The 54,101-nt window shown below is 63.5% G+C and carries 67 protein-coding genes and 1 tRNA gene (2 of these 68 running past the window's edge); 15 read left to right on the top strand and 53 right to left on the bottom strand.

Going from position 1 to position 54,101, the window contains the following annotated elements:
- Together NP552_RS18990 and dxs are read left to right on the top strand one after the other, a co-directional pair.
- A protein-coding gene (locus tag NP552_RS18990) for a polyprenyl synthetase family protein (RefSeq protein WP_210014646.1) crosses the window boundary here: on the top strand, positions 1-696 show its 3' portion. Its footprint begins 192 nt before the window's first position; only the last 696 of its 888 coding nucleotides appear in the window; the start codon falls outside the window, past its left edge; the stop codon is at positions 694-696.
- Positions 697-848: 152 nt separating this feature from the next.
- Positions 849-2,747 carry a 1-deoxy-D-xylulose-5-phosphate synthase gene (dxs, locus tag NP552_RS18995; protein WP_229590311.1) on the top strand — a complete coding sequence of 633 codons (1,899 nt, stop codon included), beginning with the start codon at positions 849-851 and terminating at the stop codon, positions 2,745-2,747.
- Positions 2,748-2,780: 33 nt separating this feature from the next.
- Here dxs and NP552_RS19000 read toward each other — a convergent pair whose 3' ends face one another.
- The 11 genes from NP552_RS19000 to nrdR all read right to left on the bottom strand — a co-directional run bounded on the left by NP552_RS19000 (position 2,781) and on the right by nrdR (position 10,653).
- Complete coding sequence (locus tag NP552_RS19000; protein ID WP_043861887.1) at positions 2,781-3,200, bottom strand: hypothetical protein; 420 nt, start codon at positions 3,198-3,200, stop codon at positions 2,781-2,783.
- Positions 3,197-3,814 (bottom strand): GTP cyclohydrolase II, encoded by a 618-nt coding sequence (gene ribA, locus NP552_RS19005; RefSeq protein WP_043861888.1) that lies wholly within the window; start codon positions 3,812-3,814, stop codon positions 3,197-3,199. Before ribA ends, NP552_RS19000 begins: the two co-directional genes overlap by 4 nt.
- Positions 3,815-3,882: 68 nt before the next feature.
- The gene (locus NP552_RS19010) at positions 3,883-4,677 is read right to left on the bottom strand and encodes a substrate-binding periplasmic protein (protein ID WP_078481663.1); all 795 of its coding nucleotides are present in this window, start codon (positions 4,675-4,677) and stop codon (positions 3,883-3,885) included.
- A 13-nt stretch (positions 4,678-4,690) separates the two neighbouring features.
- Positions 4,691-5,194 (bottom strand): phosphatidylglycerophosphatase A family protein, encoded by a 504-nt coding sequence (locus NP552_RS19015; protein WP_043861890.1) that lies wholly within the window; start codon positions 5,192-5,194, stop codon positions 4,691-4,693.
- Positions 5,195-5,203: 9 nt separating this feature from the next.
- Entirely contained in the window at positions 5,204-6,157 is a 954-nt protein-coding gene (thiL, locus tag NP552_RS19020) for a thiamine-phosphate kinase (protein WP_100634157.1), read from the bottom strand.
- An 18-nt stretch (positions 6,158-6,175) separates the two neighbouring features.
- Entirely contained in the window at positions 6,176-6,676 is a 501-nt protein-coding gene (nusB, locus tag NP552_RS19025; RefSeq protein WP_043861892.1) for a transcription antitermination factor NusB, read from the bottom strand.
- Positions 6,673-7,149, bottom strand: a complete 477-nt coding sequence (gene ribH, locus NP552_RS19030; protein WP_043861893.1) for a 6,7-dimethyl-8-ribityllumazine synthase — start codon at positions 7,147-7,149, stop codon at positions 6,673-6,675. Before ribH ends, nusB begins: the two co-directional genes overlap by 4 nt.
- Before the next feature lie 90 nt (positions 7,150-7,239).
- Positions 7,240-8,331: a bifunctional 3,4-dihydroxy-2-butanone-4-phosphate synthase/GTP cyclohydrolase II gene (ribBA, locus tag NP552_RS19035; RefSeq protein WP_043861894.1), complete on the bottom strand. Its 1,092-nt coding sequence runs from the start codon at positions 8,329-8,331 to the stop codon at positions 7,240-7,242.
- An 18-nt stretch (positions 8,332-8,349) separates the two neighbouring features.
- Positions 8,350-9,012, bottom strand: a complete 663-nt coding sequence (locus tag NP552_RS19040; protein ID WP_043861895.1) for a riboflavin synthase — start codon at positions 9,010-9,012, stop codon at positions 8,350-8,352.
- 43 nt (positions 9,013-9,055) lie between these two features.
- Positions 9,056-10,192, bottom strand: coding sequence for a bifunctional diaminohydroxyphosphoribosylaminopyrimidine deaminase/5-amino-6-(5-phosphoribosylamino)uracil reductase RibD (gene ribD, locus NP552_RS19045; protein WP_274097052.1), 1,137 nt, complete (start codon positions 10,190-10,192; stop codon positions 9,056-9,058).
- Positions 10,189-10,653: a transcriptional regulator NrdR gene (gene nrdR, locus NP552_RS19050; protein WP_043861897.1), complete on the bottom strand. Its 465-nt coding sequence runs from the start codon at positions 10,651-10,653 to the stop codon at positions 10,189-10,191. The genes ribD and nrdR overlap by 4 nt, the downstream gene beginning before the upstream one ends.
- A gap of 108 nt (positions 10,654-10,761) precedes the next feature.
- Here nrdR and NP552_RS19055 point away from each other — a divergent pair, with 108 nt between their 5' ends.
- From NP552_RS19055 to trxA, 3 genes are read left to right on the top strand one after another with little or no spacing between them, the layout of a single operon-like run.
- A complete protein-coding gene (locus NP552_RS19055) occupies positions 10,762-11,208 on the top strand; it encodes a YbaY family lipoprotein (protein ID WP_043861898.1) in 447 nt (148 codons plus the stop codon).
- A complete protein-coding gene (locus tag NP552_RS19060) occupies positions 11,205-11,867 on the top strand; it encodes a class I SAM-dependent methyltransferase (RefSeq protein ID WP_054916423.1) in 663 nt (220 codons plus the stop codon). Before NP552_RS19055 ends, NP552_RS19060 begins: the two co-directional genes overlap by 4 nt.
- Before the next feature lie 31 nt (positions 11,868-11,898).
- Positions 11,899-12,771, top strand: coding sequence for a thioredoxin (gene trxA / locus NP552_RS19065; RefSeq protein WP_054916424.1), 873 nt, complete (start codon positions 11,899-11,901; stop codon positions 12,769-12,771).
- A 79-nt stretch (positions 12,772-12,850) separates the two neighbouring features.
- Here trxA and NP552_RS19070 read toward each other — a convergent pair whose 3' ends face one another.
- Positions 12,851-13,195, bottom strand: coding sequence for a hypothetical protein (locus NP552_RS19070; RefSeq protein ID WP_078481672.1), 345 nt, complete (start codon positions 13,193-13,195; stop codon positions 12,851-12,853).
- A gap of 125 nt (positions 13,196-13,320) precedes the next feature.
- Here NP552_RS19070 and NP552_RS19075 point away from each other — a divergent pair, with 125 nt between their 5' ends.
- The 5 genes from NP552_RS19075 (at position 13,321) to NP552_RS19095 (ending at position 17,188) form a co-directional block, all read left to right on the top strand.
- Entirely contained in the window at positions 13,321-13,884 is a 564-nt protein-coding gene (locus tag NP552_RS19075) for a DUF2796 domain-containing protein (RefSeq protein WP_088514366.1), read from the top strand.
- 1 nt (position 13,885) lies between these two features.
- Positions 13,886-14,605: an ABC transporter ATP-binding protein gene (locus NP552_RS19080; RefSeq protein WP_043861902.1), complete on the top strand. Its 720-nt coding sequence runs from the start codon at positions 13,886-13,888 to the stop codon at positions 14,603-14,605.
- Positions 14,605-15,870 (top strand): ABC transporter permease, encoded by a 1,266-nt coding sequence (locus tag NP552_RS19085; protein WP_043861903.1) that lies wholly within the window; start codon positions 14,605-14,607, stop codon positions 15,868-15,870. Before NP552_RS19080 ends, NP552_RS19085 begins: the two co-directional genes overlap by 1 nt.
- A gap of 11 nt (positions 15,871-15,881) precedes the next feature.
- Entirely contained in the window at positions 15,882-16,394 is a 513-nt protein-coding gene (locus tag NP552_RS19090; RefSeq protein WP_043861948.1) for a DUF3299 domain-containing protein, read from the top strand.
- Positions 16,395-16,504: 110 nt separating this feature from the next.
- Positions 16,505-17,188: an OmpW/AlkL family protein gene (locus NP552_RS19095; RefSeq protein WP_043861904.1), complete on the top strand. Its 684-nt coding sequence runs from the start codon at positions 16,505-16,507 to the stop codon at positions 17,186-17,188.
- Between the two features lie 102 nt (positions 17,189-17,290).
- On the opposite strand, the gene NP552_RS19100 is transcribed toward NP552_RS19095, so the two are convergent.
- Both NP552_RS19100 and NP552_RS19105 read right to left on the bottom strand, forming a co-directional pair.
- Positions 17,291-18,220, bottom strand: coding sequence for an NAD-dependent epimerase/dehydratase family protein (locus tag NP552_RS19100; RefSeq protein ID WP_054916426.1), 930 nt, complete (start codon positions 18,218-18,220; stop codon positions 17,291-17,293).
- A complete protein-coding gene (locus tag NP552_RS19105; protein WP_043861906.1) occupies positions 18,213-19,097 on the bottom strand; it encodes a sugar nucleotide-binding protein in 885 nt (294 codons plus the stop codon). Before NP552_RS19105 ends, NP552_RS19100 begins: the two co-directional genes overlap by 8 nt.
- A gap of 254 nt (positions 19,098-19,351) precedes the next feature.
- Between NP552_RS19105 and NP552_RS19110 the strand changes: the two genes are divergently transcribed.
- Complete coding sequence (locus tag NP552_RS19110; RefSeq protein ID WP_054916428.1) at positions 19,352-20,194, top strand: alpha/beta hydrolase; 843 nt, start codon at positions 19,352-19,354, stop codon at positions 20,192-20,194.
- 12 nt (positions 20,195-20,206) lie between these two features.
- Here NP552_RS19110 and NP552_RS19115 read toward each other — a convergent pair whose 3' ends face one another.
- On the bottom strand, positions 20,207-21,025 hold the full coding sequence (locus tag NP552_RS19115; RefSeq protein ID WP_078481654.1) for a helix-turn-helix domain-containing protein: 819 nt from the start codon (positions 21,023-21,025) through the stop codon (positions 20,207-20,209).
- 168 nt (positions 21,026-21,193) lie between these two features.
- Between NP552_RS19115 and NP552_RS19120 the strand changes: the two genes are divergently transcribed.
- Positions 21,194-22,642, top strand: a complete 1,449-nt coding sequence (locus tag NP552_RS19120; protein ID WP_078481653.1) for an alanine/glycine:cation symporter family protein — start codon at positions 21,194-21,196, stop codon at positions 22,640-22,642.
- Positions 22,643-22,721: 79 nt separating this feature from the next.
- A complete protein-coding gene (locus tag NP552_RS19125; RefSeq protein WP_274097053.1) occupies positions 22,722-23,714 on the top strand; it encodes an asparaginase in 993 nt (330 codons plus the stop codon).
- Between the two features lie 14 nt (positions 23,715-23,728).
- On the opposite strand, the gene NP552_RS19130 is transcribed toward NP552_RS19125, so the two are convergent.
- The 7 genes from NP552_RS19130 to fdnG form a co-directional block, all read right to left on the bottom strand.
- Positions 23,729-23,824 (bottom strand) — tRNA-Sec (locus NP552_RS19130).
- Between the two features lie 6 nt (positions 23,825-23,830).
- Complete coding sequence (gene selB, locus NP552_RS19135; RefSeq protein ID WP_274097055.1) at positions 23,831-25,744, bottom strand: selenocysteine-specific translation elongation factor; 1,914 nt, start codon at positions 25,742-25,744, stop codon at positions 23,831-23,833.
- Positions 25,741-27,165: an L-seryl-tRNA(Sec) selenium transferase gene (gene selA, locus NP552_RS19140; protein WP_123753527.1), complete on the bottom strand. Its 1,425-nt coding sequence runs from the start codon at positions 27,163-27,165 to the stop codon at positions 25,741-25,743. The genes selB and selA overlap by 4 nt, the downstream gene beginning before the upstream one ends.
- Before the next feature lie 102 nt (positions 27,166-27,267).
- The gene (fdhE, locus tag NP552_RS19145; RefSeq protein ID WP_088514372.1) at positions 27,268-28,188 is read right to left on the bottom strand and encodes a formate dehydrogenase accessory protein FdhE; all 921 of its coding nucleotides are present in this window, start codon (positions 28,186-28,188) and stop codon (positions 27,268-27,270) included.
- Complete coding sequence (locus NP552_RS19150; RefSeq protein WP_274097054.1) at positions 28,185-28,838, bottom strand: formate dehydrogenase subunit gamma; 654 nt, start codon at positions 28,836-28,838, stop codon at positions 28,185-28,187. Before NP552_RS19150 ends, fdhE begins: the two co-directional genes overlap by 4 nt.
- A complete protein-coding gene (fdxH, locus tag NP552_RS19155) occupies positions 28,835-29,782 on the bottom strand; it encodes a formate dehydrogenase subunit beta (protein ID WP_043861915.1) in 948 nt (315 codons plus the stop codon). Before fdxH ends, NP552_RS19150 begins: the two co-directional genes overlap by 4 nt.
- Positions 29,782-32,847: a formate dehydrogenase-N subunit alpha gene (fdnG, locus tag NP552_RS19160; protein WP_146094976.1), complete on the bottom strand. Its 3,066-nt coding sequence runs from the start codon at positions 32,845-32,847 to the stop codon at positions 29,782-29,784. Before fdnG ends, fdxH begins: the two co-directional genes overlap by 1 nt.
- A 193-nt stretch (positions 32,848-33,040) precedes the next feature.
- Here fdnG and NP552_RS19165 point away from each other — a divergent pair, with 193 nt between their 5' ends.
- The gene (locus tag NP552_RS19165; RefSeq protein ID WP_100634175.1) at positions 33,041-33,613 is read left to right on the top strand and encodes a hypothetical protein; all 573 of its coding nucleotides are present in this window, start codon (positions 33,041-33,043) and stop codon (positions 33,611-33,613) included.
- Between the two features lie 174 nt (positions 33,614-33,787).
- Here NP552_RS19165 and NP552_RS19170 read toward each other — a convergent pair whose 3' ends face one another.
- Both NP552_RS19170 and NP552_RS19175 read right to left on the bottom strand, forming a co-directional pair.
- Complete coding sequence (locus NP552_RS19170) at positions 33,788-34,303, bottom strand: single-stranded DNA-binding protein (RefSeq protein ID WP_043861918.1); 516 nt, start codon at positions 34,301-34,303, stop codon at positions 33,788-33,790.
- Positions 34,304-34,312: 9 nt separating this feature from the next.
- On the bottom strand, positions 34,313-35,707 hold the full coding sequence (locus NP552_RS19175) for an MFS transporter (protein ID WP_043861919.1): 1,395 nt from the start codon (positions 35,705-35,707) through the stop codon (positions 34,313-34,315).
- A 129-nt stretch (positions 35,708-35,836) separates the two neighbouring features.
- Between NP552_RS19175 and uvrA the strand changes: the two genes are divergently transcribed.
- Positions 35,837-38,671 carry an excinuclease ABC subunit UvrA gene (gene uvrA, locus NP552_RS19180; RefSeq protein ID WP_104571870.1) on the top strand — a complete coding sequence of 945 codons (2,835 nt, stop codon included), beginning with the start codon at positions 35,837-35,839 and terminating at the stop codon, positions 38,669-38,671.
- 99 nt (positions 38,672-38,770) lie between these two features.
- Here uvrA and bfr read toward each other — a convergent pair whose 3' ends face one another.
- From bfr to rplC, 29 genes are all read right to left on the bottom strand, one after another.
- Complete coding sequence (bfr, locus tag NP552_RS19185) at positions 38,771-39,235, bottom strand: bacterioferritin (protein ID WP_043861921.1); 465 nt, start codon at positions 39,233-39,235, stop codon at positions 38,771-38,773.
- A gap of 155 nt (positions 39,236-39,390) precedes the next feature.
- Complete coding sequence (locus tag NP552_RS19190; RefSeq protein ID WP_043861922.1) at positions 39,391-40,839, bottom strand: catalase; 1,449 nt, start codon at positions 40,837-40,839, stop codon at positions 39,391-39,393.
- Between the two features lie 175 nt (positions 40,840-41,014).
- Positions 41,015-41,401 carry a 50S ribosomal protein L17 gene (gene rplQ / locus NP552_RS19195; RefSeq protein ID WP_002555463.1) on the bottom strand — a complete coding sequence of 129 codons (387 nt, stop codon included), beginning with the start codon at positions 41,399-41,401 and terminating at the stop codon, positions 41,015-41,017.
- Positions 41,402-41,444: 43 nt separating this feature from the next.
- Positions 41,445-42,446 carry a DNA-directed RNA polymerase subunit alpha gene (locus NP552_RS19200; RefSeq protein ID WP_003186012.1) on the bottom strand — a complete coding sequence of 334 codons (1,002 nt, stop codon included), beginning with the start codon at positions 42,444-42,446 and terminating at the stop codon, positions 41,445-41,447.
- Positions 42,447-42,468: 22 nt separating this feature from the next.
- Complete coding sequence (gene rpsD, locus NP552_RS19205; RefSeq protein ID WP_043861923.1) at positions 42,469-43,089, bottom strand: 30S ribosomal protein S4; 621 nt, start codon at positions 43,087-43,089, stop codon at positions 42,469-42,471.
- 15 nt (positions 43,090-43,104) lie between these two features.
- A complete protein-coding gene (gene rpsK, locus NP552_RS19210; protein WP_002555466.1) occupies positions 43,105-43,494 on the bottom strand; it encodes a 30S ribosomal protein S11 in 390 nt (129 codons plus the stop codon).
- A gap of 30 nt (positions 43,495-43,524) precedes the next feature.
- The gene (rpsM, locus tag NP552_RS19215) at positions 43,525-43,881 is read right to left on the bottom strand and encodes a 30S ribosomal protein S13 (protein ID WP_043861924.1); all 357 of its coding nucleotides are present in this window, start codon (positions 43,879-43,881) and stop codon (positions 43,525-43,527) included.
- 131 nt (positions 43,882-44,012) lie between these two features.
- Positions 44,013-44,129: a 50S ribosomal protein L36 gene (gene rpmJ, locus NP552_RS19220; protein WP_002555468.1), complete on the bottom strand. Its 117-nt coding sequence runs from the start codon at positions 44,127-44,129 to the stop codon at positions 44,013-44,015.
- Positions 44,130-44,157: 28 nt separating this feature from the next.
- On the bottom strand, positions 44,158-45,489 hold the full coding sequence (secY, locus tag NP552_RS19225; protein ID WP_043861925.1) for a preprotein translocase subunit SecY: 1,332 nt from the start codon (positions 45,487-45,489) through the stop codon (positions 44,158-44,160).
- Positions 45,490-45,924, bottom strand: a complete 435-nt coding sequence (gene rplO / locus NP552_RS19230; protein ID WP_010220318.1) for a 50S ribosomal protein L15 — start codon at positions 45,922-45,924, stop codon at positions 45,490-45,492. It abuts the gene before it with no gap.
- Between the two features lie 3 nt (positions 45,925-45,927).
- A complete protein-coding gene (gene rpmD / locus NP552_RS19235; protein ID WP_010220317.1) occupies positions 45,928-46,104 on the bottom strand; it encodes a 50S ribosomal protein L30 in 177 nt (58 codons plus the stop codon).
- Between the two features lie 2 nt (positions 46,105-46,106).
- Positions 46,107-46,607, bottom strand: a complete 501-nt coding sequence (rpsE, locus tag NP552_RS19240; protein WP_043861926.1) for a 30S ribosomal protein S5 — start codon at positions 46,605-46,607, stop codon at positions 46,107-46,109.
- 3 nt (positions 46,608-46,610) lie between these two features.
- A complete protein-coding gene (gene rplR / locus NP552_RS19245; protein ID WP_043861927.1) occupies positions 46,611-46,961 on the bottom strand; it encodes a 50S ribosomal protein L18 in 351 nt (116 codons plus the stop codon).
- A gap of 10 nt (positions 46,962-46,971) precedes the next feature.
- Entirely contained in the window at positions 46,972-47,505 is a 534-nt protein-coding gene (gene rplF, locus NP552_RS19250; RefSeq protein ID WP_043861928.1) for a 50S ribosomal protein L6, read from the bottom strand.
- A gap of 12 nt (positions 47,506-47,517) precedes the next feature.
- Positions 47,518-47,910 carry a 30S ribosomal protein S8 gene (rpsH, locus tag NP552_RS19255; RefSeq protein WP_010220313.1) on the bottom strand — a complete coding sequence of 131 codons (393 nt, stop codon included), beginning with the start codon at positions 47,908-47,910 and terminating at the stop codon, positions 47,518-47,520.
- A gap of 208 nt (positions 47,911-48,118) precedes the next feature.
- Positions 48,119-48,424: a 30S ribosomal protein S14 gene (gene rpsN, locus NP552_RS19260; protein ID WP_043861929.1), complete on the bottom strand. Its 306-nt coding sequence runs from the start codon at positions 48,422-48,424 to the stop codon at positions 48,119-48,121.
- A 13-nt stretch (positions 48,425-48,437) separates the two neighbouring features.
- Positions 48,438-48,977: a 50S ribosomal protein L5 gene (gene rplE, locus NP552_RS19265; protein WP_043861930.1), complete on the bottom strand. Its 540-nt coding sequence runs from the start codon at positions 48,975-48,977 to the stop codon at positions 48,438-48,440.
- A 20-nt stretch (positions 48,978-48,997) separates the two neighbouring features.
- Positions 48,998-49,312 carry a 50S ribosomal protein L24 gene (gene rplX / locus NP552_RS19270; RefSeq protein WP_008374158.1) on the bottom strand — a complete coding sequence of 105 codons (315 nt, stop codon included), beginning with the start codon at positions 49,310-49,312 and terminating at the stop codon, positions 48,998-49,000.
- A gap of 11 nt (positions 49,313-49,323) precedes the next feature.
- Positions 49,324-49,692, bottom strand: a complete 369-nt coding sequence (rplN, locus tag NP552_RS19275) for a 50S ribosomal protein L14 (RefSeq protein ID WP_002555479.1) — start codon at positions 49,690-49,692, stop codon at positions 49,324-49,326.
- A gap of 23 nt (positions 49,693-49,715) precedes the next feature.
- Entirely contained in the window at positions 49,716-49,982 is a 267-nt protein-coding gene (gene rpsQ, locus NP552_RS19280) for a 30S ribosomal protein S17 (protein WP_008374160.1), read from the bottom strand.
- A gap of 2 nt (positions 49,983-49,984) precedes the next feature.
- Positions 49,985-50,176, bottom strand: coding sequence for a 50S ribosomal protein L29 (gene rpmC, locus NP552_RS19285; protein WP_002555481.1), 192 nt, complete (start codon positions 50,174-50,176; stop codon positions 49,985-49,987).
- A complete protein-coding gene (rplP, locus tag NP552_RS19290) occupies positions 50,176-50,589 on the bottom strand; it encodes a 50S ribosomal protein L16 (protein ID WP_003255479.1) in 414 nt (137 codons plus the stop codon). Before rplP ends, rpmC begins: the two co-directional genes overlap by 1 nt.
- Before the next feature lie 12 nt (positions 50,590-50,601).
- The gene (gene rpsC / locus NP552_RS19295) at positions 50,602-51,288 is read right to left on the bottom strand and encodes a 30S ribosomal protein S3 (protein WP_010220308.1); all 687 of its coding nucleotides are present in this window, start codon (positions 51,286-51,288) and stop codon (positions 50,602-50,604) included.
- A gap of 13 nt (positions 51,289-51,301) precedes the next feature.
- The gene (gene rplV / locus NP552_RS19300) at positions 51,302-51,634 is read right to left on the bottom strand and encodes a 50S ribosomal protein L22 (protein ID WP_003103908.1); all 333 of its coding nucleotides are present in this window, start codon (positions 51,632-51,634) and stop codon (positions 51,302-51,304) included.
- An 11-nt stretch (positions 51,635-51,645) separates the two neighbouring features.
- Positions 51,646-51,921 carry a 30S ribosomal protein S19 gene (gene rpsS / locus NP552_RS19305; RefSeq protein ID WP_002555486.1) on the bottom strand — a complete coding sequence of 92 codons (276 nt, stop codon included), beginning with the start codon at positions 51,919-51,921 and terminating at the stop codon, positions 51,646-51,648.
- A gap of 16 nt (positions 51,922-51,937) precedes the next feature.
- Positions 51,938-52,762 carry a 50S ribosomal protein L2 gene (gene rplB, locus NP552_RS19310; protein ID WP_078481646.1) on the bottom strand — a complete coding sequence of 275 codons (825 nt, stop codon included), beginning with the start codon at positions 52,760-52,762 and terminating at the stop codon, positions 51,938-51,940.
- A 14-nt stretch (positions 52,763-52,776) separates the two neighbouring features.
- Complete coding sequence (gene rplW, locus NP552_RS19315; RefSeq protein WP_009397515.1) at positions 52,777-53,076, bottom strand: 50S ribosomal protein L23; 300 nt, start codon at positions 53,074-53,076, stop codon at positions 52,777-52,779.
- Positions 53,073-53,675, bottom strand: coding sequence for a 50S ribosomal protein L4 (rplD, locus tag NP552_RS19320; protein ID WP_010220305.1), 603 nt, complete (start codon positions 53,673-53,675; stop codon positions 53,073-53,075). Before rplD ends, rplW begins: the two co-directional genes overlap by 4 nt.
- A gap of 12 nt (positions 53,676-53,687) precedes the next feature.
- Positions 53,688-54,101, bottom strand: the 3' portion of a protein-coding gene (gene rplC, locus NP552_RS19325; protein WP_043861931.1) for a 50S ribosomal protein L3. It continues 222 nt past the right edge of the window; 414 of the gene's 636 nt are visible here — the last part of the coding sequence; the start codon falls outside the window, past its right edge — the gene reads right to left on this strand; its stop codon occupies positions 53,688-53,690.

Consider the following 54,101-nt stretch of genomic DNA (forward strand, 5'->3'; position numbering starts at 1 on the left):
GCCGACGGCGCCGCCTGCGCAGTCGAGCTGATCCACGCCTATTCGCTGGTGCATGACGACCTGCCGGCAATGGACGACGACGACCTGCGTCGCGGCCAGCCCACCACCCACAAGAAATTCGACGAGGCCTGCGCGATCCTGGCCGGCGACGGCTTGCAGAGCCTGGCCTTCAGCGCCCTGCTCGACCCGCGCCTGAGCCCGCAGGGCGATGCCATTCGCCTGGCCATGGTGCAGGCCGTGGCCCAGGGCGCCGGCCCCGCCGGCATGGTCGGTGGCCAAGCCATCGACCTGGGCTCGGTGGGGCTCAAGCTCGATCAGACCGCGCTGGAATACATGCACCGGCACAAGACCGGCGCGCTGATCGAAACCAGCGTCAAGGTCGGCGCCCTGGCCAGCGCGCGGGCCGATGCCCAGACGCTTGCGGCCTTGCAGCAGTATGCCCAGGCCATCGGCCTGGCGTTCCAGGTGCAGGACGACATCCTGGATGTCGAGAGCGATACCGCGACCCTGGGCAAGCGCCAGGGCGCAGATATCGCCCGCGACAAGCCGACCTACCCGGCATTGCTGGGGCTCGAAGCCGCCAAGGCCTACGCGCTGGAACTGCGCGACCAGGCGCTGGCAGCGCTGGCTGGGTTCGATGACAAGGCCGAGCCGCTGCGGGCGTTGGCGCGGTACATCGTCGAACGCCGCAGTTGACGGCAGCGGCCCTTCGCCGGCAATGCCGGCTCCTGCATCGAACCCTGTAGGAGCCGGCATTGCCGGCGAAACGCACACCACATACCTCAATGGGCAGCCTTCACCGCAATAAGGTAAACTGCCGCCTCATCACACCTATAACGATTCGCCTGATGCCCACGACGTTTCAAGAGATCCCCCGCGAACGCCCGGTCACGCCGCTGCTTGACCGTGCCGATACGCCAGCCGGCCTGCGTCGTCTGGCCGAAGCCGACCTGGAGAAACTGGCCGACGAACTGCGCCAGGAGCTGCTCTATAGCGTCGGCCAGACCGGCGGGCACTTCGGTGCCGGCCTGGGCGTCATCGAACTGACGATCGCCCTGCACTACGTCTTCGACACGCCGGACGACCGGCTGGTGTGGGATGTGGGCCACCAGGCGTATCCGCACAAGATCCTCACGGGTCGGCGCGAACGCATGCACAGCCTGCGTCAGAAGGACGGCCTGGCCGCCTTCCCGCGCCGCGTCGAGAGCGAGTACGACACCTTTGGCGTCGGGCACTCCAGCACCTCGATCAGCGCCGCGCTGGGCATGGCCATCGCCGCCCGCCTGCAGAACCAGGCACGCAAGTCGATTGCAGTGATCGGTGACGGCGCGCTCACCGCCGGCATGGCCTTCGAGGCGTTGAACCACGCCCAGGAAGTCAACGCCGACATGCTGGTGATCCTCAACGACAACGACATGTCGATTTCGCGCAATGTCGGCGGCCTGTCCAACTACCTGGCCAAGATCCTCTCCAGCCGCACCTATGCAAGCATGCGCGAGGGCAGCAAGAAGGTGCTGTCGCGCCTGCCCGGCGCCTGGGAGATCGCCCGCCGCACCGAAGAGTATGCCAAGGGCATGCTGGTGCCCGGCACCCTGTTCGAAGAGCTGGGCTGGAACTACATCGGCCCGATCGACGGCCACGACCTGCCTACCCTGATCGCCACCCTGCGCAACATGCGCGACCTCAAGGGGCCGCAGTTCCTGCACGTGGTGACCAAGAAGGGCAAGGGTTTCGCCCCGGCCGAGGTCGACCCGATCGGCTACCACGCGATCACCAAGCTCGAACCGCTGGACGCCCCGGCCACCGCGCCGAAAAAGGCCGCCGGGCCGAAGTACTCGGCGGTGTTCGGCCAGTGGCTGTGCGACATGGCCGCCGCCGACCAGCGCCTGGTGGGCATCACCCCCGCCATGAAGGAAGGCTCGGACCTGGTGGCGTTCAGCGAACGCTACCCCGAGCGCTACTTCGACGTGGCGATTGCCGAGCAGCACGCGGTGACGCTGGCGGCGGGCATGGCCTGCGAGGGCGCCAAGCCGGTGGTGGCGATCTATTCGACCTTCCTGCAGCGCGCCTACGACCAGCTGATCCATGACGTGGCGGTGCAGAACCTCGACGTGCTGTTCGCCATCGACCGCGCCGGCCTGGTGGGCGAAGACGGCCCGACCCACGCCGGCAGCTTCGACCTGTCGTTCCTGCGCTGCATCCCCGGCATGCTGGTGATGACCCCCAGCGACGAGAACGAACTGCGCAAGATGCTCAGCACCGGGCACCTGTACAACGGCCCTGCCGCCGTGCGCTACCCGCGTGGCAGCGGGCCGAACGCGACGATCGACGGCGACCTTGAGCCGCTGGAGATCGGCAAGGGCGTGATTCGCCGCCAGGGCAGCAAGGTCGCCCTGCTGGTGTTCGGTGTGCAACTGGCAGAAGCGCTGAAGGTGGCCGAAAACCTGGATGCAACCGTGGTCGACATGCGTTTCGTCAAGCCGCTGGATGAAGCGCTGGTGCGCGAGCTGGCTGGCAGCCATGAACTGCTGGTGACCATCGAAGAGAACGCCATCATGGGCGGCGCCGGCTCTGCGGTCAGCGAGTTCCTGAGCGCTGAAGGCGTGCTCAAGCCGATGCTGCACCTGGGCTTGCCGGATGTGTACGTCGAGCATGCCAAGCCGGCGCAGATGCTGGCCGAATGCGGGCTGGATGCTGCCGGGATCGAGACTTCGGTGCGTCAGCGGATGCAACTGCTGGGCCTTTAGACCCTTTCGCCAGCCAGGCTGGCGAAGGGCGCATCAGCCCAGCTGACGCGGTACCCGGTACAGGTAAAGGATCACCACGCTGGCGATGGCCAGCAGAATCTGCGGCACTCCCTCCAGGCCCACGAACACCGACAGTGCGGCCACCCACGCCGGCAGGCAGGCAAACAGCATCGACACACGGCGAACCCGCGCCAGCTCTATCCAGGCCGCCGGCTCTTCAGCGCTGTTCAGCGCCTTTTCAGTGGCAATCAACGCACGCTTGTAGGCGCTGAAACGCGGCAGGCTGAAGAACATCGAGGCCAGCCCGGCCAGAAACACCGGCATCACCAGCAGCGGGACACGCGCCACGCTGCCTCCGAACGCCCAGCCGAACACCAGCAGCGGCGCCAGGGCAATCGCGAAGAACTGCCACCAGGCGAACGCCAGCCGCCGCTTGACCTGGCCGCGGGTCACGCCCGACCGGCCTCGCCCTGGTGCTCGTTGCCCATCATGTGGCCGAGCTTGCCGGCCTTGGTGGCCAGGTAGTGCTTGTTATGCGGATTGTGCCCGGTGTGCAGCGGCACGCGCTCGGCTACCGCAATGCCCATGGCGGTGAGGGCTTTTACCTTGCGCGGGTTGTTGGTCATCAGGCGCAATGACGTGACGCCCAGGTGCTCGAGCATCGGCTGGCACATGGCGTAGTCACGCTGGTCGGCGGCAAAGCCCAGGCGCTCGTTGGCCTCGACGGTGTCGGCGCCGCCGTCCTGCAGTTCGTAGGCGCGAATCTTGTTCAGCAGGCCGATGCCACGGCCCTCCTGACGCAGATACAGCAGCACGCCACGGCCTTCGCGGGCAATGGCCTGCAGAGCGGCCTCCAGCTGCGAACCACAGTCGCAGCGCTGGCTGAACAGCGCATCGCCGGTCAGGCATTCGGAATGCAGGCGCCCCAGTACCGGCTCGCCATCGGCTACATCACCCAGGCTGAGCACAACGTGCTCGCGGCCGGTGGCTTCGTCGAGAAAACCATGCATGGTGAACGTGGCAAAGGGGGTGGGCAGCTTGGAAGCGGCAACAAAGACGACGGGCACCTTGTGCTCCTGATCAATAACGTGAAATTTGATGTGCGCCGATTGTAACAGCAGCGTAAGGCAGGTGCTTAGGCTGAATTCTTGGGCAAACAGATCGAGAAGTTAGATGCTGGCACGTGCGCCCTGCCCGGAATCGGAAACGGATACGGCTGCTGCCAGCGCTCGAAGATCTCGCGCAATTCACCGCTGGCGATCAGTTCGTCCATGCGCCGATCGAACAGCGCCCGGAGCGCACAGGCCTGCTCGGTCCTGGCAAAGGCCAGGTACAACGGCAACTCGGCGATGTGGGTGCGGCGGAACCGGGCCTTGTCACGGGCCTGGTTGTACACGTAGTCCACCTCGGTCTGGGCATCGATATAGAAGTCCACGCGCTTGAGTTCGAGCATCGGCAGGATGCCGTCGCGCCGCTGCACCTCGCGAAACTCCTTCACATCGGGCAGGTAGCGCTGGTACTCGTAGCCACGCACCCAGGAGAGCTTGTAGCGGCCGATGGTGGCGGCGCTCGGCACCGGCAGGCTGGCCAGCCCCAGAGCGTAGATATGGTCCTGGTCGAAGGCGTTGCGCGGGTAGAGGTAGTCGTTGCTTTCCTGCTCGTAGGAGCCGACCCAGGCATCGGCCTCGGCGCGCTTGACCAGGCCCACGGCGCGGCTGTAGGGCACGCTGATGGCGAGCACCTTGACCCCCGCCGGCTCGAACACCTTGCGCAGCACGTCCCAGGCCATGCCGCGCCCTTCGACGTCGGTGTAGTCCGGCCAGATCTCGCTGGCCAGGCGCACCTCCTGCGGCAACGCGGTCGGCTCGCCAGCCCAGGCGATGCCGCCACCCAGCGCCAACACCAGCAGCAACACTCGCCATGCGCGCATCAGGCCACTCCCTTCAGGTGAAACTCCACACCAGCGCCTGCATGCCCAACCAGGCGAACACGCCGGCCAGCACGTCATCGAACATGATGCCGAAACCGCCATGCACATGCCGGTCGATCCAGCGGATCGGCCACGGCTTGAGTATGTCGAAGAAGCGGAACATCAGAAAGCCTGCCAACAACCATAGCCAACCTTCCGGTACCAGCCAGAGGGTTATCCACATGCCGACCATCTCGTCCCAGACGATGCCCTCGTGGTCATGCACGCCCAGGTCGTCGGCGACCTTGCCGCACAACCATACGCCGAACAGCATGGTCAGCCCCAGCATCAGCCAGTAGCCCCAGTCGGGCAGCATCTGCCACAGCGGGATGAACGGCACGGCCACCAGCGAACCCCAGGTGCCCGGCGCCTTGGGCAGGGTGCCGGAGCCGAAGCCGAAGGCCAGAAAATGCCAGGGGTTGCGCCAGACTGAAGGCGGCACGTTTTCTGCCGGCACCTGATTGGGGTGATCGGTCACGGTGTCTCCCTAAAAATGTTGATAACCCCGCGTGCGCGGGGTGATGTCCGCCCCGGCGTGGTCACGCAGGCTGACGCCGCTGCCCGCCTCCACCCGACCGACCACGTGCACCGGCCAGCCGGCAGCCTGCAGGCCGGCCAGGTGCGCGGGGGGCAAGGTGAAGGCAATCACGTAGTCGTCGCCACCGGTGAGCGCGGCCTGTCGCGCACCTTCCAGGCCCAGCAGGCCCTGCAGCGCCGCACCCAGCGGCAGCTGTTCGAGCGACAGCACAATCGACACGCCCGAGGCCGTGGCAATGTGTCCGCAATCGGCCAGCAGGCCATCGGAGATATCCAGCGCCGCGCTGGCCTTGCCTCGCAGCGCCTGACCCAGCGCCAGTTGCGGTGGCGGCGACCAGTAGTGCGCCAGCAGCGGCTCGGCCAGCGCCACCGCCGCCTCGCGTTCGCCAAGCACCAGCGGCAAGGCCCCGGCAGCGTTGCCCAGCTCACCGCCGACACACACCAGGTCACCAGGCCGCGCACCGCTGCGCGTCAGGGCCTGGCCGGCAGGCACGCGGCCGAACACGGTCATGGTCAGGCTCAGCGGCCCATGGGTGGTGTCCCCGCCTACCAGGCTCAGGCCGCATTGTCGGGCCATCAGGTTCAGACCCTGGGCATAGGCCTTCAACCAATCGGCGTGAACCGTCGGCAGGGTCAGGGCAAGGGTAAAGGCCACGGGGGTGGCGCCCATGGCTGCCAGGTCACTGGCAGCCACCGCCAGCGAGCGCTGGCCGAGCAGGAACGGTTCGCACACAGCCGGGAAATGCACCCCGGCCACCAGCGTGTCGGTGGACACGGCCAGTTGCTCGCCGGCCGGCAGCGCCAGCAGGGCGCAATCGTCGCCGATCCCCAGGGCGACCCCGTCGCCGGCCTGCGCACAGGGCGCGGCGGCGAAGTAGTGGCGGATCAGCTCGAATTCACCCATGGGCAGGCAGCGCCGCAATCAGCGCTTGAACGCCTTCACTTCGGCTTCGCGCAGCCGCGGTGCGAGCTTGTCGAGCACACCGTTGACGAACTTGTGCCCGTCAGTGGCGCCGTACACCTTGGCCAGCTCGATACCTTCGTTGATGACCACGCGATAAGGCACGTCGACCCGCTTGATAAGCTCCCAGGTGGACAGGCGCAGCACCGACAGCTCGACCGGATCGAGCTCTTCGAGCACGGTGTCCAGGCAAGGCGCGAGGGCCTTGTCGATTTCTTCCTTGATCGCCGGCACGCCGTGCAGGATCTCGCGGAAGTAGGCACCGTCGACATCGGTGAAATCGTTATCGACCCGGAACTGCGCTTCGATCTCGTTCAGCGAGTGCTTGGCCATGTGCCACTGGTACAGCGCCTGGGTCGCGAGCTTGCGGGCTTCGCGACGCTTGGCGCTCTTGGAGGGCTTGCCAGCATCCGCAGGTTTTGGATCGCGCGGGTTGAAACGATCGCTTTCGTCGCTAATCACTTGGCCTCCAACTGCGCCAGCAGGCTGACCATTTCCAGGGCGGACAGGGCCGCTTCGGCGCCCTTGTTGCCGGCCTTGGTGCCGGAACGCTCGATGGCCTGTTCGATCGAATCGACGGTCAGGACACCGAAGGCAACCGGCACGCCGAACTCCATGGACACCTGGGCCAGGCCCTTGGTGCATTCGCCCGCCACGTATTCGAAGTGCGGGGTGCCACCACGGATCACGGCGCCCAGGGCGATGATCGCGGCGTATTCGCTCTGCTGGGCGACCTTCTGTGCCACCAGCGGAATCTCGAACGCACCCGGTGCACGGATGATGGTGATGTCGCTTTCGCTCACGCCGTGGCGAACCAGGGCATCAACGGCACCGCTTACCAGGCTTTCGACGACGAAGCTGTTGAAGCGGCCAACCACCAAAGCATAGCGACCTTTGGGGGCAATGAAGGTACCTTCGATGGTCTTCAGGGACATTGCGGGGTTCTCATCTTAAAGAGCCAGGCCGCAACGGTGCGGCCTGTGGGAGTTTTGTTCCGGATCAACAGCGGGAAACCAGCCCCTGCTTTATTCGGAGGGCACGTATTCTACAACTTCCAGATCGAATCCGGATATCGCATTGAACTTCATTGGCGAACTCATCAGGCGCATCTTGCGTACGCCCAGGTCGCGCAGAATCTGCGAACCGGCACCCACGGTGCTGTAGGTGGTGGGTGTCTTGACCTGGCTGCTGTCGGCGCTTTCGCGGATATGCGCCAGCAGCACGTCGCCGTCCAGCGGGTGTCCGAGCAGCAGCACCACGCCGCTGCCGGCCTCTGCCACGGCGCTCATGGCGGCGCGCAGGCTCCAGCGGCCGGGCTGCTTGACCAGCAGCAGGTCGCGCAGCGGGTCCATGTTGTGCACCCGCACCAGGGTCGGTTCCTCGGCGCAGATCTTGCCCAGGGTCAGGGCCATGTGCACGTCGCCTTCGACCGAATCGCGGTAGGTCACCAGGTTGAACTGACCCAGTTCGCTGTCCAGCGGCTGCTCGGAAATCCGCTGAATGGTACGTTCGTGGATCATGCGGTAGTGGATCAGGTCGGCGATGGTGCCGATCTTGATGTTGTGCTCGGCGGCGAACACTTCCAGCTCGGCGCGACGCGACATGGTGCCGTCGTCGTTCATCACCTCGCAGATCACCCCGCTCGGCTCGAAACCGGCCATGCGCGCCAGGTCGCAGGCCGCCTCGGTGTGGCCGGCACGGGCCAGGGTACCGCCGGGCTGGGCCATCAGCGGGAAGATGTGGCCCGGGCTGACGATGTCTTCGGCCTTGGCGTCCCGGGCGGCGGCGGCCTGCACGGTGCGCGCGCGGTCGGCGGCGGAGATGCCGGTGGTGACGCCTTCGGCAGCTTCGATCGAAACGGTGAACTTGGTGCCGAAGCCCGAGCCGTTGCGCGGGGCCATCAGCGGCAGCTTGAGCAGCTCGCAGCGCTCGCGCGACATCGGCATGCAGATCAGGCCACGGGCGTGCTTGGCCATGAAGTTGATGTGTTCGGCCTTGCAGCACTCGGCGGCCATGATCAGGTCGCCTTCGTTCTCGCGGTCTTCGTCATCCATCAGGATGACCATTTTGCCCTGGCGAATGTCTTCGACCAGTTCTTCGATGCTGTTGAGCGCCACGCGGCACCCCCTTCTAAATCAGGATTTCAGGTAGCCGTTGGCGGCCAGGAAACTTTCGGTGATGCCACCCTTGCCCGGCTCGGCGGCCTTGTCGCCCAGCAGCAGACGCTCCAGGTAACGGGCCAGCAGGTCGACCTCAAGGTTAACCCGACGCCCGGTGCGGTAGTCGGCCATGATGGTTTCAGCGAGGGTGTGCGGCACGATGGTCAGCTCGAACTCGGCGCCATCGACCTGGTTGACCGTGAGGCTGGTGCCATCGACGGTGATCGAGCCCTTGTGGGCGATGTACTTGGCCAGCTCGGCCGGCGCGCGCAGGCGGAACTGGATGGCGCGGGCGTTATCGCTGCGCGAGATGACCTCGCCGACACCGTCGACGTGGCCGCTGACCAGGTGGCCGCCCAGGCGGCTGCTGGGGGTCAGGGCCTTTTCCAGGTTGACCCGGCTGCCTACCTTGAAGTCGGCAAAGGCGGTGCAGTCGAGGGTTTCGCGGCTGACGTCAGCCCAGAAACCGTCGCCAGGCAGTTCGACGGCGGTCAGGCACACGCCGTTGACGGCGATGCTGTCGCCCAGTTTCACGTCGCCCAGGTCGAGCTTGCCGGTTTCGACATACACGCGTACGTCGCCGCCTTTGGGGGTGAGTGAACGGATGCTGCCGATGGATTCGATGATGCCGGTGAACATGAGTCCTCCTTCAGAACGGGTCGCGCAAGGCGCAGGCCGCGAATTATACGCCGGGCGCAGGCACAGGAATGGCAGTGACTCGCCAGTCATCGCCTACGGCGCGCATGTCGGTGATGTTGAGGGCCTGCGCTTCGCTCATTCTGGCCAGGGGCCAATCGAGCAATGGGCGGGCACTGGAGCCGAGAAACTTGGCAGCGATGAAGAGCTGGTATTCGTCCACCAGGCCCTGTTGCGCGAAGGCACCGGCCAGGCCCGGGCCGGCCTCCACCAGCACCTCGCTGGCACCACGCCGGGCCAGTTCGCGCAGCAGCGCGGGCAGGTCGACGTGCCCGTCGGTGCCGGGCAGGCTCAGCAGGTCATGGCCGGCCTGGGCGTACTGCGCAACTGGCGCGGCGGCCGTCACCACCAGCACCGGGCCGGCCTGGAAGAACGGCGCCGTCAGCGGCAGGCGCAGGCGCCCGTCGATGAGCACGCGCAACGGTGGGCGGGCCATCGCCAGGGCGGTGCTGTCGGCGTCCAGCCCAAGCTCGTCGGCGCGCACGGTCATGCGCGCGTTGTCGGCCAGCACGCTCTGGGCGCTGGTCAGCACCACGCTGGAGCGCGCGCGCAGACGCTGCACCGCCGAGCGTGCGGCCGGGCCGGTGATCCACTGGCTCTCGCCACTGGCCATGGCGGTGCGCCCGTCCAGGCTCATCGCCAGCTTGACCCGCACAAAGGGCAGGCCGTGTTCCATGCGTTTCAGAAAGCCCGGGTTGAGTGCGCGGGCCTCGGCCTCCAGCACACCGCTGGCAACCTCGATACCGACGTCGGCCAGGCGCTTGAGCCCCTGCCCCGCCACTTGCGGGTTGGGGTCCTGCATGGCCGCCACCACCCGCGCCACACCGGCCTTGACCAGCGCCTCGGCACACGGCGGCGTGCGCCCGTGGTGGCTGCACGGCTCCAGGGTCACATAGGCACAGGCGCCACGGGCCAGCTCGCCGGCCTGGCGCAGCGCGTGCACCTCGGCATGCGGTTCGCCGGCGCGTACGTGCCAGCCTTCGCCGACCACCTGCCCGTCACGCACGATCACGCAACCGACCCGCGGGTTGGGATGGGTGGAATAGAGACCCTTGCGCGCCAGTTCCAGCGCACGGGCCATGTAGTGGGCGTCGAGCACGTCGCGTTCGCTGAGCAGGCTCATTGCTTGGAAGGCTCGCGCGCCAGGCGGTCGATTTCTTCACGAAATTCGTCCAGGTCCTGGAAGCGGCGGTACACCGAGGCGAAGCGGATGTAGGCCACTTCGTCGAGCTTTTGCAGCTCGGCCATCACCAGTTCGCCGACGACCAGCGACTTGACCTCGCGCTCGCCGGTGGCGCGCAGCTTGTGCTTGATGTGGGCCAGCGCCGCTTCGAGGCGCTCGACGCTCACCGGGCGCTTTTCCAGCGCCCGCTGCATGCCGGCGCGCAGTTTTTCTTCGTCGAAGGGCTGGCGGCTGCCGTCGGTCTTGATCAGGCGCGGCAGCACCAGTTCGGCGGTTTCGAAGGTGGTGAAGCGCTCACCGCAGGCCACGCATTCGCGGCGACGGCGCACTTGTTCGCCCTCGGCAACCAGTCGCGAGTCGATGACCTTGGTGTCGTTGGCACCGCAGAAGGGACAGTGCATGGTGGCAGGCAACAAAAAAAGGGAGGGTCATGGTAGCGCATCCCACTGGCAAGACAAGCCAAAGCAGTTACCATCCAGTGAGGAAATATCCCCCCGAAGGAATTGATCATGCCCTTTAGAGCGCTCGTTGTGCTCAGTTTTGCCGCCCTGCTGGCCGCCTGCAGCAGCGATGAACCCAAGCCGGTGCTGGCCCCCAAGGCCCCGGTAGCGGCCAAGCAACCTGTGGCCCTGGGCCCGCTGCCGGCCTACCAGCGTGAAATCAGCGGCACCCTACTTGGCATCCCGTCGGGCGCCGAGGTCGAGCTGGCGCTGCTGGTGGTCGACCCGCGCGGCCGCCCGCAACGCCTGCTGGCCAGCAGCAACCTGGACGCCAACGGCCAGGACCTGCCGTTCCAGCTGCGTTTCAACCCCGAGGCGTTCCCTGCCGGTGCGCGGGTGGAGCTGCGCGGGCGTGCCAGCCAGTCCGGGCAGCTGATCCTGCACCTGCAACCTGTGGCGGTCAGCAGCCCGCAAACCCAGGCCACCGGCCCGCTGCGCCTCGAAAAAGCGCCGTGACCGCGCCGATCCACCTGCAACAGGCGTTGAGCGGGCTGCTGGGGGACGCACGGCTGGTGGTCAGCGAGCTGCCGGCCTGCGACCTCAAGCTGTGGCTGATCGATGCGCACAACATGGACCGCGCGTTCAGCCCCGAGGAAACCCGGCGCATCCTGCACGAGCCGCCCTACTGGGCCTTCTGCTGGGCCAGCGGTCTGGCCATGGCGCGCTACCTGGCCGCCCGCCCCGAGTGGGTGGCCGGCAAACGCGTGCTGGACTTCGGCGCAGGCTCGGGAATTGCCGGCATCGCCGCCGCCCGCGCCGGGGCGCTTGAAGTGGTGGCCTGCGACCTCGACCCGCTGGCGCTGCAGGCAAGCCGCGCGAATGCCGCGCTCAACCAGGTGCAGTTGGGCTACTCCAGCGATTTCTTCGCCGAGGCCGACCGCTTCGACCTGGTGCTGGTGGCCGATGTGCTCTACGACCGCGCCAACCTGCCGCTGCTCGATGCGTTTCTCAGCCGCGGGCACCAGGCGCTGGTGGCCGACTCGCGGGTGCGCGACTTCCGTCACCCCCTGTACCGCCAACTCGACACCCTGCACGCCCTGACCCTGCCAGACCTGGCCGAACCCCACGAATTCCGCCAGGTGAGCCTGTACCACGCCAGCCGCAGCGCTTTATAGTGTTGCCATTCAAGGATTTGCGAGAGTCGCGATGAGCCAGGAAACCCCGTACATCTTCAATGCCACCAGCGCCGACTTCGACCAGTCGGTGATCCAGAACTCCCACGTCAAACCCGTGCTCGTCGACTTCTGGGCCGACTGGTGCGCGCCGTGCAAGGTGCTGATGCCGCTGCTGGAGAAAATCACCGCCGAATACCGGGGTGAGCTGCTGCTGGCCAAGGTCAACTGCGATGTGGAACAGGACATTGTCGCGCGCTTCGGTATCCGCAGCCTGCCGACGGTGGTGCTGTTCAAGGATGGCCAGCCGGTCGACGGCTTTGCCGAGGCACGCCCGGAGTCGGAAATCCGCGCAATGCTCGAACCGCATGTGCAACTGCCGCCACCGGCGGCGGCCGACCCGCTGGTAGTGGCCCAGGGGCTGTTTGCCGAGGGACGCTTCAGCGAGGCCGAGGCGCTGCTCCAGGCCCTGCTGACCGAAGACAACAGCAATGCCGCGGCACTGATCCTGTATGCCCGTTGCCTGGCCGAGCGTGGCGAGCTGGGCGAAGCGCAGACCGTGCTCGATGCGGTCAAGAGCGATGAGCACAAGGCTGCACTGGCCGGTGCCAAGGCGCAGCTGACGTTCCTCAAGCAGGCCGCCAGCCTGCCGGACGTGGCCGACCTGAAGTCACGCCTGGCACAGAACGCCGAGGATGACGAGGCGGCGTATCAGCTGGCAGTGCAGCAGCTGTCGCGCCAGCAGTACGAGGCGGCGCTGGACGGGCTGCTGAAACTGTTCAAGCGCAACCGCGGGTATGAAGGCGGCCTGCCGCACAAGACCCTGCTGCAGGTGTTCGACCTGCTGGGCAACGAGCACCCGCTGGTGCTGGATTACCGCCGCAAGCTGTTTGCTGCGTTGTACTGAGGTCAACCGCCCGCTCCCACAAGGTTACCTACCCGCGCTGTGGGAGCGGGCTTGACCCGCGATGGGATCAACGCGGTGTTCAGCCGACCCAGTGATAGACCGGCGCATCCGCCCCGCTTTCCACCCTCACCTCGCTGCTATGGCGCAAACGCACCAGCAGGCGCTTGCCGGCCGCCGTATTGCCCGCCAACCCCTCCAGCGCCTCCAGCAACTGGGGCCCGTTCAACTGACCGGCCTTGCGCAACACCTCGCGCGCCGCCTGCCACACTGCATCGTCCGGTCGAACCGGCGCCGTCGGTACAGCAGCGGCAACCGCCGGCGCCCCGGCCGCCTGCAACTGCCCGCCCAGCTGCGCCCACTCATGGGGCTCCAGCTCCACGCTCAAATCCACCGGCCATTCGCCGATGTGTCCACGAATACGCACGTTCGCACCCTCCACTCGATCAGGCGCCCATGCTCCCACGAAGTTTCATCCAGCGACACTGGTACGCAGCCGACAAGTTGTTATAACATTTCGAAACTCTTTCAGCGCCTTCCGGAGTTCCGCCCATGCGTCGTCTGCTGCTTGCCTTGCCGTTTGCCCTGCTGCCCCTGAGTCTGGTTTACGCCCATGACGACCATGACCATGAGCATGGCAGCCTGGGCGCCCATGAACATGGCGTGGCGCACCTGAACGTCGCACTCGACGGCAATGCCCTGGAGCTGGAATTCGACAGCCCGGCGATGAACCTGGTGGGCTTCGAACATGCCGCCACTTCTGCCACCGACAAGGCCAAGGTCGCGGCCGTGCGCGCCCAGCTCGAAACACCCCTGGCGCTGTTCGGCCTGAACAAGGCAGCCGGTTGCAGCGAAACCGACCAAGACCTGCAAAGCCCGCTGTTCGGCGACAAGCCGGTGCATGACGAGGATGGCGACGCCCACGATCACGAACACAGCGACATCAACGCCCATTACAAACTCGAATGCACCACCCCGGCCCAGCTCACCCGACTGGACCTGGCGCCACTGTTCAAGGCCTTCCCCGCCACCCAGAAGATCCAGCTGCAACTGGTGGGCCCCAATGGCCAGAAGGGCGTGGACCTGACCCCGACCCGCAGCGCGATCGACTTCTGACATGGGCCAGGCACTGATCGAACTGTCCCGGCTGGGTTTCGCCTGGCCCGGCCAGCCTGAGCTGCTGGACATCCCGGCGTTGCGCCTGCAGGCCGGCGAGTCGCTGTTCCTCAAGGGCCCCAGCGGCAGTGGCAAGACCACCCTGCTGGGCCTGCTGGGCGGGGTGCAGAAGGCCGACCGCGGCAGCATCCGCCTGCTCGGCCAGGAGCTGGGCGCGCTCAGCCAGGGCCAGCGCGACCGTTTTCGCGTCGATCATACCGGCTACATCTTCCAGCAGTTCAACCTGCTGCCGTTTCTGTCGGTGCGCGAAAACGTCGAGCTGCCGTGCCGTTTCTCGCGCAGCCGGGCGCAACGCGCCGGCCAGCGCTACGGCAGTGTGGACAAGGCCGCCGCCAGCCTGCTCGCCCATCTGGGCCTGAAGGACCCGGCACTGCTGGCACGGCGCGCCGACAGCCTGTCGATCGGTCAGCAGCAACGGGTGGCCGCCGCCCGCGCGCTGATCGGCCAACCCGAGCTGGTGATTGCCGACGAGCCGACTTCGGCGCTCGATGCCGACACCCGTGAAGCCTTCATCCGCCTGCTGTTCGCCGAATGCCGCGCAGCCGGCTCCAGCCTGTTGTTCGTCAGCCACGACCAGAGCCTGGCACCGCTGTTCGATCGCCAGCTGTCGCTTGCCGAACTCAACCGCGCCGCGCGCCCTGCCAGCGACCTGGAGGCCTGATGTACCTGCTCCGCCTTGCCCTGGCGAGTCTCGCCAACCGCCGCTTCACTGCCCTGCTCACCGCCTTCGCCATCGCCCTGTCGGTGTGCCTGCTGCTGGCGGTGGAGCGGGTACGCACCGAGGCCCGCGCCAGTTTTGCCAGCACCATCAGTGGCACCGACCTGATTGTCGGTGCGCGCTCGGGCTCGGTGAACCTGCTGCTGTACTCGGTGTTTCGCATCGGCAACGCCACCAACAACATCCGCTGGGACAGCTTCGAGCACTACGCCAGCAACCCGCGGGTGAAGTGGGCCATCCCGATCTCGCTGGGCGACTCGCACCGCGGTTACCGGGTGATGGGCACCACCGAAGCCTACTTCGAGCATTACCAGTACGGGCGCAAGCAGCACCTGCAGCTGGCCAGCGGGCGTGCCTTCGCCAGCGACCCGTTCGAGGTGGTGCTGGGCGCCGAGGTGGCCGACGCGCTGCATTACAAACTCGGCGACAAGCTGGTGCTGGCCCATGGCGTGGCCGCCATCAGCCTGGTCAAGCATGACGACAAGCCGTTCACCGTGGTGGGCGTGCTGCAACGCACCGGCACCCCGGTGGACCGCACCCTGCACATCAGCCTTGGCGGCATGGAGGCGATCCACGTCGACTGGCACAACGGCGTGCCCGCCCGCGGCGCCGGCCGCGTCAGCGCCGAACAGGCCCGTGGCATGGACCTCACACCCAAGGCCATCACCGCGTTCATGCTGGGCCTGAACAACAAGATCAGCACCTTCACCCTGCAACGCGAGATCAACGAGTTTCGCGGCGAGCCGCTGTTGGCGATTCTGCCCGGCGTGGCCCTGCAGGAGCTGTGGAGCCTGATGGGCACCGCCGAACAGGCGCTGTTCGTGGTGTCGCTGTTCGTGGTGCTGACCGGCCTGATCGGCATGCTCACGGCGATCCTCACCAGCCTCAACGAGCGCCGCCGCGAAATGGCCATCCTGCGCTCGGTGGGTGCACGCCCCTGGCATATTGCAGGGCTGCTGGTGATGGAGGCGTTCACCCTGGCGCTGGCGGGGATTGCCGCCGGGCTGGGCCTGCTCTACCTTGGCATCGCCCTGGCCCAGGGCACGGTGCAGGCCAACTACGGCCTGTACCTGCCGCTGGCGCTGCCCAGCGCCCACGAGTGGAGCCTGCTGGGGATCATCCTCGGCGCCGCCGTGCTGATGGGCAGCATTCCGGCCTGGCGGGCCTACCGCCAGTCGCTGGCCGACGGTTTGTCCATTCACCTGTGAGAACGCCCGTGATACGTCGTGCCCTGCTGTTGTTGCTGTTGATTGCCCCGCCCCTGTGGGCGGGTGAGCCGCGCACGCTGGAATGGCCGCAATTGATCCCCGAGGGTGCACCGGTGATCGTGCCGCAGATGACCCCACTGCACGACCTTTCGCAGTTGAGCAACGCGCTGGCCGGCGAAAGCGGCCCGGCGGCGCAGCAGCAGGCGCCCGACGCGCCGGTGGTGAAGGCACTGGATGGCCAGCAGGTGAAGCTGCCGGGCTACATCGTGCCACTGGAAGTCAGCGAGGAAGGCCGTACCACCGAGTTCCTGCTGGTGCCGTACTACGGCGCGTGCATTCACGTGCCGCCCCCACCGTCGAACCAGATCGTGCACGTGTTCAGCGAAATCGGCATCAAGGTCGAGGAGCTGTACCAGCCCTACTGGATCGAGGGGCCGATGCAGGTCAAGGCTTCCAGCAGCGAGCTGGCCGAGGCCGGCTACCAGATGGAAGCCGAGAAGATCTACGCCTATGAACTACAATAGAAGCCCCGCGCCAGGGCGTTTGCGGTTTCATTGAGCTGCGTCAAGAATCACCGCCTGTCAGCTCCTTACCATTGGACACATTAAATTCTAAACGTCCTTTGGGAGCTTCCATGAACAAGTCCTTGCTCAGCGCCTCGCTCATTGCCCTCGCGCTTGCAGCCCCTGTTGCCCACGCCCACCAGGCGGGCGATTTCATTCTGCGTGCCGGTGCGATCACCACCGCACCGAACGAAGACAGCGGCGATATCAAGCTCGACGGCACCAAGGTTGGCGGCACCAAGGCCACCCTGGACAGCGACACCCAGCTGGGCCTGGCCTTTGCCTACATGCTGACCGACCATATCGGCCTGGAACTGCTGGCAGCCACCCCGTTCCAGCACGAAGTGGGCGTCAAGGGCCTGGGCGCGGGCCTGGACGGCAAGCTGGCGAACATCAAGCAACTGCCACCGACCTTGTCGCTGCAGTACTACCCGATGGAGCCGACCTCCAAGTTCCAGCCTTACGCCGGTATCGGTCTTAACTACACCCTGTTCTTCGATGAAGACCTGAGCAGCAGCCGCAAGGCCCAGGGCTTCAGCAACATGAAGCTCAAGGACTCGGTCGGCCTGGCCGGCCAACTGGGCATGGACTACATGCTGACCGACAACCTGCTGGTCAACGCCGCGGTCTGGTACGTGGACATCGACACCAAGGCCACCATCGACGGCCCAAGCGCGCTGGGCGTGGGCAAGACCAAGGTGAGCGTGGATGTGGACCCATGGGTCTACATGGTGGGTGTGGGTTACAAGTTCTGACCATGAAAAAGCCCCGATCATTCGGGGCTTTTTTTTGGCTGCGATTCCCGTCAGGGAGATACCGCCTGCAGGAGCCGGCGTTGCCGGCGAAGCTTTTTACGTTCAGCGCCCCAGCAGGTGCGCCAGCCCATCGGCCAGTGGCGTCGGCTCGGGCAGGTCGAAGCGCGCCAGCAGCCGCGCATTGTCGGCCCGCGAATGACGGATATCACCCGCGCGCGCCGGCCCGTGATTGACCTCGGGCAACGGCCCTACCACCTTGCGCAGTGCGTCGAGCAACTGGTTCAGCGTGGTGGCGCGGTTCAGCCCCACGTTCACCGCGCCCTCCTGCACCTGCGCCTGTTCCAGCGCCTGCACCAGCACCGCCACCAGGTCGGCCACATACAGGAAGTCACGGGTCTGCTCGCCATCGCCAAACAGGTTGATCGGCGTGCCGTTGAGGGCGCGCTCGCAGAAGATGCTGATCACTCCCGAATACGGCGACGACGGGTCCTGGCGTGGCCCGAAGATATTGAAGAAGCGAAACACCACCGGCTCCAGCCCATGCTGGCGACGATAGAAGTCCAGGTACTGCTCGCTGGCCAGCTTGTCCACCGCATAGGGGGTCAGCGGCGCCTTGGGCGTGTCCTCGTCGATGGCCTGGCCTTCACCGTTGTTGCCGTACACCGCAGCGCTGGAGGCAAACAGCACGCGCTTGATGCCGGCCACACGCATCGCCTCGCACACGTTCAGCGTGCCGATGAAGTTGCTCTGGTGGGTCCTGACCGGGTCTTCCACAGAGGCCTGCACCGAGGCCACCGCCGCCAGGTGCACCACGGCCTGGCAGCCCTCGGCGGCCCGGGCCACCAGGGCGGCATCGGCCACGTCGCCCTCGATCAGTTGCAGGCGCGGGTTGTCCAGCTGCAGGTTCAGGCGCCGGCCGGTAGACAGGTCGTCGAGCACGCGCACCGCGTACCCCTTGGCCAGCAGCGCGTCGCTCAGGTGGGAGCCGATGAAGCCGGCCCCCCCGGTAATCAGGATAGGAGCATCAGCCATGACGATAGAACCGGTCCAGTAGGGTCGGCAGGCCGGCGCGCCAGGCACGCGGCTTGATGCCGAAGGTGTGGAGGATTTTCTTGCAGGCCAGCACTGCGTGCTGGGGTTCTTCGGCAGCATCCGGGCGGGCGGCGTGGGCCTGCGCAGTGGGCGCTTCGACGGCCAGCTGACGCAGTTGCCCGGCTTCGCTGAGGATCGCCTGACCCAGCGCCAGCGGCGTGGTCGCCTCGTTGCCGGCGTAATGGTAGGTGCCCCATAGTGGCGCGCCACAGTCCAGTTGCTTGAGCACCGCCAGGATCACCCGCGCTGCATCGTCGACCGGGGTCGGGTTGCCACGCCGGTCGTCGGCCAGCAGCAGTTCCTGCGAGTGCTCGGCGCGGGTCAGAAAACGCCCCAGCACGCCGTCGACGCTGTCGTCGAGCACCCAGCCAAAGCGCAGCAGCACGTGCTGCGGGCAGGTCGCGCGCACGCTCTGTTCGATGCGCCACAACGCCTGGCCACGTTGGCCGAGCGGTACCGGCTCGTCCTTTTCGCTGTAGGCCGTGGCCCGCGAACCGTCGAATACCCGGTAGCTGGAGGGTTGCAGCAAGATGATGTTGTGGTGCTGGCACAGTTCGGCCAGGCGCTCGACCGCACGCTCCTGCGAAGCCAGGCGCTGCTCGCTCACCGATTCGGCCTGGAACCAGTCGAAGTAGTAGGCCAGATTGATCAGCGCATCGGGGCGGGTGTCATCGAGCAGCTGGGTCAGGCTCGCGGCATCCCAGCCCTGGTCAGGTGGGCGCGGCGCCAGAAAGCCGATATCTTCCTCGGCCCCGAGGCGAATCAGCGCTTGCCCAAGGGCATTTCCACCACCCAACAGCATCAGGCGCATTCGCATAGAGTCAGCAGGTCCGGTCAGATAAATTGAGGGAAAGCGGATATTTTGCGGCTTCCAGCAAGCGAAGTCCAACGCGGGGCCGACTGACGCCAAAGTCTAGAGTGTGTCAGCGCAAAGTGTGACGGGTTCAACGTAGTTCAAGAAATAACCTGCGCGCCCACCAGAAATGCCCGACTGCATCTACTGTAAAAGCGTCAGCCTCGCTGGTTCATGTCGACTTGTCGACCCTTCACCCCGGGCAAGAGGACCGCTTCATGCCGATCAAGACGGCCGCACACGGACGTGAGCGTTGGCAATTCGACGAACCCAGCCCGGGCCGCGAGTGCCTGGTGGTCGAAACGTTCGACGGCTACAGCCAGGAAGGTCGGCTGCTGATCCCCGATATCGAGCACGCGCCGCCGCTGTTCATGCTCGGCGGCGCACGCAGCGACTTCACCCACCTCAACCCGCTGCTGTACCGCCTGCAGGCCCTGGGCATCGGCTCGCTGACCGGCAACCTGTCGGGGCACAGTCTGGCCAGCCTGCCGGGGGCCCGGGCGCCCTCGCTGCACACCAACCTGGCCGAGGCGCTGCGCTTCTTTCGCCACGTCGAGCATCGCTGCAACACCGTGATTGGCCACAGCCTGGGCGCAGCGCTGGCGCTGAAAGTGGCAGCGCACCATGCACGCCAGGTGAACAAGCTGGTGCTGCTGTGCCCGGCGGTCTATGCCGACAGCGCCTACGATGCACCGTTCGGCCCGGCCTTCACCCGCGCCATCAGCACCCCCCACGGATTTCTCGACAGCGACAGCTACAAGTTCCTGCGCAGCTATCGCGGCCAGGTGCTGCTGGTGCTGGGACAATACGATGGCCTGCTGGCCGCCCACCATGGGCGAACCCCGGGCACGTCGGCAGGCCATGTGGAAATCGACGGCATGCTGCGCTACAGCCCGATCCCGGCCGAAGTCATCCAGGCGCTGAGCGACACCCTACCCCCCGGGCATTTCGAACAGCTGACCCTGCCCGACTGCGACCACGGCATCGCCGCCCACCTGCGCGCCCATCCCCCACAGGCCGGGGCCCTGGCGCAGCAGGTGGCGGCATTCATTCGCCGCTGAGCACGGCACCCTTCACTCGATCTCGAACAGGCCGTTGCGAATCGGCCCGACGTTGAGCCGTGCGCGCACATCGTCATCGATGCGCGGGTCATCCGGGCGGTACAGCCGGACCTGGCGGTAGGCATTGATGCGGTTGATTTCCGCGCCCAGGTATTCCCACACCACGCGGGTACACGCCGGAGTGCGCCGGTCACCGCTGGAGACGCCGGTCTTGAGGCCGTTGAGCCGGGTGATGCGGCTCTTGAAGCTGGGAATCAGGATGGTCTGGCTCATCTCGTTGACCGTCAGCGATTCGTAGTCGATCAGAAACACCCGGTCCTGCAACTGAAAGGCCGCGCCCAGGTAGCGGCAGCGCACCCAGTCTTCGGCCTGCACGTCGGTGCTGCTGGAGCGCTCCTGGCGTTCCTGGCGCTCGAACAGGAACGTGCCGCGTTCTTCGCGCAGGTGCACCAGCGACAGCAGGATGCTGCCCGGCACCGACATGCAGTTGGAATATTCGAAGTAGTAGCCGCAGTAGCGCGACAGATTGCCCTCGTGCTCGCGCAGCGGGCGCAGCAGTTCCAGCAACGGGTCGGCTTGGGCCGGGCTGGCAAGCGCCGAGCTGCGCGCACCGATCAGGCGCGCGAACTGTTCCGGCGGCAGGCCCAGTTCGTAGTCCTCGACGCCGAAGAAGTCGCCGATGCGCTTGAGGTTGTACGCCGTCGGCTGGCTCTGCCCGCTCAGGTACTTGTTGAACTGCGCCCGGTTGATCGACAGCTGCCGGCAAACCTCGGAAATAGAGCGGTAATGGCTGCACGCCAGCTTGAGGTTGGGGCCCAGGTGTTGACTCATTGATCAGGTACCGATTGATGCGATAGGCGCCAGTTTAGCATCAGGTCGCATCAACTCAGAGCAACCCGCGAAATTGTAACGACGTTTGTCATGACCAACCATGCGCCCCCAGGCAAACGGCGCACGCCGTCAGCCACTGTCATTCAGAACAAGAACCGAGGTCACGCCATGCTCGAAGTGCTCAACGATTTCCTTTCGGGGAAGCTCCTTATCGTGCTTATCGTCGGACTGGGAAGCTATTTCACCCTGCGCTCGCGATTTGTGCAGTTTCGCCATTTCATCCATATGTTCGGCGTATTCAAGGAATCGTTGCGCGGCCAGGCGGGCCAGTTGAGTTCGTTCCAGGCACTGATGCTGAGCCTGGCCGGGCGCGTGGGTGCCGGCAACATCGCCGGCGTCGGTATCGCCGTGACCCTGGGCGGCCCGGGCGCGGTGTTCTGGATGTGGGTGACGGCGCTGGTGGGCATGTCCAGCAGCTTCTTCGAATGCACCCTGGCGCAGGTCTACAAGCGCGCCGACGGTGACGGCCTGTACCGCGGCGGCCCGGCCTACTACATCCTGCACGGCCTCAACCTGCGCGCCATGGCAGTGGTGTTCTCGGTGTTGCTGCTGGTGACCTACGGCTTCGCCTTCAACGGCCTGCAGTCGTACACCGTGACCCACTCGCTGCAGAACGCCTTCGGCTTCGCCCCGGAGCACACCGGGATTGCCCTGGCCGTGCTGCTGGCCATCGTGTTCCTGGGCGGGATCAAGCGCATCGCCTCGGTGTCCGACCTGCTGGTGCCGGTCAAGACCCTGGCCTACATCGGCGTTACCCTGTACGTGATCGGCAGCCAGATCGAACACGTGCCGGCCATGCTCGAAACCATCTTCAAGAGCGCCTTCGGCCTGGACCCTGCCTTCGGCGGCCTGCTGGGCAGTGCCATCGTGATGGGCGTCAAGCGTGGCGTGTTCGCCAACGAAGCGGGCCTTGGCAGTGCGCCCAACGTGGCCGCCGTGGCGGCAGTGAAACACCCGGGCGCCCAGGGCGTGGTGCAGGCATTCAGCGTGTTCCTCGATACCTTCGTGATCTGCACCTGCACCGCGCTGCTGATTCTGCTGTCGGGCTTCTACACCCCGGGCTTCGAAGGTGACGGCATCGTGCTGACCCAGAACTCGCTGGCTGCCGTGGTCGGTGACTGGGGTCGCCTGTTCGTCAGCGTGGCGCTGTCGCTGTTCGTGTTCACCTGCATCCTCTACAACTACTACCTGGGCGAAAACAGCCTGCAGTTTCTGACCCGCAACCGTGCGGTGCTGATGGTCTACCGTGCCCTGGTGCTGGCGCTGATCGTGTGGGGCTCGGTGCAGAACCTGTCGACCGTGTTCGCCTTCGCCGACATCACCATGACGTGCCTGGCCTTCGTCAACCTGATCGCCCTGGCGCTGCTGTTCAAGATCGGCCTGCGCGTGATGCGCGACTACGACGACCAGCGCAAGGCAGGCATCAAGCAGCCGGTATTCGACTCGGCCAGGTTCCCCGACCTGGACCTGGACACCCAGGCCTGGCCTGCTGTCCAGCCCGCTGAAAGCGCACGCCCTGCCAGCGTGGGCGAAGCTCAAGCTCAAGCGCAACGCTGAGCAACCCTGTGCCGCCGCCCCGTTCGCGGGCGGCAGCCGATTCGCGATGCCCCTTTCTCACCTGCCTGGAATGCTCACCATGCGCGCGGTCAAGAACCTTCTCGTCCTCTACACCGGCGGCACCATCGGCATGCTGCAAACGCCCCATGGCCTGGCGCCGGCCGGTGGCTTCGAGGCACGCATGCGCGCCTGGCTGGACACGCACCCGACGCCACCCCGGGTGCACTGGCGCCTGCAGGAGATGTCACCGCTGCTCGACAGCGCCAACATGCAGCAGGCCAACTGGCTGGCCATGCAGGCGGCCATCGTCACGGCGGTGACGCGTGACGGCCACGACGGCATCCTGCTGCTGCACGGCACCGACACCCTGGCCTACAGCGCAGCAGCGTTGTCGTTCCTGCTGCTGGGGCTGGATGTGCCGGTTGTGCTCACCGGCTCGATGCTGCCGGCCGGCGCACCGCACAGCGACGCCTGGGACAACCTGCACGGCGCCCTGGCCCTGTTCGAAAGCGGCCTGCAAAGCGGCGTGCAGCTGTATTTCGCAGGCCAGCTGCTGCACGGCGCACGGGCCAGCAAACTGCGCAGCGAGGCCTTCGATGCGTTTGCCGCGCCGGCGCGCCACCGCGAAGGCAGCCGCGCCAGCGCGTTACCCGCGATACTCGGCTATGCCCAACCGCGGGTGCCGGTGAAACTGGCGGTGCTGCCGGTGTACCCCGGCTTGCAGGCCGAGCAGGTGCAGGCACTGGTGGTGAGCGGCGTGCGCGGCCTGCTGCTTGAATGCTATGGCAGCGGCACCGGCCCATCGGAAGATGCAGCACTGATGCAGGCGTTGCAGAAGGCGCGCCAGGGTGGCGTGCTGATTGCCGCCATCAGCCAGTGCATCGAGGGCAGTGTGCTGTTCGATACCTACGCCGCCGGCAGCCGCCTGCGCGAGACCGGCCTGGTATCGGGCGGCGGCATGACCCGCGAGGCGGCGCTGGGCAAGCTGTTCGCCCTGCTGGGCGCGGGGCTGGGCATCGACACCGCCGAGCACTGGTTCGCCCTGGACCTGTGCGGTGAACGGGTGGCCTGAGGCACTGCGAAAAATGGCGGAAGGCAGCCGGAGTCGAACCTGCCCGGGAACGGCTGCCGTCCCCAACCGGGTTTGAAGCCCGGCCGCGCCACCGGGCGCGATTGCCTTCCTTGAATTCAGTTGTCGCCCGGTTGAGCCAGGGCATTGTCGCGGCGAATGCGGCGCTGGTCGCCCAGGCGCCGGGTCAGGCCGATGCGATCGAAGTATTCCAGCACCTGGATGCTGCGCTTGCGCCCGATACCCAGCGCATCACGAAAAACCGTCACCTGCACCTCATCACCCGCCATGCGCAACAGCATAGCCGCCATTTGCCGCACTGTGGCCTCGGGATAGAACAGATCGCGCACCACCTGGTGCACCTGGCCCAGACGCGCCATCTTGCGCAGCAGCAGCCGTACCTCGGCTTCTTCGCTGCCGGTGGCGCGGGCCAGGTCGCGCACCCAGGGCGGATCGAAACGCGCCGCCAGCAGCAACGGTTGCACCTGTTGCCAGAGCGCCGTGTCGGCCTCGTTCAGGCGCGCCTGGTGCGTGGGCAGGTGCAGCCACGGGCCGCTGCTGGCAATCGCCTGCTCGCCCAGCAACTCGTCCACCAGGCTGATGAACGCCGGCCGCTCCAGTGCCAGGCTGGCGAAACGGCGCAGGCGGTCGCGGTCAGGGCCGAGCTGGTCGGGTTCGAGCTCGTGAAAGCGCGCCAGTTGCGCCAGCACCCAGGCCTTGAGCGCCTGCCATTGCGTCGTGTCGAACAACAGCGGCCCCTGCCGCGTGGCCACCACCTGCACCTGCGCATCCAGCCGCCAGTGGTTGCGCAAGCGATTGAACTGGCGCTCCAGGCGCTGCGGGTCGAGCCCGCCCGTGCCTTGCGCAAGCAGCGCCGGCAAGGCCTGTTCCAGGCTGTCGGCCGCCGCCAGTGCCTGCAGCTGCGCCAGCCGCTGCGGGCTGCGGCGCTGGCGGGCCGGGGCGAATGGATCGAGTACGCGCCCGCCGCCAAGGGTGCGCTGGGCACTCTGGTCGCGCAGCACCACGGAGTCGCCATGCACCGCCTGCACCGGCGCGTTGACCAGCAGCTGCGCGAACATGCGCGCCCCGGGCGCCAGCCGCTCGCCTTCCAGCAATGCGACGCGGGCGGTGACGTCCTGGGTGCCCAGGTGCAGGTGCACCGGGCTGAAATGCTCGAGTGCACGGGCTTCCCCGGCCAGCAGGTGCAGTTCGATATCCAGCCGCTGAGTAGGCGCATGCAGCCACTCGGCCAGCAGCCAGTCGCCGCGGTGGATATGCTCCAGCGCCAGCCGCTCGGCACTGATGTTCAGGGCCACGCGCTGCCCGGCGAAGGCCTGGGTCGCGACCTGGTTCTGCGCGTGCAGGCCGCGCACCCGCACCGGTTTGCCCGCCTTGCCCAGCACCAGGCTGTCGCCCACCTGAACCTGCCCGGACAACGCGGTGCCCGTGACCACGATACCGGCCCCGGCCACGCTGAAGGCCCGGTCGATGGCCAGGCGAAAAGCGCCACCCTGGCTACGCGGCTGCAGGGCGTGCTGCGCGGCGAGCAATGCCTGACGCAGTGCCTCGATACCCTGGCCGCTGACACTCGACACCGCGAACTGCGCCGCCCCGGCATACGGTCCCGGCGCAAGCAGCCCGCGCACCTGGGCCTGCACCGCCTGCACCCGCGCCGGCTCGACCCGGTCGCATTTGGTGATGGCCACCAGCGCCTGCGCGATGCCCAGCAGTTCGACGATGGCCAGGTGCTCGCGGGTCTGGGGCATCACCCCGTCGTCGGCCGCCACCACCAGCAGCACCAGGTCGATACCCTGGGCGCCGGCCAGCATGTTGTGGATAAACCGCTCGTGGCCCGGCACGTCGACAAAGCCGGTCAACGGCGCATCCGCCGCCAGCGCGGCATAACGGTAGCCAAGGTCGATGGTGATGCCGCGTTCACGCTCTTCGCGCCGATGGTCGCCAGCCTGGCCGGTGAGGGCTTCGAGCAGCGCGGTCTTGCCATGGTCGATGTGCCCGGCGGTGCCGACGATCACGTGGGCAGTACCGCCAGTTGCGTCAGCTGCGCCAGCCACGCGGGTTCGTCATCCAGCTGGCGCAGGTCGAGCCACAGCGCGTCGTCGTCCAGGCGCCCGAGCACCGGGATGGGCAACGCGCGCAAGGCCGCTTCCAGCGCCAGCAGGCTGCGCCCGCGCAGGCGCTTGGACACCTGTGGGCGCATGCACAGCGCAGCACTGGGCAGGCGTGCAACCGGCTGGCTGCCGCTGCCGATCATGCCCAGTGCAGGCAGCGCGGCAACGCTCCACGACGCGCCCAACGCCTGTGCCATGCGCGGCGCCAGGCGTTCGGCCTGGGCCAGGATCTCGGCTTGCGGCCGGGTCAGCAGGCGCAGGCTGGGCAGGCGCTCGGCCAGGCGGTCGGGGTCGCGGTACAGGCCCAGCACCGCTTCCAGCGCGGCGAGGGTCAACTTGTCGACCCGCAGGGCACGCTTGAGCGGGTTCTTCTTGATGCGCGCGATCAGCGCCTTGCTGCCCACGATGATCCCGGCCTGCGGACCGCCGAGCAGCTTGTCGCCGCTGAAGGTGACGATATCGGCGCCATCGGCCAGGGCCTGGCGCACCGTGGGTTCGGCGGGCAGGCCCCAGCGGGTCAGGTCGAGCAGGCTGCCGCTGCCCAGGTCTTCAAGCAGCGGCAGGCCGTGCTGGTGGGCCAGTTGCGCCAGCTCGGCGGTGGGCACATGGCTGGTGAAGCCTTCAATGCTGTAGTTGCTGCAATGCACGCGCATCAGCAGGCCGCTGCGCGGGTTGATTGCCGCTTCGTAGTCGCGGGCGTGGGTGCGATTGGTGGTGCCCACCTCGTGCAGCCTGACCCCGGCGCGGGCCATGATGTCGGGGATGCGGAACGCACCACCGATCTCGATCAGTTCGCCGCGCGAAATGATGCCCTCCTTGCGCGCGCCCAGGCTGTTGAGCGCCAGCAGCACGGCGGCGGCATTGTTGTTGACCACGGTCACGGCCTCGGCGCCGGTGAGCTCGCGGATCAGGCCTTCGATCAGGTCGTCACGGTCGCCGCGCTTGCCGCTGTCCAGGTCGAACTCGAGGTTGAGGGGGTGGCGCGCGGCAAGCTGGACGGCCTCGATGGCGGCTTCGGGCAGCAGCGCGCGGCCCAGGTTGGTGTGCAGCACGGTGCCGGTGAGGTTGAACACCCGGCGGATGTGGCTGCGGTGGCGGGCGGCGAGGCGTTCGTTGGTGCGGCCGGCGAGCACCTCGGGCGCCAGTTCGGCAGCGCCGAGCTGGCCGTGGCGGGCGGGCTCGCGCAGGTCATCGAGCAGTTGGCGCAAGGTGGCGAGCACGGCGTCGCGGCCGTAGCGGTCCACCAGGGGAACGCAGGCAGGGCTGCGCAGGAGGGTGTCGATGGAGGGTAGACGGTGGGTGCACTGAGTGACGTTGGAGGACATGCAAAAACGCTCCGGCCTATGTAGGAGCCGGCCTTGCCGGCGAATGGAACACCGCGCAGGGTCGGATCCCACAGTGTAGTGCGCCCTTCGCGCAAGGCCGCCCTACAGGCCCGGGGCCAGCAACAGGTTCGGCGCCAGGCGCTGGTAGCCCTCCTGATCCAGGCGCATGTCCAGTGCCAGGCTGGCCAGGTCTGCCGACAGGGCCTCCGATTGCGCATCGCTTTCAAGGTAGACCAGCTTCAGGTAACTGTGGCATTCGAGGCAGCATTCGGCCCGCAACGGCGCCTGCCCGGCGACATGGCGGTCATCCTCCAGGCTGAAGTACTGCAAGCCCTTGCTTTGCTCGCAATACACGCACTTGACCCGCACCGCATGCCATTCACAGGCACACAACGCACACACCAGGTAGCGCAGGCCGTTGTACTTGCCGCGGTGGCGGATTACCCCGGCCATCGCCGGCGAACCACATGCCGGGCACTGCCCCAGGCTGTCGCCGGGCTTGAGTTCGACGCCGGGCATGGCCAGCAGCCAATGGCTCCACGCCGCCTGCAGCGCGGCCCCCAGAAACGGCACCAGCGCCGCCGGCACCGCGCTGTACTGCCCGCCCAGCAGTGCCAGCGCCCACACCATGCGCTGCCCTGCCCCGGCCTCGCGCAATTGCGTCTGGGCCTGATGCGCCAGCGGCGAAGACGCCTCGTAGCGTTGCAACAGGGCATCCAGCCAGCCCTGCCAGGCGCCCTCGCGCACCAGGCTGTCGGCGGCCAGTGGCGCCAGGCCGTGGGTCACGCACAGCTGCAGGCGCTGCGGGTCGGGCATGGCTGCTGCCGGCGGGTTGTCCAGCAACCCCTGCTGCACGCGGCACAACCCGGCCACGAAGCGCAGGTAGTCGCCCAGCGCATGCCCCTCGGCCAGCAGGTCGAGGCGTTCGGCACGCAGCGCAAACAGCTGGGGCGGTGGCGGGTGCAGAAACGGCGGCGAACTGGCCGACGCCTGGATCTGATCGGGTTCCATCACGGTACTCAAGGCTTGGCTCCTTTGTGCGTGTCGGGCCGCTCGTCCCGAGTGACCTCCCGGTACCATAGCGCATGGTGCTTGCGCGCCCACGTGCGGCTGACCCAGCCATGCAGCATGGCGCTGACCGAGCCCTTGATCCAGATGCCGGCATAGATGTGCACGATGATGCTCAGCACCAGCACGAAGCCGGCCAGGGCATGCAGCAGGGTGGCCAGGCGAATGGTGTCGATACCGAAGTACGCGCTGAAGTAGGCACGCCAGATCACCACGCCACTCACCAGCAGCACCAGCATGCACGCCAGCAGGGTCCAGAACAGCAGCTTCTGCCCGGCGTTGTACTTGCCCACCGGTGGTACGCCCTCCTCCTCGTTGCGGATCACCCGGTCGACCCGGCGCAGCCACTGCCGGTCGGTGGCGGTGATGAAGTTGGCCCGCCAGAAGCGCAGCACCAGCCCCAGGAACAGCACGAACATCAGCACGCCCATGAACGGGTGCAGGATACGTGTCCACGGCCCGCCGCCGAACAGGTGGCTGAGCCAGAACAGCGCCGGGTGAAACAGCGCCAGCCCCGACAGTGCCGCCATGAAGAACAGGATCGCCACCAGCCAGTGGTTGGTGCGCTCGTTGGCGGTGTAACGCAGTATCGGCTTGTGCTTCATGGCCGTTGCTCCCCTGGTGCGGTGGGCTTGCCCGGGTCATACACATGCACCGACGGGTCGACCTGATGCACGCTGGTGTCAGGATGCTCGTCATCCTCTTCCTCGACCCGCTGCGGGCCGATGCGCACGTAGTGGAAGAACCCGGCCAGCACCGCCGCACCCATGGCCAGCAGCGCCAGCGGTTTGCTCACGCCCTTCCATAGCCCGACCAGCGGGCTGATCACCGGGTTGTCGGGCAGCCCCGCGTACACGCGCGGCGTGTCGGCGTGGTGCAGCACGTACATCACATGGGTGCCACCCACGCCGTCCGGGTCGTACAGGCCGGCATGCTCGAAGCCCCGCGACTTGAGGTCGACGATGCGTTCGGCGGCGTGCTCCTGCATGTCGGTCTTGCTGCCGAACACGATGGCGCCGGTGGGACAGGTCTTCACGCAGGCCGGCTCCAGCCCCACGGCCACGCGGTCGGAACACAGGGTGCACTTGTAGGCCTTGTGATCCTTCTGCGAGATGCGCGGGATGTTGAACGGGCAGCCGGTGATGCAGTAGCCGCAGCCGATGCAGTGGTCCTGGTTGAAGTCGACGATGCCGTTGGCGTGCTTGATGATCGCCCCCGGGCTGGGACAGGCCTTGAGGCAGCCGGGGTCGGCGCAGTGCATGCAGCCGTCCTTGCGGATCAGCCACTCCAGGTTGCCGTCGGCGGTCTCGTGCTCGGTGAAGCGCATCAGCGTCCAGCTTTCAGCACTGAGGTCCTGCGGGTTGTCATAGGTGCCGTGGTTGTGACCCACCTCGTCGCGCAGCTCGTTCCATTCCGAACACGCCACCTGGCAGGCCTTGCAGCCGATGCACTTGGTGGTGTCGATCAGCTTGGCGACCTGCTCCTGCTGGCGCACCGAGGGGGGCAGCGTGGTGGTGGCCGAACGGGCAATGATGTCTTGGCTGGCCATCAGATTTTCTCCACGTTGACCAGGAACGACTTCGATTCCGGGGTCTGTGTATTGCCATCGCCGAGGAACGGCACCAGGGTGTTGGTCAGGTAGCCATGCCGCGTCAGCCCGGTGAAGCCCCAGTGCAGCGGGATACCGACCTGGTGCACGGTCTGGTTGTTGACCTGCAGCGGACGAATCCGCTTGGTGACGACCGCCACTGCCTCGATATGCCCACGCTTGCAACTCACCCGCACCCGGTCGCCGGCCTGGATACCCTTCTGCTGCGCCAGCACTTCACCGATCTCGACGAACTGCTCGGGCTGGGCGATGGCATTCAGGCGCGCATGCTTGCTCCAGAAGTGAAAGTGCTCGGTCAGCCGGTAGGTGGTGGCCGCGTAGGGGTAGTCCTTGGCCTGGCCGAGGGTGTCCCACACCGAGTCGAAGATGCGTCCGGCCGGGTTGCTGGTGGCCTTCTTGTTGGTGGGGTGCAGCGGGTTGATCCCGATCGGCGTCTCGAAGGGTTCGTAGTGCTCGGGGAACGGGCCTTCGGCCATCTTGTCGACGGCGAAGAACCGGGCCACCCCTTCGGGGTTCATGATGAACGGGTTCATGCCCGCCTCGGGGGGCACGTCGGCCTTGTAGTCCGGGGTGTCGGTGCCGGTCCAGGCCTTGCCGTTCCACCATACCAGGCGTTTTTTCGGGTCCCAGGGCTGGCCTTGCGGGGTGGCCGAGGCACGGTTGTAGAGGATTCGCCGGTTCATCGGCCAGGCCCAGGCCCAGCCCAGGTTCTGCTTCATGCCATACGGGTCGCTGTTGTCGCGCCGAGCCATCTGGTTGCCCTGCTCGGTCCAGCTGCCGCAGAAGATCCAGCAGCCGGACGCGGTACTGCCATCGTCCTTGAGCTGGGCGAACCCCGACAGTTGCTGGCCGCCCTTGAGCGCAGCGCCGGTGGCATCGACCTGATCGGTCACGGCCACGCCGTTGAGCTCCCTGGCCAGCTCTTCGGGGGAGGGTTCGTCGGCGACCTTGTACGGCCAGCTGAGGTTGAGCAGCGGTTCGGCAAACGCGCCACCCTCGGCGCGGTAGCGTTCACGCAGGCGCAGGAACAGGTCGCTCATGATGCGCACGTCGGTACGGGTTTCGCCCGGGCCGTCGGCGCCCTTCCAGTGCCACTGCAGCCAGCGGCTGCTGTTGACCAGCGAGCCGTCCTCCTCGGCGAAGCAGGTGGTGGGCAGGCGGATGACCTCGGTGGCGATGTCGGCCGTGCTGACGTCGTTGTACGGCCCTGCGTTGCGCCAGAACTCCGAGGTTTCGGTGGCCAGCGGGTCCATCACCACCAGCCACTTGAGCTTGCTGAGCGCGGCAGTGACGCGGTTCTTGTCGGGCAGCGCAGCAATCGGGTTGAAGCCCTGGCACATATAGCCGTGCACCTCGCCCCTGCCCATCATGTCGAACATCTTGAGCACGTCGTAGCCTGGGATGTCGAGCTTGGGCAGCCAGTCGTAGCCCCAGTGGTTCTCGGCAGTGGCGTTGGCGCCATACCAGGCCTTCATCAGGCTGACATGGAACTTGCCGTAGTTCTGCCAGTACGACAGCTGCCCTGGGCGCAGCGGCTTGAGGGCGCGCTTGGCGATGTAGCCGTCGTAGTCCTGCTCGGCATCACCGGGCAGGGTCAGGTAGCCCGGCAAGGAGTTGGACAGCAGGCCCAGGTCGGTCAGGCCCTGGATGTTGGAGTGCCCGCGCAGGGCGTTGACCCCGCCACCCGGCATGCCGACGTTGCCCAGCAGCAGTTGCACCATCGCCGCGCTGCGGATGATCTGCGCACCGATCGAATGCTGGGTCCAGCCCAGGGCATAGAGGATGGTCATGGTCTTGCCGGGTGTGGAGCAGGTGGCGATCTCTTCCCAGATCTTCTGCATGCTGGCCTGGGGCATGCCGCAGGTCATGCTGGCGAGCTCCGGGGTGTAGCGGCTGTAGTGCTGCTTCATCAGCTGGTAGACGCAGCGCGGGTCCTGCAGGGTCGGGTCGACCTTGGCGAAACCGTCTTCACCCAGTTCGTAGCCCCAACCGGACTTGTCGGCATAGGTACGCTTGGCCGCATCGTAGCCACTGAACAGCCCGTCCTCGAAGCCGAAGCCGGCTTTGACGATGAACGACACGTCGGTGTAGTTGCGCACGTACTCGTGCTGGATCTGGTCAGTGCTGAGCAGATAGTTGATCAGGCCGCCCATGAAGGCGATGTCGCTGCCGGTGCGAATCGGCGCGTAGTAATCGGCCACCGAGGCGGTACGGGTAAACCGTGGGTCGACCACGATCAGCCGCGCCTGGTTGTGCGCCTTGGCTTCGGTCACCCATTTGAAACCGCACGGGTGCGCTTCTGCTGCGTTGCCGCCCATCACCAGGATCAGGTTCGCGTTGGCGATATCGGTCCAGTGATTGGTCATGGCACCACGGCCGTACGTCGGGGCAAGACTTGCCACCGTCGGGCCGTGTCAGACACGCGCCTGGTTGTCGAACCCCAGCATGCCCAAACTGCGAATGACCTTGTGGGTCAGGTAGCCGGCTTCGCTGGAAGCCGCCGAGGCCGCGAGGAACCCGGTGCTGAGCCAGCGGTTGACGGTCTGGCCCTGGGCGTTCTTCTCGATGAAGTTGGCGTCGCGGTCGGCCTTGACCAGCTCGGCCACGCGGTCCATGGCCTCATCCCAGCTGACGCGCGTCCACTCGTTGCTGCCCGGCTTGCGCACCTGCGGGTACTGCAGGCGGCTGGGGCTGTGGATAAAGTCCAGCAGGCCTGCACCTTTGGGGCACAGGGTGCCGCGGTTGACCGGGTGATCGGCGTCGCCTTCGACGTGGATGATGCTCTGCGCCACGTTCTTGCCCGCATCGCCCTGGCTGTACAGGATCAGGCCGCAGCCGACCGAGCAGTAGGGGCAGGTGTTGCGGGTTTCCTTGGTACGGGCCAGCTTGAAGTGGCGTATCTGTTCGGCGAAGGCCGGCGTGGGGGCCATGCCCAGCGCCGCCAGGCTCGAACCTCCAAGGCCGATGGCGGCGACCTTGAAAAATTGCCGACGGTTGAGATCCATCGTGCACTCCTGATCAGGTGGTGGACGCGCGGAGCATTGCCGGCGTCTCGTGAACAGTCACGGTGGCGGCCACTGGGTGGTCGTCAATATTCACTCTAGCCAAGATCGGGCCAAGCACCATTAAAACGGATTATCGATGCGTGCAACGGGTGCATAATCGCCAGCCTGACCACCATCGCCAAGGGACTGCATGATGCAATTGGACAAGAACGGGTTGCCGCTGCTGGAGCAGTTTGGCGAAGAAGGTTTTGTGGACTGCGTGTTTCAGGTGCAGCACCTGATGCAGGATGACGTGCACTACCACTTTGACCTGCGTGCCGCGTTCGCCGGGTACTCGGTGGGTGTGCGGGCGCGGCTGCGGCGCGACGTGCAGCCGGGGTTCGATGGCGAGATGAACGTGATACAGGCGCACTTCTACAGCGACGGGCTCGAGATCTCGTCGCTGGGCCTGGAGACCGAGCGGTTCATCGAGGCGCTGGCACAGCTGTATGAAATCGAGCTGGTCGATGGCCCCGGGGCGGTCGGCGAGCGCTTCAGCGTGATTGCGCTGCACCAGGCGGACACCGGGCTTGAAGCGGGTGCGGTGCGCCTGAAGGTGTTCGGCAACGACCGTTCGGATTCGGCGCCAGGCAGCTACTACGAAAGCTTCTTCAATGTCGACCTGCCAGCCGGTCATGTGTACTGGAACGAGAAGGACGTGGAGTATCGCGCACCGATGCTCAATGCACTGGCCGGGCTGGTGGGCCAAGGCGTGGCCGCGGCGTGAGTGCTCACGGGCCGCTTCACCTCCTGGCGGCCCGCTAGAGGTACCGCGAGGCCCGCACGTGCGCTGAACATCGCAAGCGTGTCAGGGCCGCCGCCCACCGAGGTTTCCCCAGAACGCAAAACGCCCGATGCAGCGCATCGGGCGTTTGTCTTGAAGCGCGGCGTTGGCCAGGGCTCAGAACGGGATGTCGTCATCGAAGCTGTCGAAGTCGGCAGCCGGCTGCGGCGCAGGCTGTTGCGGCGCAGGGCGCTGCTGAGGGGCCTGCTGCGGACGCTGCTGAGGCGCCTGCTGACGTGGGGCCTGGTTGTAGTTGTTGCCACCCTGCTGCGAACCGTCCTGGTTCTGCGGACGACCACCCAGCAGCTGCATGGTGCCCTGCATGTCGACGATGATCTCGGTGGTGTAACGCTTGATGCCGTCCTTTTCCCACTCGCGGGTCTGCAGCTTGCCCTCGATGTACACCTGCGAACCCTTGCGCAGGTACTCGCCGGCAATCTCGGCAACCTTGCCGAACATCGACACACGGTGCCACTCGGTACGCTCGACCTTCTGGCCGGTCTGCTTGTCGGTCCACTGCTCGCTGGTGGCCAGGCTGAGGTTGGTCACCGCGTTGCCGTTGGGCAGGTGGCGAACTTCAGGGTCCTGGCCGCAAGTGCCGACCAAAATGACTTTGTTAACCCCACGGGCCATAACGTTCTCCTAGGCTTGGCACGCCGCGGGCGCCGGGTTTACCAGCAGCTCCAGGGCCGTACGATCCAAAATTTGTGTATCCAGTTTGATATAGATGGCGGCTTCCTCTGCCACCACCACTGCGTCGGTCACACCCGGCACGGCCTTGAGGCGCTCGGTCAAGCCCGCTTCGCGCATCGCTTCTGGCGACAACGGCAAGCGCAGGCTCGTCACGTAAGGTGGTTCGCGCATAGTAACAGCTATGGCCAACCAAAGGGCACAGAGGCCTGCGCACCCCAGGAAAACCACGCTCAAGCCGCCATGCTGGAACAACCAGCCACCCATGATCCCGCCCAGCGCCGCCCCCAGGAACTGGCTGGTGGAATACACCCCCATCGCCGTGCCCTTGCCACCGGCCGGCGACACCTTGCTGATCAGCGAAGGCAACGAGGCTTCGAGCAGGTTGAAGGCGGTGAAGAAGATCACCGTGCCGATCACCAGTGACTGCAGGCTGTTGCCCAGCTCCCAGAAAAACAGCTCTGTGAGCATGAGCACACTGACCGCGCCCAGCAGGACACGTTTCATCTTGCGCTTTTTTTCACCGTAGATGATGAACGGAATCATTGCGAAGAATGAAACCAGCAAGGCGGTGAGGTAGACCCACCAGTGCTCCTCTTTCGGCAACCCGCCACGCTCCACGAACGCCAGCGGCAAGGCGACGAAGCTGGCCATGAGGATGGCGTGCAGCACGAAGATGCCGACGTCCAGGCGCAGCAGGTCGGGGTGACGCAGGGTCGGCCCCAGGGCCTGCTTGGCCACGCCCGACTCGCGATGCGCCAGCGGGCCGTTGGAGGCCGGAACCACGAAGGCGATCAGGCCGATGCCCACCACCGCCATCGCTGCGGTGGCCAGGAACAACCCCGACAGGCCGAAGGCCCGCGTTACCAGTGGCCCCACGACCATCGCCACGGCGAACGACAGGCCGATGCTCATGCCGATCATGGCCATGGCCTTGGTGCGGTGCTGTTCGCGGGTGAGGTCCGAGAGCAACGCCATGACTGCCGCGGAGATGGCGCCCGCACCCTGCAGGATGCGCCCGGCGATCACGCCCCAGATCGAGTCGGCCTGCGCTGCCAGCACGCTGCCCAGGGCAAAGATCACCAGCCCCAGGTAGATCACCGGCCGACGGCCGATGCGGTCGGAAATGACCCCGAACGGAATCTGCAATACGGCCTGGGTCAGGCCATAGGCACCGATGGCCAGGCCGATAAGCGCCGGCGTGGCGCCCGCCAGGTCCATGCCATAGGTGGCCAGTACCGGCAGCACCATGAACATGCCCAGCATACGGAAGGCGAACACCATGGCCAGGCCGCCTGCGGCGCGGGTCTCGCTGCCGCTCATGCGTTCGCTGTGGGGATCGTGCATGGATAAACCTCGTGTGAACCGGCGGCGATTCTACCAGTCGGATCGGTTAACGGCATATACGCGACGCTTTGCCGCGTGGTGGCAGCGCGCCGTATACTCCTCCGTTTATGCCCGCCAAGCGAGGCCGCAGTGGACAAGATCCTGATACGTGGGGCACGTACCCACAACCTTAAGAACATCGACCTGACCCTGCCCCGGGACAAACTGATCGTCATCACCGGTCTGTCCGGGTCCGGCAAGTCATCGCTGGCGTTCGACACCCTGTACGCCGAAGGCCAGCGTCGCTACGTGGAATCGCTGTCGGCGTATGCCCGCCAGTTCCTGTCGATGATGGAAAAGCCAGACGTCGACACCATCGAGGGGCTGTCGCCGGCCATCTCGATCGAGCAGAAGTCGACCTCGCACAACCCGCGCTCGACCGTGGGCACCATTACCGAGATCTACGATTACCTGCGCCTGCTGTATGCCCGTGTGGGCACCCCACGCTGCCCCGACCACGACATCCCGCTCGAAGCCCAGACTGTCAGCCAGATGGTCGACCTGGTGCTGGCGCAGCCCGAGGGCAGCAAGCTGATGCTGCTGGCTCCGGTGATTCGCGAGCGCAAGGGCGAGCACCTGGCGGTGTTCGAAGAGCTGCGTGCCCAGGGCTTCGTGCGCGCACGGGTCAACGGCAAGCTGTACGAGCTGGACGAGTTGCCCAAGCTCGACAAGCAGAAGAAGCACAGCATCGATGTGGTGGTCGACCGCTTCAAGGTGCGCGACGACCTGCAGCAGCGCCTGGCCGAATCGTTCGAAACAGCCCTTAAGCTGGCCGATGGCATCGCCCTGGTGGCGCCGATGGACGACGAGCCGGGTGAAGAGATGATCTTCTCGGCGCGCTTCGCCTGCCCGATCTGCGGCCACGCGATCAGCGAGCTGGAGCCCAAGCTGTTCTCCTTCAACAACCCGGCCGGCGCCTGCCCGACCTGCGACGGCCTGGGCGTGAAGCAGTTCTTCGACATCAAGCGCCTGGTCAACGGCGAGCTGACCCTGGCCGAGGGCGCGATTCGCGGCTGGGACCGGCGCAATGTGTATTACTTCCAGATGCTCGGCTCGCTGGCCGCGCATTACGGGTTCAGCCTGGAGGTGCCGTTCAACGAGCTGCCGGCCGACCAGCAGAAGGTGATCCTGAACGGCAGTGGCAAGCACAACGTCGACTTCAAGTACCTCAACGACCGGGGCGATATCGTCAAGCGCTCGCACCCCTTCGAGGGCATCGTGCCGAACCTGGAGCGGCGCTACCGCGAGACCGAATCGGCCACCGTGCGTGAAGAGCTGGCCAAGTTCCTCAGCACCCAGCCCTGCCCCGACTGCCGCGGCACCCGCCTGCGCCGCGAGGCGCGCCATGTGTGGGTGGGCGAGAAGACCCTGCCGGCGGTTACCAACCTGCCGATCGGCGATGCCAGCGACTACTTCGGCGGCCTCAAGCTGACCGGGCGCCGTGGCGAGATCGCCGACAAGATCCTCAAGGAAATCTGCGAACGCCTGCAGTTTCTGGTGAACGTGGGCCTGGACTACCTGACGCTGGATCGCAGCGCCGATACCCTGTCGGGCGGCGAGGCCCAGCGTATCCGCCTGGCCAGCCAGATCGGCGCCGGCCTGGTGGGGGTGATGTACATTCTCGACGAGCCATCCATCGGCCTGCACCAGCGCGACAACGATCGCCTGCTGGGCACCCTCAATCACCTGCGCGACATCGGCAACACGGTGATCGTGGTGGAGCACGACGAGGACGCCATCCGCATGGCCGACTACGTGGTGGATATCGGCCCGGGCGCGGGCGTGCATGGCGGCCAGATCGTGGCCGAGGGCACCCCGGCCGAGGTGATGGCGCACCCGGACTCGCTGACCGGCAAGTACCTGTCGGGCCGCGTGAAGATCGCCGTGCCGGCCAAGCGCACCCCGCGCAACAAGAAGCTGTCGCTCAAGCTCAAGGGCGCACGCGGCAACAACCTGCAGAACGTCGACCTGGAGATCCCGATCGGCCTGCTGACCTGCGTGACCGGCGTGTCCGGTTCGGGCAAGTCGACGCTGATCAACAACACCCTGTTCCCGCTGGCGGCAACCGCGCTCAACGGTGCCAGCACGCTGGAAGCTGCGGCCCACGACAACTGCGATGGCCTGCAGCACCTGGACAAGGTGGTGGATATCGACCAGAGCCCGATCGGGCGTACACCGCGCTCCAACCCGGCGACCTACACCGGGCTGTTCACGCCGATCCGCGAGCTGTTCAGCGGCGTGCCGGAGTCGCGCTCGCGCGGCTACGGGCCGGGGCGTTTCTCGTTCAACGTCAAGGGCGGGCGCTGCGAGGCGTGCCAGGGCGATGGCCTGATCAAGGTCGAGATGCACTTCCTGCCCGACATCTACGTGCCGTGCGACGTGTGCAAGAGCAAGCGCTACAACCGCGAAACGCTGGAAATCAAGTACAAGGGCAAGAACATCCACGAGGTGCTGGAAATGACCATCGAGGAAGCCCGCGAGTTCTTCGATGCGGTGCCGGCACTGGCGCGCAAACTGCAGACGCTGATGGACGTGGGCCTGTCGTACATCAAGCTGGGCCAGTCGGCGACCACGCTGTCCGGTGGTGAGGCGCAGCGGGTCAAGCTGTCACGCGAGCTGTCCAAGCGCGATACCGGCAAGACGCTGTACATCCTCGATGAGCCGACCACTGGCCTGCACTTTGCCGATATCCAGCAACTGCTGGACGTGCTGCATCGCCTGCGTGACCACGGCAACACCGTGGTGGTGATCGAGCACAACCTGGACGTGATCAAGACCGCCGACTGGCTGGTGGACCTTGGGCCGGAAGGCGGCTCCAAGGGCGGACAGATCATCGCCTGCGGCACGCCGGAGGAGCTGGCCGAGATGAAGCAGTCGCACACGGGGTATTACCTCAAGCCGCTGCTGGCGCGCGACCGGGCCTGAACTGCAGGAGCCGGCCAGGCCGGCTCCTGCACAGCGGCATGCGGGCACAAAAAAAGGCCATCGGGTACGCCCCGATGGCCTTGTTCGTTGCGCGGTGGATTACATCTGCGATTGCAGGTAGTTCTCCAGGCCCAGCGACTTGATCAGACCCTGCTGCTTCTCCAGCCAGTAAGTGTGATCTTCTTCGGTGTCGGCCAACTGCACGCGCAGGATGTCACGGCTGACGTAGTCCTTGTGCAGCTCGCACAGCTCGATGCCTTTGCACAGCGCAGCGCGCACCTTGTACTCAAGGCGCAGGTCGGCAGCGATCATCTCGGGCACGGTGGTGCCGATGTCCAGGTCGTCCGGGCGCATGCGCGGGGTGCCTTCGAGCATGAGAATGCGGCGCATCAGGGCGTCGGCGTGTTGTGCCTCTTCTTCCATCTCGTGGTTGATACGCTCGTAGAGCTTGCTGAAGCCCCAGTCTTCGTACATGCGCGAGTGGATGAAGTATTGGTCACGTGCCGCCAGTTCGCCCGTCAGCAACGTGTTGAGATAATCGATTACGTCCGGGTGACCTTGCATTGCCCTGACTCTCCCTGTGTGAAAGCCATAGTTTGAACCAGGATGACTGTAAGGTCACTGCAAATTGCGCTAAAACCGCTAAAAAAGTGGGTAAACAGTAGTCAATTGCATTGAAAAACCGCCCAGATGAGGGCGGTTCTTCTTATCACTTCGACTTAGGCCAGATTGAGACCCAATGCCTTTGCGATTCCCCCTCCGTAGGCCGGATCGGCCTTGAAGAAGTGCTGCAGCTGACGCTCCACCACATCGCGCGAGACGCTGGCCATGGTGCCGGCGATGTTGGCGATCAGCAGGGCCTTCTGCTCATCGTTCATCAGGCGGAACAGCGCACCGGCATGGCTGTAGTAGTCGGTGTCTTCACGATGATCGTAACGGTCTGCTGCACCACCGAGGGCCAGTGCAGGCTCAGCGTACTGCGGGGCCTGCTTGGGTGCGTCGGCGTAGCTGTTGGGCTCGTAGTTGGGCGCCGCGCCGCCGTTGCTGCCAAAGGCCATCGAACCATCGCGCTGGTAGCTGTTCACCGGGCTGCGTGGGGCGTTTACCGGCAGTTGCTGGTGGTTGGTACCCACACGGTAACGGTGAGCGTCTGCGTAGGCGAATACGCGGCCCTGCAGCATGCGGTCTGGCGACAGCCCCACACCGGGGATCATGTTGCTGGGGCCGAACGCGGCCTGCTCGACTTCGGCAAAGTAGTTGAGCGGGTTGCGGTTGAGCTCCAGTTCGCCCACCTCGATCAGCGGATAGTCCTTCTGCGACCAGGTCTTGGTCACGTCGAACGGGTTCTCGGCACGGCTGGCGGCCTCGGCTTCGCTCATTACCTGGATGCACACGCTCCATTTCGGGAAGTCACCGCGCTCGATCGCTTCGAACAGGTCGCGCTGGGCGTAATCCGGGTCGGTACCGGCCAGGCGGGCCGCCTCGGCAGGCGCCAGGTTCTTGATGCCCTGCTTGGTCTTGAAGTGCCACTTGACCCAGGTACGCTGGCCCTGTGCGTTGATCAGGCTGTAGGTGTGGCTGCCGAAACCGTGCATGTGACGGTAGCCGTCCGGGATGCCGCGGTCGGAGAACAGGATGGTGACCTGGTGCAGCGATTCGGGCGAATGCGACCAGAAGTCCCACATCATCTGCGGGCTTTTCAGGTTGCTTTGAGGCAGGCGCTTCTGGGTGTGGATGAAGTCCGGGAACTTCAATGGATCACGGATGAAGAACACCGGCGTGTTGTTGCCCACGATGTCCCAGTTGCCTTCCTCGGTGTAGAACTTGAGTGCAAAACCCCGAGGGTCACGCTCGGTATCGGCCGAACCCCGCTCGCCACCCACTGTGGAGAAACGCAGGAAGGTCTCGGTCTGCTTGCCGACGCTGCTGAACAGCTTGGCGCAGGTGTACTGGGTGATATCGCGGCTGACGGTAAACGTGCCATAGGCACCCGACCCCTTGGCGTGTACACGGCGCTCAGGGATGTTCTCGCGGTTGAAGTGCGCAAGCTTTTCAATCAGGTGGAAGTCTTCCAGCAACAACGGACCCCGCGGGCCTGCCGAACGCGAGTTCTGGTTGTCGGCGACCGGCGCGCCACTGGCGGTGGTCAGCGTTTTGTTCTGGCTCATGCACTCTCTCCTTAATCAGACTTTTGCGGCCGGCTAATCGGCGTAGGCAGAAGTATCGACCAGGAACATGACACCATCAAATTCATTACATGACTGAGATCAATAGATTATTTCAATTCACGCAGAAACAAAAAACCGGGCACTGGGCCCGGTTCCTTGTTACAGACTGTTCGCCTTACTCAGCAGCTTCAACCGAGCCACCAACAGGACGATCAACCAGCTCGACGTACGCCATAGGTGCGTTATCGCCAGCGCGGAAACCGCACTTGAGGATACGCAGGTAGCCGCCCTGACGGGTGGCATAGCGCTTGCCCAGATCGTTGAACAGCTTACCGACGATTTCTTTCGAACGGGTACGGTCGAAAGCCAGACGACGGTTAGCAACGCTGTCTTCCTTGGCCAGGGTGATCAGCGGCTCGGCAACGCGGCGCAGTTCCTTGGCTTTTGGCAGAGTAGTTTTGATCAGCTCGTGCTCGAACAGCGACACCGCCATGTTCTGGAACATGGCCTTACGGTGAGAGCTGGTACGGCTCAGGTGACGTCCACTTTTACGATGACGCATGGGTTCATTCCTTACCAAACACTACGTTCGGTGATTACGACGATCAGGCAGTCGCCTTGTCGTCCTTCTTAAGACTTGCAGGCGGCCAGTTGTCGAGGCGCATGCCGAGGGACAGACCACGGGAGGCCAGAACGTCCTTGATTTCGGTCAAGGATTTCTTGCCCAGGTTCGGAGTCTTCAACAGTTCTACTTCGGTACGCTGAATCAGGTCGCCGATGTAGTAAATGTTCTCCGCCTTAAGGCAGTTGGCCGAACGCACGGTCAATTCCAGATCGTCAACCGGACGAAGCAGGATCGGATCGATCTCGTCTTCCTGTTCGACTACCACTGGTTCGCTGTCACCCTTGAGGTCGACGAATGCAGCCAACTGCTGTTGCAGGATGGTTGCAGCACGACGGATTGCCTCTTCAGGATCCAGAGTACCGTTGGTTTCCAGATCAATAACCAGCTTGTCCAGGTTAGTACGCTGCTCGACACGGGCGTTTTCCACCACGTATGCGATACGGCGAACCGGGCTGAACGAAGAGTCGAGCTGCAAGCGACCAATGCTGCGGCTTTCGTCTTCATCGCTCTGACGCGAATCGGCCGGTTCATAACCACGACCACGAGCTACGGTGAGCTTCATGTTCAAGGCGCCATTGGACGCCAGGTTAGCGATTACGTGATCGGGGTTAACGATCTCGACATCATGATCCAGCTGAATATCGGCAGCGGTAACCACCCCCGAACCCTTCTTCGACAAGGTCAGCGTAACTTCGTCACGACCGTGCAGTTTGATAGCCAGGCCTTTCAGGTTCAACAGGATTTCAATGACGTCTTCCTGAACACCTTCGATGGCGGAGTACTCGTGGAGTACACCGTCGATCTCGGCCTCGACTACTGCACAGCCAGGCATGGAGGACAACAGGATGCGGCGCAGCGCGTTGCCCAGGGTATGGCCAAAACCACGCTCGAGAGGCTCGAGAGTGATTTTAGCGCGGGTTGGACTGACGACCTGCACATCGATGTGGCGGGGCGTCAGGAACTCATTTACCGAAATCTGCATGGATGCACCTATTTTCTAGCCCTTACTTGGAGTAGAGCTCGACAATCAGGCTTTCGTTGATGTCGGCAGACAGATCACTGCGAGCAGGAACGTTCTTGAAAACGCCCGACTTCTTCGCGGTGTCTACATCTACCCACTCAACGCGGCCACGCTGGGCGCACAGTTCAAGGGCTTGAACAATGCGCAGCTGGTTCAGCGACTTCTCGCGAACCGCGACCACGTCACCCGGACGAACTTGGTAGGACGGAACGTTTACAGTCTTGCCGTTAACGCTGATCGCTTTGTGCGAAACCAGCTGACGGGATTCGGCACGAGTAGCGCCAAAGCCCATACGATAAACGACGTTATCCAGACGGCATTCGAGCAGTTGCAGCAGGTTCTCACCAGTAGCGCCCTTCGAGGAGGCCGCTTGCTTGTAGTAACCGCTGAACTGACGCTCGAGCACGCCGTAGATACGACGGACTTTTTGCTTTTCACGCAGCTGGGTGCCGTAGTCGGACTGACGACCGCGGCGCTGACCGTGAATACCTGGGGCTGCTTCGATGTTGCACTTCGATTCCAGAGCGCGAACGCCGCTCTTCAGGAACAGATCGGTGCCTTCACGACGAGACAGTTTGCATTTTGGACCAATGTAACGTGCCATTTATCTGTCTCCTGATTACACGCGGCGCTTCTTCGGCGGACGGCACCCGTTATGCGGGATTGGCGTCACGTCGGTGATGCTGGCGATCTTGTAGCCACAGCCGTTCAGAGCACGAACAGCGGACTCACGACCTGGACCTGGACCCTTGACGTTGACGTCGAGGTTCTTCAGACCATATTCCAGCGCAGCTTGACCAGCACGCTCAGCAGCTACTTGAGCAGCGAACGGGGTGGACTTGCGGGAACCGCGGAAACCCGAACCGCCGGAGGTAGCCCAGGACAGGGCGTTACCTTGACGATCGGTAATGGTCACGATGGTGTTGTTAAAGGACGCATGGATGTGGGCGATGCCATCAACCACTGTCTTTTTAACTTTTTTACGAGGACGAGCAGCAGGTTTTGCCATGTCTATATTCCTGTCGATTCGCTGGTGCGATTACTTGCGGATCGGCTTACGCGGACCTTTACGGGTACGCGCGTTGGTCTTGGTACGCTGACCGCGTACTGGCAGACCCCGACGATGACGCAGGCCGCGGTAGCAACCCAGGTCCATCAACCGCTTGATTTTCATGTTGATGTCGCGACGCAGGTCACCTTCAGTGGTGAACTTCGCAACTTCGCTACGCAGCTGTTCAATCTGCTCGTCGCTCAGATCTTTGATCTTCACGGCTGGGTTGACCCCAGTGTCTGCACAGATTTTCTGTGCAGTTGTGCGACCGACACCATAGATGTAGGTCAGCGAGATAACAGTGTGCTTGTTATCTGGAATGTTAACGCCTGCAATACGGGCCATTCAGTGGGACTCCAATTGACAGCTACCTACGCCCCGGAAGCCAAGAAATAGGGCGCGAGATAATATCGCTGTAGAAACAAATAATCAACCCAGCAGCGCACTAGCTGCTGGGTTTGAAGCACAGATCACACTCAGCCTTGGCGCTGCTTGTGACGTGGTTCCGCGCTGCAAATCACTCGCACAACACCTTCGCGGCGAATAATTTTGCAGTTACGGCACAGCTTTTTCACCGATGCACGAACTTTCATCACCAACTCCTCGAACCTTAAGGGTCTCTCAGCGCAGCATTCCGCTGCCACCGTAGCCTTTCAGGTTGGCTTTCTTCATCAGGGATTCGTACTGGTGCGAAACGAGGTGCGATTGTACTTGGGACATGAAGTCCATCACAACCACTACCACAATCAGCAACGAGGTCCCGCCAAGGTAGAACGGAACGTTTGCCGCTACCACCAGGAACTGGGGCAACAGACACACGGCCGTCATATAAAGAGCACCGAACATGGTCAAGCGGGTCAGAACGCCATCAATGTAGCGCGCCGACTGCTCGCCTGGACGGATGCCCGGAATAAAGGCACCGGACTTCTTCAGGTTTTCCGCTACGTCTTTCGGATTGAACATCAACGCCGTATAGAAGAAGCAGAAGAAAATAATCCCTGCACTAAACAGCAGAATATTCAACGGCTGACCAGGAGCGATCGACTGCGAGATGTCCTGCAGCCAGCCCATACCTTCAGACTGACCAAACCAGGCACCCAGCGAAGCCGGGAACAGCAAAATGCTGCTTGCGAAAATGGCTGGGATGACCCCGGCCATGTTCACCTTCAGCGGCAAGTGGCTAGTCTGCGCAGCGAAGACCTTGCGGCCCTGCTGACGCTTGGCGTAGTGAACGGCGATTCGACGCTGACCACGCTCAATGAACACCACAAAACCGATAATCGCTACTGCCAGCAAACCGATAGCGACCAGAGCGAAAATGTTGATATCGCCCGTACGTGCAGACTCGAAAGACTGCCCGATTGCTCTCGGAAGACCGGCGACGATACCTGCGAAAATCAACATCGAGATACCGTTGCCTACACCGCGCTCCGTGATTTGCTCACCCAGCCACATCATGAACATCGCACCCGCCACAAACGTGGAGACCGCGACGAAATGGAAGCCAAAGTCAGCAGAAAACGCTACACCCTGACCGGCCAGGCCGATGGACATGCCAACAGCCTGGACCAGCGCCAGGATAACGGTGCCGTAGCGGGTGTACTGGCTGATCTTGCGACGGCCAGCTTCACCTTCCTTCTTCAACTGCTCCAGCTGCGGGCTGACGGCGGTCATCAGCTGCATGATGATCGATGCCGAAATGTACGGCATGATCCCCAGTGCAAAGATGCTCATCCGTTCCAGCGCGCCGCCGGAAAACATGTTGAACAAGCTAAGAATGGTCCCCTCATTCTGTCGAAACAGTTCCGCCAGCCGGTCCGGGTTGATGCCTGGAACTGGGATGTGTGCGCCTATCCGATAGACGATGATCGCCAGAAACAGAAAACGCAGACGAGCCCAAAGTTCAGACATCCCGCCTTTACCGAGCGAAGAGAGAGCACCTTGCTTAGCCATTTATTCCTCGAACTTGCCGCCAGCTGCTTCGATAGCCGCACGCGCACCTTTGGTGGCTGCGATACCCTTGATGGTGACCGCGCGAGTAACTTCGCCGGACAGCATGATTTTCACACGCTGTACGTTTTGGTTAATCACGTTGGCATCCTTCAAGGATTGCACGGTGACAACGTCGCCTTCCACTTTGGCCAACTCGGACAGACGCACTTCTGCGCGGTCCATGGCTTTCAGGGAAACGAAGCCGAATTTCGGCAGACGACGGTGCAGCGGCTGTTGACCGCCTTCAAAGCCTGGAGCGATGGTGCCACCGGAGCGGGAGGTCTGACCTTTGTGGCCGCGGCCACCGGTCTTGCCCAAACCACTACCGATACCACGACCCGGACGATGCTTCTCGCGACGGGAACCCGGCGCTGGACTCAGATCATTGAGTTTCATCGATTAACCCTCGACGCGCAGCATGTAGTAAGCCTTGTTGATCATCCCGCGATTCTCGGGAGTATCCAGGACTTCTACAGTGTGACCGATGCGGCGCAGACCCAGACCCTTAACACACAGTTTGTGGTTAGGGAGACGGCCGGCGGTGCTTTTGATCAGCGTTACTTTGACGGTAGCCATGATCAGCGGATCTCCTCGACGCTCTTGCCGCGCTTGGCAGCAATGGATTCAGGAGATTGCATAGCCTTCAGACCCTTGAAAGTGGCATGAACCACGTTCACTGGGTTGGTCGAGCCGTAGCACTTGGCCAGGACGTTCTGAACGCCAGCAACTTCCAGGACAGCACGCATCGCGCCACCGGCGATGATACCGGTACCGTCGGAAGCAGGCTGCATGTACACCTTCGAAGCGCCGTGGGCGGACTTGGTGGCGTACTGCAGAGTGGTGCCGTTCAGATCTACCTGAATCATGTTGCGACGGGCAGCTTCCATGGCTTTCTGGATCGCAGCAGGTACTTCGCGCGATTTGCCACGGCCGAAACCAACGCGACCCTTGCCATCACCTACCACGGTCAACGCGGTGAAGGTGAAGATACGGCCGCCTTTTACGGTTTTGGCTACGCGGTTAACTTGAACCAGCTTCTCGATGTAGCCTTCGTCGCGCTTTTGATCGTTATTTGACATAACTTAGAACTCCAGTCCGCCTTCACGAGCACCATCTGCCAGCGCTTTAACGCGGCCGTGGTACTTGAAGCCAGAACGGTCAAAGGCAACTTGAGATACACCGGCGGCTTTCGCGCGCTCAGCTACCAGCTTGCCAACCTTAGTGGCCGCGTCGATGTTGCCAGTGGCGCCATCACGCAGGTCTTTGTCCAAAGTCGAGGCGCTGGCCAGGACTTTGCTGCCGTCGGCCGAAATGACCTGGGCATAGATGTGCTGCGAGGAGCGGAACACGCAGAGACGCACGACTTCGAGTTCGTGCATTTTCAGGCGTGCTTTGCGAGCGCGACGCAGTCGAGTAACTTTTTTGTCGGTCATTTGCTATGCCCTACTTCTTCTTGGCTTCTTTACGACGGACGACTTCGTCCGCGTAACGCACACCCTTGCCTTTGTACGGCTCTGGTGGACGGAAGTCGCGGATTTCAGCGGCCACCTGACCTACCAGCTGCTTGTCGATACCCTTGATCAGGATGTCGGTCTGGCTAGGGGTCTCAGCGGTGATGCCCTCAGGCAGTTCATAATCCACTGGGTGCGAGAAGCCGAGCGCCAGGTTCAGCACGGTGCCCTTGGCTTGCGCCTTGTAACCAACACCGACCAGCTGGAGCTTGCGCTCGAAGCCTTGGCTTACGCCCTGGACCATGTTGTTCACGAGTGCACGGGTAGTGCCGGCCATTGCGCGAGTTTGTTGGTCGCCGTTGCGAGCAGCGAAACGCAGCTCACCAGCTTCTTCAACAACTTCAACGGACGAGTGAACGTTCAGTTCGAGAGTGCCCTTGGCACCCTTCACCGAAAGCTGTTGGCCGACGAATTTGACTTCGACACCGGCTGGCAGCTTAACGGGGTTCTTAGCGACGCGAGACATGCTTATCCCCCCTTAGAACACTGTGCAGAGTACTTCGCCGCCGACACCGGCAGCGCGCGCAGCACGATCAGTCATCACACCTTTGTTGGTGGAGACGATAGACACGCCCAGACCGCCACGTACTTTCGGCAGTTCTTCGACGGACTTGTACTGACGCAGGCCTGGACGACTTACGCGCTTGACTTCCTCGATGACCGGACGGCCTTCGAAGTATTTCAGCTCGATGGACAGCGAAGGTTTGACTTCACTGCTGACCTGATAACCCGCGATGTAACCTTCGTCTTTCAGAACTTTGGCTACAGCCACCTTCAGGGTCGAGGACGGCATGCTTACGACGGACTTTTCAGCCATCTGGGCATTACGGATTCGAGTTAGCATGTCCGCTAACGGGTCCTGCATACTCATGGGCTAGACGCTCCTGATACAAGAAAAATTAGCCTTTCGGCTACTACAGTCACCTGATCGCAACGGGCAAAAAACCCGGGCTCAGGTGAGCCGGTCATTCTAGACACATCCCAGAAACGAAACAAGCCCCATAAGGGGCTTGTTTCGTTGCAAGATCACCGGCGGTCGGAAGATCACTCCCCCGCCGCCAGGGCCCTGCCGGTACGTCTTACCAGCTGGCTTTGACCAGACCTGGAACGTCACCGCGCATTGCTGCTTCACGCAGCTTGTTACGGCCGAGGCCGAACTTGCGGTAAACGCCGTGTGGACGACCGGTGATGCGGCAGCGGTTACGCATGCGCGAGGCGCTTGCGTCACGTGGCTGCTTCTGCAGAGCGATCGAGGCTGCCCAACGTTCTTCTGGAGTTGCATTCAGATTAACGATGGTAGCTTTGAGCTCAGCACGCTTCTTGGCGTATTTAGCAACCGTGAGCTGACGCTTCAGCTCGCGGTTTTTCATGCTCTTCTTGGCCATTTTCCTACTCCAATCAGTTGCGGAACGGGAATTTGAAAGCGCGCAGCAGAGCGCGACCTTCGTCATCCGTACGAGCAGTGGTGGTCAGGGTAATGTCCAGACCGCGCAGAGCATCGATCTTGTCGTAGTCGATTTCCGGGAAGATGATCTGCTCTTTCACGCCCATGCTGTAGTTGCCACGACCGTCGAAGGACTTGGCATTCAGGCCGCGGAAGTCGCGAACCCGAGGCAGGGAGATCGCCAGCAGGCGGTCCAGGAATTCGTACATACGATCACGGCGCAGAGTGACTTTGACGCCGATCGGCCAGCCCTCACGGACTTTGAAGCCCGCGATGGATTTCCGAGCGAAAGTCACAACGGCTTTTTGACCGGTGATCTTCTCGAGGTCAGCTACAGCGTGCTCGATGACTTTCTTGTCGCCGACAGCTTCGCCCAGACCCATGTTCAGGGTGATCTTGGTAACGCGCGGAACTTCCATCACGTTCGCCAGCTTAAGTTCTTCCTTAAGCTTGGGAGCAATTTCCTTCCGGTAAATCTCTTTCAGTCGTGCCATGGTCTTCTACCTAGCAGTGTTCAAGCATCAACCGCTTTTTGGGTCGACTTGAAGACACGAATTTTTTTGCCTTCTTCTACTTTGAAACCAACGCGGTCAGCCTTGTTGGTTTCGCCGTTGAAGATGGCGACGTTGGAAGCGTGCAGTGGCGCTTCTTTCTCGACGATACCGCCTTGTACGCCCGACATAGGGTTAGGCTTGGTATGACGCTTCACCAGGTTGATCCCACCAACGACCAGACGGTCGTCAGCGAGAACCTTGAGCACCTTACCGCGCTTACCTTTGTCTTTGCCGGCGATCACGATGATCTCGTCGTCACGACGAATCTTTTGCATGTCGGATCTCCTTACAGCACTTCTGGGGCGAGCGAGACGATCTTCATGAACTTCTCAGTACGAAGTTCACGGGTCACTGGCCCAAAGATACGGGTGCCGATCGGCTCTTGCTTGTTGTTCAGCAGAACAGCAGCATTGCCATCAAAGCGGATGATGGAGCCGTCAGCACGACGGACACCGTGGCGAGTGCGGACTACAACAGCAGTCATCACCTGGCCTTTCTTCACTTTACCGCGAGGAATTGCTTCCTTGACGGTTACCTTGATGATGTCACCGATACCGGCGTAGCGACGGTGCGAACCGCCGAGCACCTTGATGCACATGACGCGACGAGCGCCGCTGTTATCGGCCACATCGAGCATGGATTGAGTCTGAATCATAAAATTTCTCCGACCCCTAGCCCTTAGACTTCAACAGCGCGTTCGAGAACTTCAACCAGTGCCCAGGACTTGGTCTTGGCCAGCGGACGAGTCTCGCGGATGGAGACCTTGTCGCCGATGTGGCACTGGTTGGTTTCGTCGTGCGCGTGCAGCTTAGTCGAACGCTTAACGTATTTACCGTAGATCGGGTGCTTTACGCGACGCTCGATCAGTACGGTGATGGTTTTGTCCATCTTGTCGCTGACGACACGGCCAGTCAGCGTACGGACGGTTTTTTCAGCTTCAGCCATGATCACTTACCTGCCTGCTGGTTGAGCACAGTTTTCACGCGAGCGATGTCACGCTTAACTTGCGAGAGCAGGTGCGACTGCCCCAACTGGCCAGTTGCCTTCTGCATACGCAGATTGAACTGGTCGCGCAGCAAGCCGAGCAGTTGCTCGTTCAGCTGCTGTGCTGATTTTTCACGAAGTTCATTCGCTTTCATCACATCACCGTCCGCTTAACAAAGGAGGTGGCGAGAGGCAGCTTTGCAGCCGCCAAGGCGAATGCCTCACGCGCCAGCTCTTCAGAAACACCCTCGATCTCGTACAGGACCTTGCCTGGCTGGATCTGGGCAACCCAGTACTCCACGGAACCCTTACCTTTACCCATCCGCACTTCGAGAGGCTTCTTGGAGATCGGCTTGTCCGGGAATACACGGATCCAGATCTTGCCGCCACGTTTTACGTGACGGGTCAGGGCACGACGTGCCGATTCGATCTGGCGAGCGGTGAGACGACCGCGAGCAACAGCTTTCAGAGCAAACTCGCCGAAGCTGACTTTGCTACCGCGCAGTGCCAGACCACGGTTGTGGCCAGTCATCTGCTTGCGGAATTTTGTACGCTTTGGTTGCAACATTTGGCGTACCCCTTACTTAGCAGCTTTTTTACGAGGCGCTGGTGCTTGTGGTTTCAGTTCTTCTTGGCGACCACCAATAACTTCGCCTTTGAAAATCCAAACCTTCACACCGATCACACCGTAAGTGGTGTGAGCTTCGTAAGTGGCATAGTCGATGTCGGCACGCAGGGTGTGCAGTGGCACACGACCTTCGCGATACCATTCAGTACGTGCGATTTCAGCACCGCCGAGACGACCGCTCACCTGGATCTTGATGCCCTTGGCACCAATACGCATGGCGTTCTGTACGGCGCGCTTCATGGCGCGACGGAACATCACACGACGCTCCAGCTGCTGAGCTACGCTCTGAGCTACCAGCATACCGTCGAGTTCCGGCTTGCGGATCTCTTCGATATTGATGTGCACAGGCACACCCATTTGCTTGGTCAGGTCCTGACGCAGTTTCTCAACATCTTCACCTTTCTTCCCGATAACGATACCTGGACGAGCGGTGTGGATGGTGATGCGTGCAGTTTGAGCCGGACGATGGATATCGATACGGCTAACGGACGCGCTTTTTAGTTTGTCTTGGAGGTACTCACGCACATTCAGATCTGCGAGCAAATAGTCCGCATAAGTCCGACCGTCTGCGTACCAGACGGAGGTGTGCTCCTTGACGATTCCCAGGCGAATGCCAGTGGGATGTACTTTCTGACCCATCTGATCGACTCCGTTACTTGTCCGCAACCTTGACAGTGATATGGCAAGACCGCTTGACGATGCGATCAGCGCGGCCTTTGGCACGCGGCATGATGCGCTTCAGCGAACGCCCTTCGTTGACGAAAACGGTGGAGACCTTCAGGTCATCAACGTCTGCGCCTTCGTTATGCTCGGCGTTGGCTACGGCCGACTCGAGGACTTTCTTCATGATTTCAGCGGCTTTTTTGCTGCTGAAGGCCAACAGGTTGAGCGCTTCGCCCACCTTCTTCCCGCGGATCTGGTCGGCGACCAAGCGGGCTTTCTGGGCGGAGATGCGAGCGCCCGACAACTTAGCGGCTACTTCCATTTCCTTACCCCTTAACGCTTGGCTTTCTTGTCAGCCACGTGCCCGCGGTAGGTGCGGGTACCGGCGAACTCGCCCAGTTTATGGCCGACCATGTCTTCGTTCACGAGAACTGGGACGTGTTGGCGACCGTTGTGTACCGCGATGGTCAGACCGACCATTTGTGGCAGGATCATCGAACGGCGCGACCAGGTCTTAACTGGTTTGCGATCGTTCTTTTCCGCCGCCACTTCGATCTTCTTCAGTAGGTGAAGATCGATAAAAGGACCTTTTTTCAGAGAACGTGGCACTGTCGTATCCCTCTATTTACTTGCGACGACGGACGATCATTTTGTCGGTACGCTTATTACCACGAGTCTTCGCGCCCTTAGTCGGGAAGCCCCATGGCGATACCGGATGACGACCACCGGAGGTACGACCTTCACCACCACCATGTGGGTGGTCAACCGGGTTCATGGCAACACCACGAACGGTTGGGCGAACGCCACGCCAGCGTTTGGCACCAGCTTTACCCAGCGAACGCAGGCTGTGCTCGGAGTTCGAGACTTCGCCCAGGGTCGCACGGCACTCAGCCAGGACTTTACGCATTTCACCAGAGCGCAGACGCAGGGTCACATAGACACCTTCGCGAGCGATCAGCTGAGCCGAAGCACCAGCGGAACGAGCGATCTGTGCACCTTTGCCCGGCTTCAGCTCGATGCCGTGAATGGTGCTACCCACTGGAATGTTGCGCAGTTGCAGGGAGTTGCCTGGCTTGATTGGAGCCAGAGCACCTGCGATCAGCTGGTCGCCAGCACTCACGCCTTTAGGGGCGATGATGTAGCGGCGCTCGCCGTCTGCGTAGCAGAGCAGTGCGATGTGAGCAGTACGGTTCGGGTCGTATTCGATACGCTCGACAGTGGCGACGATGCCGTCCTTGTCGTTGCGACGGAAGTCGACCATACGGTAATGCTGCTTATGACCACCACCTACGTGACGCGTAGTGATGCGGCCATTGTTGTTACGACCACCAGACTTCGATTTCTTCTCGAGCAGCGGTGCGTGAGGAGCGCCTTTATGCAGCTCCTTGTTGACCACCTTGACCACGAAACGGCGGCCAGGGGAAGTCGGTTTGCATTTAACGATTGCCATGATGCACCCCTTCCTTACTCAGCACTGCTGCTGAAATCGAGATCTTGGCCGGGTTGAAGGGAGATGATCGCCTTCTTCCAGTCATTACGCTTGCCCAGACCGCGAGCGGTACGCTTGGTCTTACCCAGAACGTTCAGGGTAGTCACGCTTTCCACTTTCACGCTGAACAGGCTTTCGACGGCCTTCTTGATTTCCAGCTTGGTTGCGTCGGTAGCAACCTTGAAAACGAACTGGCCTTTCTTGTCAGCCAGAACCGTGGCCTTCTCGGAAACGTGCGGGCCAAGTAGAACTTTAAATACGCGTTCCTGGTTCATCCCAGCAGCTCCTCGAATTTCTTCACGGCCGACACGGTGATCAACACCTTGTCGTATGCGATCAGACTGACCGGATCGGAACCCTGTACGTCACGTACGTCGACGTGCGGCAGGTTGCGAGCAGCCAGGTACAGATTCTGATCAACAGCATCAGAAACGATCAGTACGTCGCTCAGACCCATGCCGTTCAGTTTGTTCAGCAGGTCTTTGGTTTTCGGTGCTTCAACAGCGAAGTCCTGAACCACGACCAGACGGTCGGTACGCACCAGCTCGGCGAGGATGGAACGCATTGCTGCGCGGTACATCTTCTTGTTGAGCTTCTGCGAGTGGTCTTGAGGACGAGCTGCGAAAGTGGTACCGCCGCCACGCCAGATTGGGCTACGGATAGTACCGGCACGAGCGCGGCCAGTGCCTTTCTGACGCCATGGGCGCTTGCCGCCACCAGCAACGTCGGAACGGGTTTTCTGCTGCTTGGTGCCCTGACGGCCGCCGGCCATGTAGGCCACGACTGCTTGGTGTACCAGCGTCTCGTTGAATTCGCCGCCGAAAGTCAGTTCGGAAACTTCGATCGCTTGAGCGTCATTTACATTTAGTTGCATGTCAGCTTCCCCTTAACCGCGAGCCTTGGCAGCCGGACGCACAACCAGATTGCCGCCAGTAGCGCCAGGAACGGCACCCTTGACCAGCAACAGATTGCGTTCAGCGTCGACGCGCACTACTTCGAGGGACTGAACGGTCACGCGCTCGGCGCCCATGTGACCGGACATTTTTTTGCCCTTGAATACACGACCAGGAGTCTGGCACTGGCCGATAGAGCCCGGGACGCGGTGGGAAACGGAGTTACCGTGGGTATTGTCTTGACCGCGGAAATTCCAACGCTTGATGGTACCGGCAAAGCCTTTACCTTTCGACTGACCGGTAACGTCTACCATTTGGCCAGCAGCGAAGATTTCTGCATTGATCAAGTCGCCAGCCTGGTACTCGCCTTCTTCAAGACGGAATTCCCAGACACCGCGACCAGCGGC

The organism is Pseudomonas sp. 8209 (assembly GCF_028682105.1).
GTDB classification, from domain to species: domain Bacteria; phylum Pseudomonadota; class Gammaproteobacteria; order Pseudomonadales; family Pseudomonadaceae; genus Aquipseudomonas; species Aquipseudomonas palmensis.

Excerpts from the sequence above, each read along its gene's own strand:
- dxs (WP_229590311.1), top strand. The coding sequence starts at position 849 with ATGCCCACGACGTTTCAAGAGATCCCCCGCGAACGCCCGGTCACGCCG.
- NP552_RS19010 (WP_078481663.1), bottom strand. The coding sequence starts at position 4,677 with ATGCGCGCATGGCGAGTGTTGCTGCTGGTGTTGGCGCTGGGTGGCGGC.
- thiL (WP_100634157.1), bottom strand. The coding sequence starts at position 6,157 with ATGGGTGAATTCGAGCTGATCCGCCACTACTTCGCCGCCGCGCCCTGT.
- ribH (WP_043861893.1), bottom strand. The coding sequence starts at position 7,149 with ATGTCCCTGAAGACCATCGAAGGTACCTTCATTGCCCCCAAAGGTCGC.
- NP552_RS19040 (WP_043861895.1), bottom strand. The coding sequence starts at position 9,012 with ATGTTCACCGGCATCATCGAATCCATCGGCAGCATCCGTTCACTCACC.
- ribD (WP_274097052.1), bottom strand. The coding sequence starts at position 10,192 with ATGAGCCTGCTCAGCGAACGCGACGTGCTCGACGCCCACTACATGGCC.
- nrdR (WP_043861897.1), bottom strand. The coding sequence starts at position 10,653 with ATGCACTGTCCCTTCTGCGGTGCCAACGACACCAAGGTCATCGACTCG.
- NP552_RS19055 (WP_043861898.1), top strand. The coding sequence starts at position 10,762 with ATGCCCTTTAGAGCGCTCGTTGTGCTCAGTTTTGCCGCCCTGCTGGCC.
- trxA (WP_054916424.1), top strand. The coding sequence starts at position 11,899 with ATGAGCCAGGAAACCCCGTACATCTTCAATGCCACCAGCGCCGACTTC.
- NP552_RS19075 (WP_088514366.1), top strand. The coding sequence starts at position 13,321 with ATGCGTCGTCTGCTGCTTGCCTTGCCGTTTGCCCTGCTGCCCCTGAGT.
- NP552_RS19080 (WP_043861902.1), top strand. The coding sequence starts at position 13,886 with ATGGGCCAGGCACTGATCGAACTGTCCCGGCTGGGTTTCGCCTGGCCC.
- NP552_RS19085 (WP_043861903.1), top strand. The coding sequence starts at position 14,605 with ATGTACCTGCTCCGCCTTGCCCTGGCGAGTCTCGCCAACCGCCGCTTC.
- NP552_RS19095 (WP_043861904.1), top strand. The coding sequence starts at position 16,505 with ATGAACAAGTCCTTGCTCAGCGCCTCGCTCATTGCCCTCGCGCTTGCA.
- NP552_RS19100 (WP_054916426.1), bottom strand. The coding sequence starts at position 18,220 with ATGGCTGATGCTCCTATCCTGATTACCGGGGGGGCCGGCTTCATCGGC.
- NP552_RS19105 (WP_043861906.1), bottom strand. The coding sequence starts at position 19,097 with ATGCGAATGCGCCTGATGCTGTTGGGTGGTGGAAATGCCCTTGGGCAA.
- NP552_RS19110 (WP_054916428.1), top strand. The coding sequence starts at position 19,352 with ATGCCGATCAAGACGGCCGCACACGGACGTGAGCGTTGGCAATTCGAC.
- NP552_RS19115 (WP_078481654.1), bottom strand. The coding sequence starts at position 21,025 with ATGAGTCAACACCTGGGCCCCAACCTCAAGCTGGCGTGCAGCCATTAC.
- NP552_RS19120 (WP_078481653.1), top strand. The coding sequence starts at position 21,194 with ATGCTCGAAGTGCTCAACGATTTCCTTTCGGGGAAGCTCCTTATCGTG.
- NP552_RS19125 (WP_274097053.1), top strand. The coding sequence starts at position 22,722 with ATGCGCGCGGTCAAGAACCTTCTCGTCCTCTACACCGGCGGCACCATC.
- selA (WP_123753527.1), bottom strand. The coding sequence starts at position 27,165 with ATGTCCTCCAACGTCACTCAGTGCACCCACCGTCTACCCTCCATCGAC.
- NP552_RS19150 (WP_274097054.1), bottom strand. The coding sequence starts at position 28,838 with ATGAAGCACAAGCCGATACTGCGTTACACCGCCAACGAGCGCACCAAC.
- fdxH (WP_043861915.1), bottom strand. The coding sequence starts at position 29,782 with ATGGCCAGCCAAGACATCATTGCCCGTTCGGCCACCACCACGCTGCCC.
- NP552_RS19165 (WP_100634175.1), top strand. The coding sequence starts at position 33,041 with ATGCAATTGGACAAGAACGGGTTGCCGCTGCTGGAGCAGTTTGGCGAA.
- NP552_RS19170 (WP_043861918.1), bottom strand. The coding sequence starts at position 34,303 with ATGGCCCGTGGGGTTAACAAAGTCATTTTGGTCGGCACTTGCGGCCAG.
- NP552_RS19175 (WP_043861919.1), bottom strand. The coding sequence starts at position 35,707 with ATGCACGATCCCCACAGCGAACGCATGAGCGGCAGCGAGACCCGCGCC.
- bfr (WP_043861921.1), bottom strand. The coding sequence starts at position 39,235 with ATGCAAGGTCACCCGGACGTAATCGATTATCTCAACACGTTGCTGACG.
- NP552_RS19190 (WP_043861922.1), bottom strand. The coding sequence starts at position 40,839 with ATGAGCCAGAACAAAACGCTGACCACCGCCAGTGGCGCGCCGGTCGCC.
- rplQ (WP_002555463.1), bottom strand. The coding sequence starts at position 41,401 with ATGCGTCATCGTAAAAGTGGACGTCACCTGAGCCGTACCAGCTCTCAC.
- NP552_RS19200 (WP_003186012.1), bottom strand. The coding sequence starts at position 42,446 with ATGCAGATTTCGGTAAATGAGTTCCTGACGCCCCGCCACATCGATGTG.
- rpsD (WP_043861923.1), bottom strand. The coding sequence starts at position 43,089 with ATGGCACGTTACATTGGTCCAAAATGCAAACTGTCTCGTCGTGAAGGC.
- rpsK (WP_002555466.1), bottom strand. The coding sequence starts at position 43,494 with ATGGCAAAACCTGCTGCTCGTCCTCGTAAAAAAGTTAAAAAGACAGTG.
- rpsM (WP_043861924.1), bottom strand. The coding sequence starts at position 43,881 with ATGGCCCGTATTGCAGGCGTTAACATTCCAGATAACAAGCACACTGTT.
- rpmJ (WP_002555468.1), bottom strand. The coding sequence starts at position 44,129 with ATGAAAGTTCGTGCATCGGTGAAAAAGCTGTGCCGTAACTGCAAAATT.
- secY (WP_043861925.1), bottom strand. The coding sequence starts at position 45,489 with ATGGCTAAGCAAGGTGCTCTCTCTTCGCTCGGTAAAGGCGGGATGTCT.
- rplO (WP_010220318.1), bottom strand. The coding sequence starts at position 45,924 with ATGAAACTCAATGATCTGAGTCCAGCGCCGGGTTCCCGTCGCGAGAAG.
- rpmD (WP_010220317.1), bottom strand. The coding sequence starts at position 46,104 with ATGGCTACCGTCAAAGTAACGCTGATCAAAAGCACCGCCGGCCGTCTC.
- rpsE (WP_043861926.1), bottom strand. The coding sequence starts at position 46,607 with ATGTCAAATAACGATCAAAAGCGCGACGAAGGCTACATCGAGAAGCTG.
- rplR (WP_043861927.1), bottom strand. The coding sequence starts at position 46,961 with ATGACCGACAAAAAAGTTACTCGACTGCGTCGCGCTCGCAAAGCACGC.
- rplF (WP_043861928.1), bottom strand. The coding sequence starts at position 47,505 with ATGTCTCGCGTCGCTAAGAACCCCGTTAAGCTGCCAGCCGGTGTCGAA.
- rpsH (WP_010220313.1), bottom strand. The coding sequence starts at position 47,910 with ATGAGTATGCAGGACCCGTTAGCGGACATGCTAACTCGAATCCGTAAT.
- rpsN (WP_043861929.1), bottom strand. The coding sequence starts at position 48,424 with ATGGCCAAGAAGAGCATGAAAAACCGCGAGCTGAAGCGTCAGCTCACG.
- rplE (WP_043861930.1), bottom strand. The coding sequence starts at position 48,977 with ATGGCACGACTGAAAGAGATTTACCGGAAGGAAATTGCTCCCAAGCTT.
- rplX (WP_008374158.1), bottom strand. The coding sequence starts at position 49,312 with ATGCAAAAGATTCGTCGTGACGACGAGATCATCGTGATCGCCGGCAAA.
- rplN (WP_002555479.1), bottom strand. The coding sequence starts at position 49,692 with ATGATTCAGACTCAATCCATGCTCGATGTGGCCGATAACAGCGGCGCT.
- rpsQ (WP_008374160.1), bottom strand. The coding sequence starts at position 49,982 with ATGGCTGAAGCTGAAAAAACCGTCCGTACGCTGACTGGCCGTGTCGTC.
- rpmC (WP_002555481.1), bottom strand. The coding sequence starts at position 50,176 with ATGAAAGCGAATGAACTTCGTGAAAAATCAGCACAGCAGCTGAACGAG.
- rplP (WP_003255479.1), bottom strand. The coding sequence starts at position 50,589 with ATGTTGCAACCAAAGCGTACAAAATTCCGCAAGCAGATGACTGGCCAC.
- rpsC (WP_010220308.1), bottom strand. The coding sequence starts at position 51,288 with ATGGGTCAGAAAGTACATCCCACTGGCATTCGCCTGGGAATCGTCAAG.
- rplV (WP_003103908.1), bottom strand. The coding sequence starts at position 51,634 with ATGGAAGTAGCCGCTAAGTTGTCGGGCGCTCGCATCTCCGCCCAGAAA.
- rplB (WP_078481646.1), bottom strand. The coding sequence starts at position 52,762 with ATGGCAATCGTTAAATGCAAACCGACTTCCCCTGGCCGCCGTTTCGTG.
- rplW (WP_009397515.1), bottom strand. The coding sequence starts at position 53,076 with ATGAACCAGGAACGCGTATTTAAAGTTCTACTTGGCCCGCACGTTTCC.
- rplD (WP_010220305.1), bottom strand. The coding sequence starts at position 53,675 with ATGCAACTAAATGTAAATGACGCTCAAGCGATCGAAGTTTCCGAACTG.